Annotated in this window: 47 protein-coding genes (1 of these 47 only partly in view); 16 read left to right on the forward strand and 31 right to left on the reverse strand. The window is 72.3% G+C overall.

All coding sequences use genetic code 11. The annotated features are described in order from the left end of the window. Both EAO77_RS30645 and EAO77_RS30650 read right to left on the reverse strand, forming a co-directional pair. A partial coding sequence (locus tag EAO77_RS30645) for an MFS transporter (protein WP_187283487.1) occupies positions 1-736 on the reverse strand: 736 nt, incomplete at its 3' end. Between the two features lie 2 nt (positions 737-738). After that, positions 739-2,151: an alkyl sulfatase dimerization domain-containing protein gene (locus tag EAO77_RS30650; protein WP_147991592.1), complete on the reverse strand. Its 1,413-nt coding sequence runs from the start codon at positions 2,149-2,151 to the stop codon at positions 739-741. A gap of 168 nt (positions 2,152-2,319) precedes the next feature. On the opposite strand from EAO77_RS30650, the gene EAO77_RS30655 reads away from it, so the two are divergent. Together EAO77_RS30655 and EAO77_RS30660 are read left to right on the forward strand one after the other, a co-directional pair. Next, positions 2,320-3,558 (forward strand): PucR family transcriptional regulator, encoded by a 1,239-nt coding sequence (locus EAO77_RS30655; RefSeq protein ID WP_261994204.1) that lies wholly within the window; start codon positions 2,320-2,322, stop codon positions 3,556-3,558. Between the two features lie 504 nt (positions 3,559-4,062). Further along, positions 4,063-4,707, forward strand: coding sequence for a hypothetical protein (locus EAO77_RS30660; protein ID WP_261994205.1), 645 nt, complete (start codon positions 4,063-4,065; stop codon positions 4,705-4,707). Positions 4,708-5,016: 309 nt separating this feature from the next. Here EAO77_RS30660 and EAO77_RS30665 read toward each other — a convergent pair whose 3' ends face one another. Then, positions 5,017-5,331 carry a DUF6980 family protein gene (locus EAO77_RS30665; RefSeq protein ID WP_147991593.1) on the reverse strand — a complete coding sequence of 105 codons (315 nt, stop codon included), beginning with the start codon at positions 5,329-5,331 and terminating at the stop codon, positions 5,017-5,019. 64 nt (positions 5,332-5,395) lie between these two features. On the opposite strand from EAO77_RS30665, the gene EAO77_RS30670 reads away from it, so the two are divergent. After that, positions 5,396-6,270, forward strand: a protein-coding gene (locus EAO77_RS30670) for an IS5 family transposase (RefSeq protein WP_261994206.1) whose coding sequence is annotated in 2 segments (ribosomal slippage) — positions 5,396-5,777 and positions 5,777-6,270 — 876 coding nt in all. Because the reading frame shifts where the segments join, the coding sequence is not laid out codon by codon here. A 311-nt stretch (positions 6,271-6,581) separates the two neighbouring features. Here EAO77_RS30670 and EAO77_RS30675 read toward each other — a convergent pair. From EAO77_RS30675 to EAO77_RS30695, 5 genes are all read right to left on the reverse strand, one after another. Then, on the reverse strand, positions 6,582-6,803 hold the full coding sequence (locus EAO77_RS30675) for a hypothetical protein (RefSeq protein ID WP_147991594.1): 222 nt from the start codon (positions 6,801-6,803) through the stop codon (positions 6,582-6,584). A 204-nt stretch (positions 6,804-7,007) separates the two neighbouring features. Further along, a complete protein-coding gene (locus EAO77_RS30680) occupies positions 7,008-8,291 on the reverse strand; it encodes an MFS transporter (protein WP_147991595.1) in 1,284 nt (427 codons plus the stop codon). Beyond that, positions 8,288-8,710, reverse strand: coding sequence for a MarR family winged helix-turn-helix transcriptional regulator (locus tag EAO77_RS30685; protein WP_222723713.1), 423 nt, complete (start codon positions 8,708-8,710; stop codon positions 8,288-8,290). The genes EAO77_RS30680 and EAO77_RS30685 overlap by 4 nt, the downstream gene beginning before the upstream one ends. A 108-nt stretch (positions 8,711-8,818) precedes the next feature. Next, the gene (locus tag EAO77_RS30690) at positions 8,819-9,232 is read right to left on the reverse strand and encodes a hypothetical protein (RefSeq protein WP_147991597.1); all 414 of its coding nucleotides are present in this window, start codon (positions 9,230-9,232) and stop codon (positions 8,819-8,821) included. 28 nt (positions 9,233-9,260) lie between these two features. After that, the gene (locus EAO77_RS30695; protein WP_147991598.1) at positions 9,261-9,575 is read right to left on the reverse strand and encodes a hypothetical protein; all 315 of its coding nucleotides are present in this window, start codon (positions 9,573-9,575) and stop codon (positions 9,261-9,263) included. Between the two features lie 921 nt (positions 9,576-10,496). Between EAO77_RS30695 and EAO77_RS30700 the strand changes: the two genes are divergently transcribed. Further along, complete coding sequence (locus EAO77_RS30700) at positions 10,497-11,759, forward strand: MFS transporter (protein ID WP_147991599.1); 1,263 nt, start codon at positions 10,497-10,499, stop codon at positions 11,757-11,759. Positions 11,760-12,070: 311 nt separating this feature from the next. Then, positions 12,071-13,366, forward strand: coding sequence for an MFS transporter (locus tag EAO77_RS30705; protein ID WP_315986120.1), 1,296 nt, complete (start codon positions 12,071-12,073; stop codon positions 13,364-13,366). A 233-nt stretch (positions 13,367-13,599) separates the two neighbouring features. Here the strand turns inward: EAO77_RS30705 and EAO77_RS30710 are convergent, their stop codons facing one another. Continuing rightward, positions 13,600-15,009, reverse strand: a complete 1,410-nt coding sequence (locus tag EAO77_RS30710; protein ID WP_261994207.1) for an NAD(P)/FAD-dependent oxidoreductase — start codon at positions 15,007-15,009, stop codon at positions 13,600-13,602. A 75-nt stretch (positions 15,010-15,084) separates the two neighbouring features. Here EAO77_RS30710 and EAO77_RS30715 point away from each other — a divergent pair, with 75 nt between their 5' ends. After that, on the forward strand, positions 15,085-16,266 hold the full coding sequence (locus EAO77_RS30715; protein ID WP_147991601.1) for a glutamate--cysteine ligase: 1,182 nt from the start codon (positions 15,085-15,087) through the stop codon (positions 16,264-16,266). Positions 16,267-16,431: 165 nt separating this feature from the next. On the opposite strand, the gene EAO77_RS30720 is transcribed toward EAO77_RS30715, so the two are convergent. Then, positions 16,432-17,328 carry a helix-turn-helix domain-containing protein gene (locus EAO77_RS30720; RefSeq protein WP_147991602.1) on the reverse strand — a complete coding sequence of 299 codons (897 nt, stop codon included), beginning with the start codon at positions 17,326-17,328 and terminating at the stop codon, positions 16,432-16,434. A 496-nt stretch (positions 17,329-17,824) separates the two neighbouring features. Here EAO77_RS30720 and EAO77_RS30725 point away from each other — a divergent pair, with 496 nt between their 5' ends. Then, complete coding sequence (locus EAO77_RS30725) at positions 17,825-18,133, forward strand: glycosyltransferase (RefSeq protein WP_261994208.1); 309 nt, start codon at positions 17,825-17,827, stop codon at positions 18,131-18,133. A gap of 360 nt (positions 18,134-18,493) precedes the next feature. Next, complete coding sequence (locus EAO77_RS30730; protein WP_147991604.1) at positions 18,494-19,591, forward strand: M23 family metallopeptidase; 1,098 nt, start codon at positions 18,494-18,496, stop codon at positions 19,589-19,591. Positions 19,592-19,845: 254 nt separating this feature from the next. On the opposite strand, the gene EAO77_RS30740 is transcribed toward EAO77_RS30730, so the two are convergent. Beyond that, a complete protein-coding gene (locus tag EAO77_RS30740; RefSeq protein ID WP_147991606.1) occupies positions 19,846-21,753 on the reverse strand; it encodes a hypothetical protein in 1,908 nt (635 codons plus the stop codon). A 197-nt stretch (positions 21,754-21,950) separates the two neighbouring features. Here EAO77_RS30740 and EAO77_RS30745 point away from each other — a divergent pair, with 197 nt between their 5' ends. After that, entirely contained in the window at positions 21,951-22,793 is an 843-nt protein-coding gene (locus tag EAO77_RS30745; RefSeq protein WP_147991607.1) for a hypothetical protein, read from the forward strand. Positions 22,794-22,979: 186 nt separating this feature from the next. Here the strand turns inward: EAO77_RS30745 and EAO77_RS30750 are convergent, their stop codons facing one another. From EAO77_RS30750 to EAO77_RS30760, 3 genes are all read right to left on the reverse strand, one after another. Next, on the reverse strand, positions 22,980-23,315 hold the full coding sequence (locus tag EAO77_RS30750; RefSeq protein WP_147991608.1) for a YnfA family protein: 336 nt from the start codon (positions 23,313-23,315) through the stop codon (positions 22,980-22,982). 184 nt (positions 23,316-23,499) lie between these two features. Next, positions 23,500-24,168, reverse strand: a complete 669-nt coding sequence (locus EAO77_RS30755) for a response regulator (RefSeq protein ID WP_147991609.1) — start codon at positions 24,166-24,168, stop codon at positions 23,500-23,502. Further along, on the reverse strand, positions 24,165-25,292 hold the full coding sequence (locus EAO77_RS30760; protein WP_147991610.1) for a sensor histidine kinase: 1,128 nt from the start codon (positions 25,290-25,292) through the stop codon (positions 24,165-24,167). Before EAO77_RS30760 ends, EAO77_RS30755 begins: the two co-directional genes overlap by 4 nt. A gap of 198 nt (positions 25,293-25,490) precedes the next feature. On the opposite strand from EAO77_RS30760, the gene EAO77_RS30765 reads away from it, so the two are divergent. Together EAO77_RS30765 and EAO77_RS30770 are read left to right on the forward strand one after the other, a co-directional pair. Then, on the forward strand, positions 25,491-25,937 hold the full coding sequence (locus tag EAO77_RS30765) for a DUF6223 family protein (RefSeq protein ID WP_147991611.1): 447 nt from the start codon (positions 25,491-25,493) through the stop codon (positions 25,935-25,937). A gap of 414 nt (positions 25,938-26,351) precedes the next feature. Beyond that, entirely contained in the window at positions 26,352-27,185 is an 834-nt protein-coding gene (locus EAO77_RS30770; protein ID WP_147991612.1) for a PIG-L family deacetylase, read from the forward strand. Positions 27,186-27,424: 239 nt separating this feature from the next. Here the strand turns inward: EAO77_RS30770 and EAO77_RS30775 are convergent, their stop codons facing one another. The 5 genes from EAO77_RS30775 to EAO77_RS30795 all read right to left on the reverse strand — a co-directional run bounded on the left by EAO77_RS30775 (position 27,425) and on the right by EAO77_RS30795 (position 36,531). Beyond that, on the reverse strand, positions 27,425-28,084 hold the full coding sequence (locus tag EAO77_RS30775) for a DUF5825 family protein (RefSeq protein ID WP_147991613.1): 660 nt from the start codon (positions 28,082-28,084) through the stop codon (positions 27,425-27,427). Between the two features lie 32 nt (positions 28,085-28,116). Next, positions 28,117-30,018 (reverse strand): RiPP maturation radical SAM C-methyltransferase, encoded by a 1,902-nt coding sequence (locus EAO77_RS30780; protein WP_147991614.1) that lies wholly within the window; start codon positions 30,016-30,018, stop codon positions 28,117-28,119. A gap of 381 nt (positions 30,019-30,399) precedes the next feature. After that, positions 30,400-32,229 (reverse strand): prolyl oligopeptidase family serine peptidase, encoded by a 1,830-nt coding sequence (locus EAO77_RS30785; RefSeq protein ID WP_147991615.1) that lies wholly within the window; start codon positions 32,227-32,229, stop codon positions 30,400-30,402. Next, complete coding sequence (locus tag EAO77_RS30790; RefSeq protein WP_147991616.1) at positions 32,226-33,500, reverse strand: MFS transporter; 1,275 nt, start codon at positions 33,498-33,500, stop codon at positions 32,226-32,228. The genes EAO77_RS30785 and EAO77_RS30790 overlap by 4 nt, the downstream gene beginning before the upstream one ends. A 772-nt stretch (positions 33,501-34,272) precedes the next feature. Beyond that, complete coding sequence (locus EAO77_RS30795) at positions 34,273-36,531, reverse strand: FG-GAP-like repeat-containing protein (RefSeq protein ID WP_147991617.1); 2,259 nt, start codon at positions 36,529-36,531, stop codon at positions 34,273-34,275. 296 nt (positions 36,532-36,827) lie between these two features. Here EAO77_RS30795 and EAO77_RS38990 point away from each other — a divergent pair, with 296 nt between their 5' ends. Next, positions 36,828-37,001, forward strand: coding sequence for a hypothetical protein (locus tag EAO77_RS38990; protein ID WP_187283488.1), 174 nt, complete (start codon positions 36,828-36,830; stop codon positions 36,999-37,001). Between the two features lie 342 nt (positions 37,002-37,343). Here EAO77_RS38990 and EAO77_RS30800 read toward each other — a convergent pair whose 3' ends face one another. Together EAO77_RS30800 and EAO77_RS30805 are read right to left on the reverse strand one after the other, a co-directional pair. Continuing rightward, positions 37,344-38,069 (reverse strand): dienelactone hydrolase family protein, encoded by a 726-nt coding sequence (locus tag EAO77_RS30800; RefSeq protein ID WP_147991618.1) that lies wholly within the window; start codon positions 38,067-38,069, stop codon positions 37,344-37,346. Between the two features lie 327 nt (positions 38,070-38,396). Continuing rightward, a complete protein-coding gene (locus tag EAO77_RS30805) occupies positions 38,397-39,482 on the reverse strand; it encodes a bifunctional NAD(P)H-dependent oxidoreductase/GNAT family N-acetyltransferase (protein ID WP_147991619.1) in 1,086 nt (361 codons plus the stop codon). 30 nt (positions 39,483-39,512) lie between these two features. On the opposite strand from EAO77_RS30805, the gene EAO77_RS30810 reads away from it, so the two are divergent. Next, positions 39,513-39,974, forward strand: coding sequence for a MarR family winged helix-turn-helix transcriptional regulator (locus EAO77_RS30810; protein WP_147991620.1), 462 nt, complete (start codon positions 39,513-39,515; stop codon positions 39,972-39,974). A gap of 274 nt (positions 39,975-40,248) precedes the next feature. Here EAO77_RS30810 and EAO77_RS30815 read toward each other — a convergent pair whose 3' ends face one another. After that, positions 40,249-41,130, reverse strand: coding sequence for an NAD(P)-dependent oxidoreductase (locus tag EAO77_RS30815; RefSeq protein WP_147991621.1), 882 nt, complete (start codon positions 41,128-41,130; stop codon positions 40,249-40,251). Between the two features lie 109 nt (positions 41,131-41,239). On the opposite strand from EAO77_RS30815, the gene EAO77_RS30820 reads away from it, so the two are divergent. Continuing rightward, positions 41,240-41,812, forward strand: a complete 573-nt coding sequence (locus EAO77_RS30820) for a TetR/AcrR family transcriptional regulator (RefSeq protein WP_147991622.1) — start codon at positions 41,240-41,242, stop codon at positions 41,810-41,812. A 133-nt stretch (positions 41,813-41,945) separates the two neighbouring features. After that, complete coding sequence (locus EAO77_RS30825; RefSeq protein WP_147991623.1) at positions 41,946-42,278, forward strand: glyoxalase superfamily protein; 333 nt, start codon at positions 41,946-41,948, stop codon at positions 42,276-42,278. Between the two features lie 121 nt (positions 42,279-42,399). Here EAO77_RS30825 and EAO77_RS30830 read toward each other — a convergent pair whose 3' ends face one another. From EAO77_RS30830 to EAO77_RS30840, 3 genes are all read right to left on the reverse strand, one after another. Next, positions 42,400-42,639 (reverse strand): hypothetical protein, encoded by a 240-nt coding sequence (locus EAO77_RS30830; protein ID WP_147991624.1) that lies wholly within the window; start codon positions 42,637-42,639, stop codon positions 42,400-42,402. A 186-nt stretch (positions 42,640-42,825) separates the two neighbouring features. Then, positions 42,826-43,158, reverse strand: coding sequence for a DUF6233 domain-containing protein (locus EAO77_RS30835; protein WP_147991625.1), 333 nt, complete (start codon positions 43,156-43,158; stop codon positions 42,826-42,828). Between the two features lie 22 nt (positions 43,159-43,180). Further along, a complete protein-coding gene (locus EAO77_RS30840; RefSeq protein WP_147991626.1) occupies positions 43,181-43,552 on the reverse strand; it encodes a hypothetical protein in 372 nt (123 codons plus the stop codon). Between the two features lie 417 nt (positions 43,553-43,969). Between EAO77_RS30840 and EAO77_RS30845 the strand changes: the two genes are divergently transcribed. Next, positions 43,970-44,935: an alpha/beta fold hydrolase gene (locus tag EAO77_RS30845; RefSeq protein WP_147991627.1), complete on the forward strand. Its 966-nt coding sequence runs from the start codon at positions 43,970-43,972 to the stop codon at positions 44,933-44,935. Here the strand turns inward: EAO77_RS30845 and fxsT (EAO77_RS30850) are convergent. From fxsT (EAO77_RS30850) to EAO77_RS30870, 6 genes are all read right to left on the reverse strand, one after another. Next, complete coding sequence (gene fxsT, locus EAO77_RS30850) at positions 44,905-48,831, reverse strand: FxSxx-COOH system tetratricopeptide repeat protein (RefSeq protein WP_147991628.1); 3,927 nt, start codon at positions 48,829-48,831, stop codon at positions 44,905-44,907. The two genes, EAO77_RS30845 and fxsT (EAO77_RS30850), sit on opposite strands and share 31 nt — an antisense overlap. Next, a complete protein-coding gene (locus EAO77_RS30855) occupies positions 48,828-49,793 on the reverse strand; it encodes an AAC(3) family N-acetyltransferase (protein WP_147991629.1) in 966 nt (321 codons plus the stop codon). Before EAO77_RS30855 ends, fxsT (EAO77_RS30850) begins: the two co-directional genes overlap by 4 nt. Further along, positions 49,786-51,933 carry a radical SAM/SPASM protein FxsBH, inactivated beta-hydroxylase extension form gene (gene fxsBH / locus EAO77_RS30860; RefSeq protein ID WP_261994209.1) on the reverse strand — a complete coding sequence of 716 codons (2,148 nt, stop codon included), beginning with the start codon at positions 51,931-51,933 and terminating at the stop codon, positions 49,786-49,788. The genes EAO77_RS30855 and fxsBH overlap by 8 nt, the downstream gene beginning before the upstream one ends. A 47-nt stretch (positions 51,934-51,980) precedes the next feature. Next, positions 51,981-52,148 (reverse strand): hypothetical protein, encoded by a 168-nt coding sequence (locus tag EAO77_RS40545; protein ID WP_261994210.1) that lies wholly within the window; start codon positions 52,146-52,148, stop codon positions 51,981-51,983. A 255-nt stretch (positions 52,149-52,403) separates the two neighbouring features. Beyond that, a complete protein-coding gene (gene fxsT, locus EAO77_RS30865; RefSeq protein WP_147991631.1) occupies positions 52,404-56,261 on the reverse strand; it encodes an FxSxx-COOH system tetratricopeptide repeat protein in 3,858 nt (1,285 codons plus the stop codon). Continuing rightward, on the reverse strand, positions 56,261-57,413 hold the 3' portion of the coding sequence (locus tag EAO77_RS30870; RefSeq protein ID WP_147991632.1) for a TIR-like protein FxsC. 131 nt of this gene lie beyond the right edge of the window; the window shows 1,153 of its 1,284 coding nt (coding positions 132-1,284); its start codon lies beyond the right edge, outside the window; the stop codon is at positions 56,261-56,263. Before EAO77_RS30870 ends, fxsT (EAO77_RS30865) begins: the two co-directional genes overlap by 1 nt.

The following is a 57,413-nucleotide window of genomic DNA, read 5'->3' on the forward strand; positions in this document are numbered from 1 at the left end:
GGCACTGGGTGCGTTCGCCGCCTATTGGGTGATGAGCGCCAAACTCACCTGGCTGCCGGACTATCTCCGGACGGTGGTCGGCTGGGACCTCGACCGGGCCGCCGCCGCGGTCGGCGGGGGAGCCGTGGCCAACGGCGTGGTCTTGCTGACTCACGGGCTGCTGGCCCGCCGGGCAGTCCTGGGCGGAAGGGTCGGAAGGCTGCCGACCGGTGCCGGCGCCGGTCTGCTCCTGGTGGCCTCGGCGGGCGCGGTGATCTCCCACTTCGGCTGGCGCTGGGCGTTCGGGGCGGCCGGGCTCACGCTGCTCGAACCAACCGTGGACGTGATGGACCGCGACCGGGGCCGAGGGCCCTTCGGCGAAGCCGAGCAACACCCTGGTGGCGATCAGCGTCGCGAAGCCCGCCGCCCCCCAGAGCATCGGCAACTGAGCCGCCGCCCACAGCAGGCCCATCACCAGGAGCAGCACCGATGTGCGCACCTTGCGGGTCAGGAACGAGACGCCCAGCGCGGAGAGCGAGAAGAGACCGAAGAACGCGGCCTGGGCCGTGCCGAACTCCTGACGGGTGAGTCCGAACTCCTTCATGATCTCCGGCCCGGCCAGCCCCAGGACGGCCTTGTCGGCGAAGTTCACCAGCATGAAGACCAGCAGGAGCCAGGTGGTCTCCCATGCCTGCCGGCCGCCTGCCGTCGGGACCGTCGGACCTGGGCCCCGCATCGTCGCGGTCACTGCGTCCACGGTCACACCCCTCGCTCTGCGATGTCGTCCATGACGGCGGCGCAGCCGCAGCTGTCGTCGTCGACGACGCCCACGCTGATGACTCCCGCGGCCCGTCGCCGTCCTTCGTCGCTGCGTGTCAGCTCGGTGGCGACGTCTGTGCCCTCCGCCACGGCGGAGGCCTCCGCGGCGGCCCAGTTGAAGACGCCGCGCGCCATCGTCGAGGTCTCCGCCGCTGCCCGACGGGTGAAGACCTCGGCCCGGATCCGGGCCACGTCGGGGTCGGCGGGTGCGGCCAGCGCGGCGGTCTCGGCCAGGTGCGTCGCGAGACGCAGCTCGCCGCGGGCGAGCAGGCGCGCGGCCCGGTCCGCCAGCGCCCGAGCGCCGCCGGCGGCCTCGGCGAGTTCGGCGGCCAGCGCGCCTTCGGGGGCCGGCTTGAGGTTGGCGGGGTTCTGGTCGTACCAGCCGCCCCACAGTCGCCACAGGTTCCGTACGACGAACTCGGGCTCGTCGTACGCGGGGTGCAGGTACGGCTTCTCCAGCAGGCCGGGCGGGACCTTCACGCCGTGCAGCACCTCGTCGAGGCGGGCGCCGGCGTTCATCAGGTCCCGGGTCTGGGTGCACAGGGATTCGAGCAGGTCCGCCGTGTCGCCGAGCGCCTGACGGATGCGAACGGCGCCGAGGATCGGCACGCCGTGTCCGGGGAGCAGGACCTCGGCGCCGAGGTCCTGCATGGCGCGCAGTGCCGCCGCCCACTCCACGGGGTAGCGCTGCACCTTCTGCGGGTTGCCGGCGTTGGGCGAGTTCCAGATGAACAGGTCTCCGGTGCACAGGGTCTTCAGCTCCGGGATCCACACATAGGTGTGGTCGTCCGTCTCGCCTCGGGCGTGCACCAGCTCGAAGGTCAGCTCTCCCCTGCGCAGGGTCAGCCGGTCGCGGTAGGTGGTGTCCGGGTAGCGGTACTCCGTCGGCCAGTTCAGGGACGGCACGCCGAACTGGCGTCGGTTGATCCAGGTGTTGTAGCCGGCCGTCTCCCGGTAGCGGTCGAAGCGTGCCGCCACCGCCTCGTGCGCGACGACCTCAGGGCGCGCCGTGCCGGCGTCGGCGGCCTCCCGGTCGAACGGGCCCACGCCGAAGACGTGGTCCACGTGACCGTGGGTGTACACCACCGTGCTCACGGGGGCCTGGGTGCGGTCGCGGACCGCGTCGTGCAGCTGGGACGCCGTGCGGAAGTCACCCGAATCGACCAGCACCAGACCGTCCCCGGTGTCGAACACCGCAACGTTCGCGAAGGCCGGGAAGAAGCCGGTCCGCTCGGCGACCCGCACGAGTCCGCCGCCGGCGAACTGTCCGGTGAAGTGGGCCAGCAGAGACTCCTCCCCGTGCCAGACCCGGTCCGCGTACTCCATGTAACCGCTGGCATTGTGTTCGGTCATAGTTCCCGGCTCCTCGTACGTCACCCTGGAGGCGCGTCCCGCGCCCCTCGTGTGGCCCGCTGATGTCTGTAGAGTCTGCGGCGGAGCGTGACGGGGAGATATCCGCCGCCTTCACAGTCGTCCACGGCACAGGCTGTGATCCATCACATTGCCCGGGAGGAGCCTCCGGTGCCGAGCAACCCACCGTCCGAAGCCCGCGACACGCGTCCCGCGCTGTCGCCCGCGGCCCGGGCGCTCGCCGCCCGGTGCGAGAGCCGCGTCAACGAGCTCGCCCGCCGCATGGCCCGTGAATCGTTCGAGCGGCTGCCCGGATACAGCGAACTCCCCACCGACGTGAAGGACGTGGAGGTCGCCGCAACGGTCCGGCACGGACTGCGTCTTTTCCTGCACCGCGTTCGCGACGAGCGGGACGACGCCGGGGACTACCGCCTCTTCCGGGAACGCGCCGCCCAGCGCGCCGACGAGGGGATGCCCCTGCACACCCTGCTGCGCAGCCATTCCACGGCCGTCCACGTCCTCTGGCAGGCACTCAGGGACGAGACCGCCGCCGGCGAGGAAGGCGCGCTGCTGGAACTCGTCGACCTCCTCCTCCGCGGCCACGAGGCCGTCATCGGAACCGTCGCCGAGACCTATCTCGACGAGCAGGCCGCGCTCTTCGCCGAGCGACGCGAACACCACCGGTCCCTCGTACGGGGGCTGCTGGACGGCTCCCTGCCTCCTGCGCGGGCCTTCGACGAGCTGGGACTCGAAGGCCCCACCCTCGTCGTCCACCTGTATGTTCCGCGCGAGCGGGATCCCGAGGCCTCGGCCGTGGCGGAGCGCCGCCGGACGCGCCGCGTCCAGACCGTTCTGGACCGCACCTTCGACGCGGGGGCCGCGTCCCTGCTCGGCGCCGACGGCGGACACGTGATCGCCTCCCGGCGGCCTGACGACACCGACGGCGTCCGTGCCTGCGAGGAGCTGACCGTCCGGCTCCGGCAGGTCTGCGGAGACGATGTCCGCGTGGCCGCGGTCACCGCCGCCACCCCCCGGGACGTGCCGGCCGCCGCCCGCACCGCCACCGACATCGTCCGGGTCGCCCGCGCCTGCGGACGACCCGCCGGCGTGCACCGCATGGACGATGTTCTGCTGGAGTACCACCTCTCCCGCCACGACGAGAGCAGCGACCGCATCGCCGCCCTTCTCGATCCCCTCGGCGACCGGCCCGAACTCATCGAGACCCTGCGCGTCCACATCGAGCACCGCCACGAACGGCGCCGCACCGCACACCGGCTCAGGCTGCACCCCAACACGGTGGACAACCGGCTCGCGAGGATCACCGAGCTCACCGGCCTCGACATCGCCTCGCCCCGCGGGAACGCCCTGGCCCTGGCCGCCCTGCTGCTGCGCGGCGACGCTCCCGGGTGACCCTCGCGGGAGCAGGGGTCGCTGTCGCGCGTGACGGAGGCGGTGCCGCGGCGGGGTCCACCGTGTTCGGCACTCCCGACCCGTAGCGGTCTCGCCCGTACACACGCCGACACCGGCGCCGCGACCGGAGGCGGGACGCCGGCGCGGCACGCGTCAGCGTACGGGGAGCGCCCGCGGCAGGGCACCAGCGTCGACGGCCTCACCGTCCCGGTCCGGGTCTGTGCCGGCCGGTGGCGCGGCAACCCCGACTGTCTCCGGCTGCACGACGGTGTGCTGCTGCGCTGGTTCGCGGTCGACGACACCTGGCACCACCTGGCCGTTCATGAGGCAAGTCGCCTGTCGGAACTGAGTCTGTCGGGAGGCGATGACGGCCAAGGGCCACGAGGACCTGTCCGGCCGATCACGCATGTGATCCGAGCACCGGTCCGATCCGGGAGGTCGGGAAACGGGAGACGCACCGGGCCGGGGATTCTTGGCGCACCGCACCTGGTAGAACACTGCCCCGTGGGTATACAGGAGCGCGAACGCAAGATGTACCGGCCGCTGCGGCGGGCCGGCCTCGAGGTGATCCCGAACGCCGTGCCGGACGGAACGATGCCGTTCGTCTCCGGATACCGTCGCGAGGACATCGTCGGAGGCTTCTCCCACCCGTACGAAACCCCACGGCTCGTCCGGCGTCTCAACGAGAACTGGTACGACCTGGCGGTCTCCTCTGGCCTTCTCGACCACCAGCGCGAGTTTCTCGTCCTGCTTCCCCACGGCACCCACACGCACCATGCCCTCCTGCCGAAGGAGCACTTGCATTACGGCCGCCATACCCCATCGTGGGTCTGGACCCGGGTCCGGCTTTTCGACTGCTGGGACATCATGGGCCGGGGTGCGGCATCGGCGTTCCTCGGCATACGTGCGGGCCACCCGGGTTTCAGCATGATGGCGCTCGACAGCAGCGTGTACATCAGCTGCTCGACGGGCGAAACCGGTGTCGACGTGAGGGCGGTGGCCCACCCGGCCCGCTCCGAAAACATCCTGCAAGACCTGGAGTGGTACGCACATTGGGACTATCCCCGCGCCGACAAGGAGCTGCAGAAGCGGATCGCTGCCTGGCTCGCGGGCCGCGCACCGGGGACCACCAGCCGTTCCAGCAGATGATCACGCAGGCCCCGGCGGCGAGGCCGGCAAGGTCGTCGCCGTCCAGCTGATGATGTGACTACTCCGTGCCCAGTCGTTCCTTTGGGCATGGGTCGGGGTGATCTGAGCGATGCCGAGTGGGAACGGCTGCGGCCGTTCCTGCCCGTGAGCAACGGGCGCTGCGGCCGGCGGACGAGACGCCGTGGCAGAGCCTGTCGCCCGCCTGGTGGAGGTGGTGCTGGAGGCGAGGGCCTGGGCCGCTCGCGCGTCGGGTTCACCAGCACGCTCCTAGGGCGTGTATCAGAAGGGGCTTGAGAGGCTGCGGGTTGGTCAGTCCCGAGACAGGGCGGTAAGCCAGCGGTCGTCCTGGAACTCGGCAGGGACTTCGTCCTCCCACGGATCGATCCCACGCCGTTCGAGTTCGTCGAACCATCGGTCCCGCTGTGACTCGGGGAGACGCCGTCCGCACCAGGGGCAGAAGTCGACGGTGATGGTCGATGTGCCGCCGTCGTGGATGATCAGCCCGTACTCCTGGAACTTGGCGCTGAAGTCGATCAGTGCGTCCGGGCAGGCGAAGGGGTCGTCGTGCTGGTCGCAGCGCACGTTCACGCGGCGGCTCATCGCCTCGCAGCAGTGGTTGGTCATGACCTCGGCTTCTCGTTCATCGACACCATGCCCGAAGTAGATCACAGTCTGTGATGATCACCGGATGGCACGTGGAGATCTGACGGATGCGCAGTGGACGCGCCTGGAGCCGTTGTTGCCCAAGGGCAAGAAACCAGGCCGTCCGCCGATATGGATCAGGCGGCAACTGATCGACGGGATACGGTTCCGCACCCGCACCGGGGTCCCGTGGCGGGACGTGCCAGAGAGGTACGGACCTTGGGCGCGGGTGTATGACCTCTTTCGGCGCTGGCAGCGGGACGGCACCTGGCAGCGGATCTTCGCCGCGTTGCAGGCCCAGGCCGACGCCACGGAGCTCATCACCTGGGACCTCAACGTCGACTCCACCGTGTGCCGGGCCCACCAGCACGCTGCCGGAGCGCGGAAAAGGGGGATCTGCAGGCCGAGCCGCCCGGCGGCATCAGCGTCGAGCCCGATGACCACGGCCTCGGACGCTCGCGCGGCGGCCTGACCACCAAGCTGCACCTGGCTGTCGAGCAGGGGCAAAAGTCCATGTCCATCGTGATCACCGCCGGGCAGCGCGGCGACTCCCCGCAGTTCGGGCACGTCCTGAAGAAGGTCCGCGTGGCCCGCAGCGGCTCGGGGCGACCGCGCACCCGGCCCGACCGCGTCCGCGCGGATAAGGCGTACGCGTCCCGAAAGAACCGCGCCTACCTGCGACGCCGCGGTATCCGCTGCACCATCCCGGACAAGGCCGACCAGGCCCGCAACCGCAAGAAGCTCGGCTCCTTCGGCGGCCGGCCCCCCAAATTCGACGTCGAGGACTACACGGCTCGGCACGCGGTCGAGTGCGGCATTAGTCGCCTCAAAAGGCACCGTGCTGTGGCGACTCGCTATGACAAGCTCGCGGTCCGCTACGAGGCGACCGTCTTGGTCGCAGCCATCAACGAGTGGCTGTGACCAGCACATTCGATACACGCCCTAGCGCGGACGGCCGCTGCCGCCCGCTGTCCCTGATCATCACACCAGGCCAGCGTGCTGACTGCACCCAGTTCAAGCCTGTCCTGGAGAAGATCCGCGTGCCGCGGCCCGGGCCGGGCCGGGCCGGGCCGGGCAGGCCCCGCAAGAAGCCGGACGGCCTCGCGGCCGACAATGCCTACAGCACGGGGCCGTCGCCACCCGCTACGACAAGCGCGGCTACGTCCACCTCGGCACCGCCACCGCCGCAGCACTGGTGATCTGGCTCCGCTCGTGAGCGTCAGGATCAGCCCTTATTCGTCTTCCGGTAGATGGAAGTACACGGTCCCAGATCGCCAGGGGCCGTGTTCAGTCGTCTCGGACTCGATCACCACATCCTGGATCTCGACGGGGCCCAACGCCTCGATGGCATCGGCCAGCCGTCGCAAGAGAGCCGGAACGCTATCGCAGCCTGGGCCAGCGGGGTTGGCCTGCGAGAAATGGCGAACGGTCCAATGCTTCGGAGTCTCGATCATGGACAGATCGTAGGACCTGTTGTTGTTGTCGTCTGGTGGACGGCTGGTGACAGGGCCAGGCAACTCAAGTCCCAAGGCCGTCAAGACCTTGATCGGCCGGACAGGTCCTAGCTGGATCCGGGACCCGCTGTCGAGGAGACGTCGGCAAGGCGTCGTCAGAGCCTGCGCTGCTGGCGCCCCCTTGCCATGCGCGACATCAGCCTTCTATCCAGCTGCTGCTTCGGCGGCCTCAGGGGCAGCCGGCCTCTCGGTAGGAGCCGGTGTGCGGTAGGCGCGCAGGGGGCCGTTGGTCGCGGCCACGGCGGCGATTGCCAGGATGGCAGACAGTCCGCCGAAGACGAGCGAGAAGGATGCTGAGGTCGTCGAGGCCAATAGGCCGCCGCGAAAGTTCCCGAGTTCGGGGCCGGCGACACCAATGACGTGTTCCACCGAAGAGACCCGCCCCCGGTACGCATCTGGGGTCTCCAACTGAACCAGGGCACCTCGGGTGATGACGGACACGGTGTCGGCAGCGCCCGCAACGGCCAGGCACGCGAGCGCGAGCCACAACGGCCCCGCCAGACCGAAACAGGCCAGCGCCAAGCCCCAGACAGCGGCTGCGGACAGCTGGACCAGGCCGCCACGGTTCCAGCGCGTGACCGTGCCGGAGAGTAGTCCGGCCGTGATTCCCCCGACCGCGACGGCCGAGAGGAACAGGCCGAGGGTCTGCGGGTTTCCGCCGAAGCGGATCTCGTTGACCAGCGGGAAGAGCGCGATCGGCATGGCGAGCAGCGTTGCGGACAGGTCGGTGGCCATCGAGCCCCACAGCGTCGGGCGGCGCAGGATTCGCCAACCGCCTCGTTGCGGACGGCGCTTGCCACCGGCCGCTGCGGCGCCATCGGGCGGCATGGCGGGCAGGCGGATCAGCGAGAGTGCCGCGAGGGTCATGGTCACGGCCTGGGCAGCAAATGCGACAGGAAGATCCCAGCGGGCGATGATCATCCCGGCCAGCGCGGGTCCGGCCAGCATCGCCGCCTGGAAGGACACGTTCATCAGCGCAAGGCCGGCCGCGACCTGGTCGCTCGGCAACAGCCGGACAGGGAGGGTGCGCCGCGCGGGAGCGCCCAGAGCGCTGCAGCTCGTCCCCACGGCGACCAGGGCAAGCAGCAGGATCACACTGCGGTTACCCGCCACGGCTTGGGCACACAGCCCTGCGGCAGCCAGCAGACTGCCCACAGTGGTGACCCGCACCACCGTGCGACGGTCGAAGGTGTCGGCCACTGTGCCGCCGAGCAGCCCGAACAGCACCATCGGCAACCCGGTGGCGAGCCCGATGGCACCGGTGCCCACCGGGCTGCCGGTCAGATCCCAGACCTGGGCCAGCACCGCCACGGTGGCTATCTGGCCGCCGAGTTGCGAGGCGGAGGTACCGATCCACAGGGCACGGAACGGCCTACTGCCGCGCAGTGGACGGGTGTCGAGGAAGTGGATGCCGCCAAGTCCGCTCATCGCGGCGGCTCGACAAGGTGATCAAGGATCCGCTGTCGCATCGACCGGTGGCCCAGCGCCCGCCGCACTTCCTCGACGACGGTGGTCATCGCGTACGGGATCACGCTGTCCAGCTCGGCGACCGCGTCGTGGGTAGCGCGCCACTCCGCCTCGAGGAACGGCACCAGGGACCGTCCGCGCGCGGTCAGGTCGATCCGCCGGGTGCGAGCGTCAGGCCCCGGCTCGGAGGTGACCAGACCCTCTTTACGCATGGCGGCGACGGTCTGGCTGATCGCTGAGTGCGAGCGGCCCAGGGACTTTGCCAGCTCGCGAATGGTCAGCGGTCCGGTGTGGGCGAGCCGGATCAGCGGATAGGCGAAGCGAGGCCGCACCCCCTCGATCCCGCGCTCGACGTAGACCCGCTCGATCTCGGCGTCCATGGCTGCCAGCAGCTCGTGCAGGGAGTGCCAGGGGTCGGGTACCGCGGTGGGATCCGAAGATGTCACAGCGCTAATATAACAGCGCTCCAATAAATGTCTGAGGAGCACTCACCTGCGGGATGCTCGCCTGCGTGGGGCGGGCAGGCGACTGACGTTGCCGCCCTGCTCGCGTTCTTTTCCGCCGGGTGAGGAGATGACGGGGAAGTCGCGGTCGGCGCTGGTCTTGCCGGGGACGTCGTCGTCGCAGACGACCTGGGCGATGAGCGTGCCGGTACGTAGACCATGCACCCACCACACGGTGTCGTCGTCACGGCTGAACCCGCCGCCGGTGTTCCGGCCGGCCAGCACGTGCCCTCGGGCGGCTGCGAAGACGGTGCCGTTCCACGAGTCGAGTATGCCGGTGGTGGCGTTCACCTGCTTGGGCTTGATGGAGTCGCTGAACCCCTTTTCCTGGCGACCACGGAAGAGGGGTGATGAGGTCCTGAACAGCTCCGCCGCACCGGAGGTATTCGCTCTGGTCAAGACCCCTGACCGTCAACAACGCCTTCTCTCAGTAAAGGTAGTTCGTACTCATTTGATACACGTCGCGGCCGAGGTCCTGAAAGACGCGCAGCAGGGAGAACGCGTCGTCGGGCTCCCGGCGGTGCCATCGGCCGGGTCCCCTCCTCATGCTCCTGGCGTACAACTCGTCCAGCACCATGGGGTCCAGACCTTCCAGGTTCTCGCCCGTCAGCCGGTCGTAGCGGTGGCACAACGGGCCGATGTCCGGGCCGTAGCTCTCCCTGCCCCCGTCACGTGCGCGATCGAGGGTGCGGGCGACGGCGTCGCGGAAGGCGGTCAGCGTCCGTTCCTGCACATGGAGCATGCACCGTTGTCTCGGCCCACTGGGAGGCGTACGCGGAGACAGCGTCACGGAAGGCAGCCGTGGCCGTCCTGATCCCGTTCGCGTTCGCCAGACCCCGGTCCCGGGCGCTTCGGATCTCGGCGGCGCCCATGGTGAGCAGTGCACCGACTACCAAGGGCAGCAGCCAGGACAGCAAGCCCGGAGCAGGTGCCGAAGCCGACGGAGCTCCTCTGCTGAGGGCCTGTGCCTCGATGTGTGCGGCGCAAGCGCGCTGGAAGTCGGCGGGCCGGTCCTTCCGCCAGGCGTCCAGGGTCAGCGCCTCGGGTTCACCGCCGGCCGGGTCGACCGCTGCCGGTGTGCTCGCGGCCGTCACCAGGCCCAGGGCCGACGCCGCGGCCACCACTCCCTGACGGCCACTCGCCGACAGGCAGGCGACATTGCGGGCGTCGTCCGGGGTGGCGGCCGACGCGGAGCCGGGGGCGAGCGCACCTGCGATCAGGAGCGCAGCGCAAAGCCGCCGCCGTAAGGCTCCCCGCACACTCAACACCCCGCTCCCACGCGTGTCATCAGCCGCTCAGAGGCTACCGCTCGGACCTGTGCCGTTCGACGGAGATCACCAAATCATCCGGCAGCTGCGCGACCACCGGGTCAGGGGCGGGACTGTCAGCACCCGCTCACCCTGGCCTGCCGGGTCGCTCTTGCCGTTGACCTGCCCAGCACGAGTGGAGCGGAGGAAGCCGGACACCTCGAAGAGGCAGCACTGGCCTGCCCGGCGCAGCAGGAGCTGAGGGAGGGACCTGCCGGAACGCTGTCCCGTCTTCGCCCATCCGGGCAGCGACCGTGCGGCGATGGTGATGTCGCGAAGTCGCCGGAGGACGCACCCGGTTCCTGCTGGAGTGGAACGCACATCGTCATGTGACATCCCACGACAGGACGGGACCCGTGCCCACAGCCTCGACCACTCCCACCGACCGCACCGACTCCACGGGGTCGTCGGCACGATCATCACTCGTCTCGTGGCTGGCCGTCGTCGCGGTGATGCTGGGAATCTTCTCGATCGTCACCACCGAGATCCTGCCGATCGGCCTGCTGACCTCCATCGGGTCCGATTTCACCGTCTCCGACGGGACGGCAGGTCTCATGATGACCATGCCGGGATTCCTGGCGGCCGCTGCGGCCCCGCTGGTCACCGTGACTGCCGGACGCGTCGACCGGCGGATCATGCTGGGGGCGTTCGTCCTCCTGCTCGCGCTGGCCAACTTCCTTGCCGCGGCCGCCGCCGACTTCTGGCTGGTGCTGGTCTCCCGGGTGCTGGTCGGCATCACCATCGGGGGCTTCTGGTCGATCGGCGCGGGTGTGGCCGGCCGGCTGGTGCCGGCGAGGTGGGTCGGCCGGGCCACCTCGGTCATCTTCGCCGCCGTACCCCTCGGCTCCGTCGTCGGGGTTCCTCTCGGCACCTTCGTCGGGAGCGTCGCCGGCTGGCGAACCGCCTTCCTGGTCATGGGAGTTTCGACCCTCGGCGTCTTCGTCCTGCTGATCCTTGCGCTCCCGCCGCTGCCCGCCGAGGAGCCGACGCGCCTGCGCCTGCTCACCGACATGCGCAAGAGCGTGAACACCCGCTACGCGCTGGTCATCACCTTCCTGGTCGTCCTCGCCCACTTCGGCGCCTATACCTACGTCACTCCGTTCCTGGAGCAGGTGACCCGGGTGGGCACCGGGGTGATCACGCTGTTCCTGCTGATCTACGGGGTGGCCGGGATCGTCGGCAACTTTCTCGGTGGTACCGCCGTGACCCGCCACCCGAGAGCCGCCTTCGCCTCGGCCGCCGTGATGCTGGCCGGGGCAACTCTGCTGCTGCCGGTGCTGGGGAACAGCCCGGCCGGGGCCGTCGCCCTGCTGATCCTGTGGGGCCTCGCCTACGGCGCCGTGCCGGTCTGCTCGCAGACGTGGTTCGCCAGGGCGTGCCCCCACTCCCCCGAGGCGTCCTCGGTGCTCTTCACGGCTTCGTTCCAGGCCACCATCTCGGCGGGTGCTCTGATCGGAGGCGTCGTGGTCGACCACTCCTCGCCGTCGACGGTCCTGACGCTCGCCGGCACAGCCGCGGTCCTCACCGTGGTCACCATCGGCCTGCACCGGGTCCGCGGGGTCAGCTGGCCCGATCCGACGCACCGTCCTTCACCGGGGCACCCTTGTAGCGCCGGATGAGCAGGTGCCGCAGTGCGGGGTGACGCGCCTTGGACCGCCCGSGGCAGGACGCACGGTCGCTGCAGTGCCTCCCGCCCACCGGACGTGATGCCCGCCAGCGCCGGGGGCGTCGGCTCTGATGCCTTCGGAGCTGCCGCGGGCGGTGCAGGTGGCGTACGGCATGCCTTGTCCGCCCCGGGGGCGTCCAGGATCCGGAGTGTCCCGGTCCGCCAGTGGCGGGCCGAGAGCTGCGGCGCCGGGCCGCGGGGGCACGACATCCGGCAGGCAATTGCGTTGTGCGTGGCCGGCGTTGTGGGAGATCATGCGCGCTTGTGAACTCGCGAGACCATGAACCCATCCACGACACGGCCCCGCCCGCCCCCGCCGTGGCCGTCACCCCCTCCGTCCCGGTGCACCGGGACGGCAACGTCCTGCGCTGGCTGATCGCCTACACCTTCTCCGTGGTCGGCGACGCCGCCTACTTCGTGGCGCTCGGCTGGGCCGCGCAGAAGGTGGCCGGACCGGCCCAGGTCGGCCTGGTGATGGCGGTCGGCGCGATACCCCGGGCGATCCTCATGCTCGGCGGCGGTGTGATCGCCGACCGGTTCGGCCCGCGCAGGGTGGTCATCTCCTCCGACGCGGTCCGCGCCGTGGTGATCCTCACGGCCGCCGCAGCGCTCGCGTTCAGCACCCCCGGCCTCTGGCTGCTCGTCGCCCTCGCCCTCGCCTTCGGCGTCGTGGACGCCCTGTTCATGCCGGCGGTCGGAGCCATGCCGCCCCGGCTCACCGGCCGCGACCAGCTGATGCGGGTGCAGAGCCTGCGCAATCTGGTGCAGCGGTCCGGCCACATCGCCGGCCCGCCGCTCGCCGGGTTCTCGATGGGGCTCGGCGGCCCCGCCGCCGCGTTCGCCGTGACCGGCGTCCTCTTCACCCTCTCGCTGTTCCTCCTGGTCGCGGTCCGGCTCTCCCCGCTGCCGCCCGAGGAACAGCCCGCCGCGGACTCCACCGCCCGCCGCGACCTGGTCGACGGCATCGTCTACCTGCGCCACGAGCCCGTCGTCGGCCCGCTCGTCCTCTCCGGACTGCTCTCCATGATCGGCTGCATCCCGCCGATCGCGATCGGCGTCATCATGCTCGCCGAGGAACGCGGCTGGGGCCCCTCCGGCGGTGCCTGGGTGAACGCCGCCCTCAGCACCGGCGTCTGCACGACCTCGCTCCTGCTCGTGGTGCGCGGCCGCTTCCGCCGGGCCGGCCACTGGCACAACATCGCCCTGCTCGTCGCCTCCGCCGGCATCGGCCTGATCGGCGTCATGCCGAACCTCGCCCTCGCGGTCGCCGTGGCGCTCGTCTCCGGCCTGGTCTCCGGCCTCTGCGGCGGTCTGGCGATGGCTCTGATGCAGGCCAACACCGCCCTCGCCTTCCAGGGCAGGGTCGCCTCCGTCCAGGCACTCAGCGCGGTCGGCATCACCCCGGTGATGTTCCCGCTCTTCGGCCTCCTGGTGGACGGGTGGGGCGCCGGCCCCACCTTCCTCCTCTTCGGCTGCATCAGCATGCTCGGCGCCACGGTCTCCACCGCCTCCCGCGCCGTCCGCCATGCCGACCTGGACTTCACGAAGACCGCGGGCTGACTCCGCTCCCGGCCGGGGCCACTGGAACAGAGTCCGTGGCGGGGGCGGAGTGGTCCCGTCTGCCCGGGCGCGTCCCGCAGGTGGGCGGCGGTCACCCGGGCGGCGCATGGCCGGGCCCGCGGCCGCCGCTGCCCGGTGGCGTGCCCGGGGGGCCGGCACTCGGGGCGGGACGTGGGGCTCCAGGATCTCCCGGCACACGTCGCCGGCAGCCGGTCTTCATGGCGCCGGTGCCGTCACGCGGACGTGGTGGCCGGTGGTGGCACCGGGCGCAGGACGGGGTGCGGGGTGAGGGTGAGATAGAGGCCTGCGGCTGCGTGGTCCGGGGTGGTGGGCAGGGGGAGCAGGTGGCTGGTCCCATGTCCGCCGAGACCGTGCTGGTGGTGTTCGTCCAGGGGGCGGCGGAGCCTTTCGTAGAGGAGGTCGACGGGGTGCTCCCGGGCGTCGTCGAGGTCTTCGGTGCCGGTGATGATGTTGAGGAACGACTCGTGGAGTCGCAGCCCCTGCTGGTCGCGGTGGCTGAGTCGTTGGGCCTGACGGAAGTAGGTGTCGCGGCCGTCGTGGATGCGGTAGAAGGCGCCGACGAGGATGAGGAGGCGCTCGTAGGCCCGCCGGTAGGTGGTCTGGTAGTAGCGGCGGGCGGTGGCCTCGTCGGTTTCGCCGCGCAGGACGGTGGCGATGGCTGCGGCGCTGAGGAGGCCGCTGTACATGGCCAGATGGACGCCGGTGGACAGCAGGGGGTCGAGAAAGCAGGCGGCGTCGCCGGCGAGGTAGTAGCCGGGGCCGCAGAACGTATCGCTGGTGTAGGAGTAGTCGCTCTCGATCGTGAGGGCGGATACCTGGTGGGCGTCCTCGAGCATGCGGGCGAGGAGCGGTGTCCGGGTGAGTGCTTCGTGGTAGAGGGCGTCGACGGAGCCCAGGTCGTTCCTGGCCTGGTGGAAGGAGCGCTTGTCAGTGACCAGCCCGACGCTGAGGGTGCCGTCGTGCAGGGGGATGGCCCAGAACCAGCCGGACCGGGGCAGGGAGAAGACCCCGATCGCTCCCTCCGGGGCGCCCGGTACGGCAGCGGCACCGCGCCAGTATGCCCAGGCGGCGACGTTGCGGAATACGTCGTGCACGCGCCGGGTGCGCAGTTGGCGGGCGCCGAGGAGCCCGGCCCGACCGGTGGCGTCGATCAGGCAGGTGAAATCGATGTCGCCTGCGCGGCCGTCGTCGCCTGACCAGGAGGCGCTGGTGGCCCGGCCGTCGGGCACGGCGATGTGCCGCACCCGGGTCTCCTCCCGTACGTCCGCTCCCTGGTGGCGGGCGTGCTGGAGGAGGAGGTGGTCGAACTCTGAGCGGACGACCTGGAAGCTGTGGGTCGCGGGCCTGCCGGGTTCGTCGAAGCTCAGGGCCCACTCCTGGCCGCCCCAGCCGTAGAAGGCCCCGTTCTTGCGGACGAAGCCGTGCCGTTCGACGGCCTCGCGGGCGCCCATGATGTCCAGGACAGGCAGGAGTGAGGGGAGCAGGGACTCCCCGATGTGGTAGCGGGGGAAGCGTTCCTTCTCCAGCAGGACGACGTCGAACCCCTGCTGTGCCAGCACGGTGGCCGCCGTCGTTCCTGCCGGGCCGCCCCCGGCGATCAGTATCTGTGTCCGCTCACGCACGTTGCGCTCCCCGTCATTGAGGGATGTCGTCTTTTCGCCCTGCCCCGGGGTCACCGTCCGTGACAGCATGACCACATGACGAGTACAGGGCGTACGTCTGCCGGTCCACAAGGGCTGCTCCCCGGCCATGGCCGAAGGCGGACGGTCACGGGCGGGCCGATCGCGCTGACGGTGGGGGCGGAGGAGGAGTTCCTCCTGGTCGACCCGGTGTCGCGGGAGGTGAGCGCGCAGGCAGGTGCGGTGGTGGCCGAGGCGGCGGGTGAGCTCGGTGACCGTGTGGGTCCGGAGCTGACGCGTTACCAGGTCGAGGTGCGCACGGATCCGCATCGCAGCCTTGCGGACTTCGCCGAGCAGGTCCGTTCCACGCGGGTGGCGGTCGTCCGGGCCGCCGCCCACCGGGGACTGCAGGTCGTTTCCAGCGGCAGCCCGGTTCTCGGCCAGGTCTCCCCGCCGCCGCTGACCGCCTGCCCGCGCTACACGGCGAGCGCCGCCACGTTCGGTGCCCTGGACGACGAGCAGTGTGCCTGCGCGTGTCACATCCATGTCGGTGTTCCGGATCTCGCCACGGCGCTGCAGATCAGCAACCGCCTGCGCCCCTGGCTGCCTGCCTTGATCGCGCTCACCGGCAACTCGCCGTTCTGGGCGGGGCGGGACACCGGGTACGCCAGCTGGCGCACAACGACCTGGGGGCGCTGGCCGGTGGCCGGCCCTCCCCCCTACTTCGAGTCCCCTTCCCACTTCGAGGACCTCGTGGCGGGCTTCATCTCCACCGGCAGCATCATGGACCGCGGCGGCCTGTACTGGGACATCCGCCCCTCCCACCACGTGCCCACCCTCGAGTACCGCGTCGCCGACGCGACCACGACCCCGGGCGAGACCGTGCTCCTCGCCGGTCTCATCAGGGCGATGACCGCCACCGCGCTCCAGGCCGCCACCACCGGCGACCCGGTCTGCCGGCCCGCCCCGGAAATGCTGCGCGCCGCTTGCTGGCGGGCGGCCCGCGACGGCCTGGCCGGGCAGGGCATCGACCTGGCCACCGGCCGCCTCTCCCCCGCCGTCGACCAGATCGACCAGCTCCTGTCATGGGTACAACCCGCCCTGAAGGAGCACGGCGACGCGGAACTCGTGAACGCCCTCTGGTCACGCCTGCGCGCCACCGGCAGCGGCGCCGACCGGCAACGCGCCGCCTACCGGCGCCGAGGCCGTCTCGCCGACATCGTCGACCACCTCACCTCCTCGGTGACCGCATCGGACTGAGATCGCGGGATCGGGAGAGCCGGACCAGTCCCCACCGGCCCGGCCCCGTCGCTCGCCGTGCGCCGTGCGGGACGGTTCGGTCCGCCGCGCGGATCCGACGCGGGCGCGGGTGCGGGTCCGCGGAACGCCGGCCGCGAGGCATCCGCGGCGTATCCGTCGGCGGCTTCAGCGATCACCGGCCTCCCGCACTCGGACGTGGCGTGCGGCGTCGATGTAGGTCTTGGCGACGTCGGTGAGGAAGCCGCTGCTGACGGCGGGGCTGAGCGCCCGGTGCTGCAGGTGGTCATGCAGCACGCCGTAATGCTCCACGTCGGAATGCTTGTCCAGGTAGAGGTCGCTGGTGAACCGATCCACATGCACCACCGCCGCCGCGGGTCCGTCGGTGAACCGCAGGATGGAGAACTGTCCCGACATGCCGGGATGGGCACCCGCCGTGTAGGGGAGGACCTGCACCGTGATGTGCGGCTCGGTGCCCAGTGCGTGCAGGTGCTCCAGTTGTTCCCGCATGACGTCCGGGCTGCCGACGACGCGGCGCAGAGCGGATTCGTCCAGCACAGCCCACAGGCGCAGCGGACGGGTCGGATCGAAGATCCGGTGCTGGCTCCGCAGCCGCGCCTTCAGGCGACTGCCGGCCTGTTCGGCGGTGAGCAGGGGGATCGTTTCCTCGATCACCGCGAGGGCGTAGGCGGGCGTCTGCAGCAGAGAGGGGATCACCGTGGATCCGTAGGTGTGGAGGGAGGTGGCATCCGTCTCCAGGGCGAGGTAGACGCTCTGGGGGATGTCGCCGTACGCCTGCCACCAGCCCCGCTGCCCGGACTCCTGGGCCATCTCCATCAGAGCGTCGACGACCTGCTGGTCCGTCACTCCGTAGAGCGCGCACAGATCGCGGACGTCTCGCGGGCTGATGGCGCGGTTGCCGTTCTCCATGTGGCTGATCTTGGGCTGGGAGACCATGAGCCGCTCGGCCACTTCCGTGCACTTCAGCCCGCTGTCCAGGCGGAGCCTGCGGAGTTCGGCTCCCAGACGGCGCCTCCTGACGGTGGGGTTGGTGTGTCCTGCCACGAACGGTGTACCTCCGGCTCCACGTCATGCTGCTCGCCCGCAGATTGCCATGAAGCACGGGGTCTCGATCATGTGCCGTGCCGTCGTGATCGCCAGGCAGCCCGAACGTCTGGTGCCTCCGTCATGTGCCCCCCGGCAGGCGCCGCCGGACGTGCTGTGCGGACGTGTCCACGCAGGACCGGCGGAGGGGCGGCCGCAGCCGCCGATGCGAGCTCCGGTGAGAGCGGTGCACGTGCGCGGATGGCGTGCGGTCGTTCCGCACGTGCCGGCCTGGTGCCGACCGCGTTCTGCGAGGGTGCCGCGGCCCTCCATGCGCCGGAGATCCCACAGGAGGAACTGAAGGCACATGGGCCGGCTCAGCAAGGACACCCCCCACCCTTCGAGGGATCGCAGGTTCGCCGGTGAGGCATCCGGGCGCGCGACAAACCGGCGACGGTCCTGCGATTCTGTGCGCTGACAGATCGTCGGATCCTGAAGGGCAGCACCGCTCATGCGCATGAACCGTCTCACCACCGTCGTCCTGGCCGCCGCGCTCGGCTGCGCCGGTGTTCTCGTCGCCGGCCCCTCGGCCGGCGCTTTCGCCTCGTTCGGATGCCAGTACAGAGTCGTGTGGCCGACCGCCGGTGTGTACGAGAACCCGAATCCGAGCAGCGTGGTCGTCAAGACCAAGCACGCCGGTGACATAGTCGGCGCCTCGACCTGCGAGGGCGCCGGCTACAACGAGTACGGCTACGTTCTGGTCACCACCGACGCGGCAGCCGACCGCCGGGGCTGGATGCGCGTCGAGGCCGTCGTCCAGATCTGATCCACCCGCACGGCTCCGGATCCGGGCCCGTGCGTCACCCCGGCCGAGGGACGTGCCTGGGCATCCGGCCCAGCACCGTCCCGGGAGACGGCGGCGAGGACGATCTCCACGAGGACGGGCCCCGGCATGCCCGTTGCCGGAGCGCTGCCCGACGACATCCGGAGTGCGGGCCGCTCGATGCGATGGTCGGCACAGTCCGGCGGGGACGTGTTCCTCCGGGAATGCTCCCCGTCCGGCCGGCCCGGCTCCGTCGTCATTGGAGCGACCTGTGGCGGTACTTCGGCCTGGTTGACGCGCGTTGACAAGGAGCAGCACACTCACGCAGGTACATGACAATCGACTCGCGAAAGGGGATCGCCCGTGCTGCCGGGACCGTCCGTCTCCACGTACGTGAGAATCGCCGTCACCGCCCTCGCCGTCACCGGACTGCTCGCCGCCGCACCCGCGGCACCGGCGAACTCCTCGCCCACATCCGCCTCGACCGTCACCCAGCACCCGTCCTCCGGAGTGGCCGTGAAGATGCCGGCCGCCGTCGCCGGCCGTCTCGGCGCCGAACGCACGGCGCTGGTGGACGCCGTCGCCGCGGATGTCCTCTCGCGGTCCCATGACACCAGGGGTCTCGCCCCCGAGGCCGCCGTCGGCGAACTCGCCGCAGAGGGCCGCAAGGTGGTCGTCGACGTCCGCGACGTCTCGGGCGACTGGGCCCGTGGCGTCGCCTACGTCGAGGCATCACGCAGGCAGCACGGTGCGCCGGAGGGCTGGCTCTACCTCGCCCACCGCAAGGACGGGCAGTGGGTCTCGGGCCTCGAGGGCGACCGCGAGTTCGCCGACCACGTGGCCGGCTCCCCGCTGGTCGGCACGGCGGAGCGGCAGACCATGACGGCCTACGCCGAGCGCAAGGCGACCCCGGACGCGCAGGCCTCGCCGGCCGGAGCCCTGGCCAACACCAACGGGCTGCTGCTGCCCTGGATGCCCGACTACTACATGACCCTGACCGGCGGCCCCCACGCACACGACGGTGCCACCGGCTACTGGAGCGCCCTCGACTTCGCCGGCGGCAACGCCAGTGGTCTGGTGCGCTCGTCCCGTGAGGGCACGGCCACCTCGATGTGCGGCGCGGGCGGCGGCTGGACCCGGGTGATCCACCCCGGCGGATTCTCCACGGACTACTACCACATGCGGAACACGACCTACTACAACGGGACGGCGATCGCGCGCAGTGCCCTGCTCGGCACCATCGGCACCGACACCTGCGCCGGCGGTTCCGCGACCGGTGCCCACGTCCACTGGAGCCTGCGCACCTACGACGCCAACTACGTCGGCCAGTACACCTGGCTGAACGGCCGCACGATCGGCGGCTGGGCGTGGTGGAACGGATCCGGCCAGTACTCCGGCTGCGGCACCCGTCTCGGCGTCACGGCCTGCCCCGGTACGGCGATCTACAACCGCACCGGCTGACGCCCGGGGTACCGCTCGCAGACGACGGACCGGGCAGTCGCCGTGCTGCTCGGTCCCTCGACGTTCCGCCCGCGCCGCACGGGGCCCGGCCGACGCTGCCCGGTCCGGGCCCGTGTGCGGGACGGGGGCACCGTGCCGCTGGGCGGTGCGTACCTCCTGAACCGGGCGCGGGCACACCCGCTGATCCCGGAGCTGCCTGAGGTCGTTCGCGGGCGGGACGCACACCCCGTCGGATACGTCACCCGGCGGCGCTCTCAGCCGCGGCGCGCGGCCGCGTACCGCCGCTGTCTGTCGCGTCGCCAGTGCGGCAGTTCCGGGGCGTACCGTTCCGTCAGCGAGGCCGTCTCCGAGGCGTGAGAACTGTCGGGCGCGTGCGTGCCGAACAGGGACAGCACACCGTCGCGTGCGGTGCGGCGTATGCGCGGGTCGACGTCGTCGGCAAGTCGCAGGGCGGCCAGGGCAGCGACCGGTCCGCGCCGGCCGGCCGCCAGGCAGGCGGCTGCGACGGAGCGGTGGGCATGGGGCAGGCGGGGTGAGGAGAGGCGGAGCAGTTCGTCGTCGGGAACGTCCCCGGGGGTGCGCCGAAGCGCTTCGGCCGCGGCCGCGGCGACGCCGGGAGACGGGTCGTCGAGCCGGAGCAGGGTTTCGTCCGGAGCCGGTCCGTGGTGCCGGGCGAGGAGGGTCAGGGCCCCGGCCCGGACATCGGCGTGCGGACTGCGCATCAGGCCGTGCAGAAGACGGGCGTTGCCGCGCAGCGCACCGATCGCGGTCGCGCGGACGGTGGGGTGGGGGTCGTCGGTGAACGGCGGCAGCATGTGGTCGGGGAGTTCGCCGAGCATGCGCAGCCCGGAGAGGGCACGGGCGCGGACAGGGCCCCTCGGGTGGCATGTGAGTCCGTGGAGCAGGGGCGCGTCCCGGGGGCACCGCTGTTCGGCCAGCCCGATGACCGCCCCTGGTGCGACAGTGTCCGGATCGGCGCACAGCGCCCTGTACAGGCTGCGGGGGTCGGCGCCCGCAGCCCGGATTTCCCGGCACACCGCCGCGCGGACGGTTGCCGAGGAGTCCGACAGGTGCCGGGCCAGGGCGTCTTCGCGGCCGGCGGGGCGCAACTGCCCGACGGCGGCGAGGCGCACGAACGGGTCGCGCGCGGCGAGCAGTGCGTCGAGTGCGGCGAGGCCGTCGGGGCGGGCGAGGAGGGCCGTGCAGGCGGCCCTTCGGATGTTCCTGTCGCGGTGGCGGCGGGCGAGGGCGATCAGGTCCGGGCCGGCGAAGAAGCCCGTTTCGACGGCGGCTGCGAGCACGGCGCGGCGTACGCCGTACGAGAGACCGGCGTCGAGGTGGGCGAGGACCCTTGCCCGCGCGTCACGGAGAGCGTCATGGTGTCCGGAGGCGAGCGCCAGGACCATGCCCGCGCGCAGCGCGTGCAGGCGCACCCCTTCGTCGGGGTCCTGTTCGGCAACCTTCCAGGCCTGTGCGACCCCGAGACGCCCGTACGCCGCTCCGGCCTGCACCCCACCGATCCGCGTCTCCCGGTCGCCGCTCGTCAGCAGGTGGGCCACCGCCCGGTCCGGCAGCTCACCCAGGCGCCCGAGCACGGCCTCGCGCACCCATGCACCGTGCCGTCGTCGTACGCTCACCAGCGCCGCGAGCGGTGCCAGGCGCGTCAGTTCGGCGTCGTCGGCGCCGGCAAGCGCGCGGTCGAGGACGGTGCGTGCGAGGCCTCGTACCCGGTCGTCGGTGTCCGCGCAGCGGATCAGGACGAGCGGCAGCACGGAGGCGGGCAGGCCGCCCGCCTGAGCGTCGCGGGTCAGTGCCGCGGCACGGACGCGGGCGTCCGCGTGCCCCAGGCAGAGGGCGAGTTGGGATTCGGTGGGGGGCCGGCTCCAGGACGGAGCACCGCGGTCCGGGGCCGGCCCGTGCCAGTACGGGGCGCTCTCCCAGTCGGCCACCTCACGGTCGTCGAACCAGTGGTAGCCGATGCGGATCCGGCCGCGACGCCTCCAGCCGCGCACCGTGGCGACGGTTCCCGACCAGATGCTCCGGTCGAGGGCGACCCAGTCGCCGGCCCGCCCGGCGCCGACGGCGGATTCCACACTCCTGCCGTGGAGGAGGCGGGCGCCCGGCGTGTGCAAGCGGGTGTTCCGGAGCCTGTACGTCGTCACACGCCGGACTGTAGCGCCCTACCCCACCGCTTTCACCAGCGGTTTTCCACCCGGTGCGCCCGTTGCGGCCTGGCGCCGGCGGGCCCGGGGCGCTGCCGGGCCCTCATGCGCCCCGGCAGTGCCCCGGCCCGCAAGGGATTCCGCGAGCGGCGGTGTTGCTCCCCGTCGGCGAGCGGCGGGCCGTCTAGGCTCGGCCCGTGGGGCAATCCGACCGGCGCGCCGAAGGCGCGGGACCGTTCACCACCCGGCTCACCTGGCATCCTCCCGACGGCGGCACGGCCGTCTGGGAATCACGGCCTGCCCGCCGGCGAGGGCTCATCTCCGTCCACCGGCCCGGCGACGCCGCCCCGCGGAACGCCGTCGCCGACGACACCGCCCTCGCCCGGCTGCGCAGACTCAACGCCATCGCCGCCACCGCCTTCGTCATCGGCGGAGCGCTCTTCGCGACCGGCGCCGCCGTCGCCCAGTTCGGGTCCGGCGACGCCACGACCTCCACCTCGGTCTACTTCGCCGGCGGTCTGTTCTTCAACACCGGCGGCTACGTGTCCCTGCTCCAGGTCGTCAACGCCCCGCGCCATGTGCCCGGCGGCGAGGGCGCCCTGGTCACCCGAAGGTGGCGGTGGTGGAGCTACGAGCCCGCACGGGCCGACTGGCTGAGCGCCTTCGTCCTGTTGGCCGGCACCCTGGTGTTCGCCGTCGACCTGCTCGACTCGTTCCTGCGCGGTCTGACCGCCCATCAGGTCAATCGGCTGGTCTGGGCCCCCGACGTGATCGGCTGCGTGCTCTTCCTGATCTCCGGTCACCTCGCCATGGTCGAGATCTGCCACGGCCGGCCGTGCGTGCGGCAGCGTGACCTCGGCTGGTGGATCGTCGCCGTGAACCAGCTGGGGTCCGTTCTCTTCATGGTCTCGGCTCTCGCCGCCTACACCCGCCCCGCCACCGGCAGCCTGGTCAACGCCGACATCGCCGACTGGGGCACCCTCACCGGCGCCCTCTGCTTCCTCGTCGGCGGCATCCTCCAGTACGGCGAACGCCCCTGACCCCATCCGGCGGCCACGTCCCGCTCCTCCCACGCCGCGCCGGCCGGCGCATCCGCCCGGATCAGTTCGGCGTTCACACAGCCCGCCCCCGCCGCTCCGCCGGTCCGGGCAACGCCGTTGCCGCCCCGGCGTCCTCGGGCACCAGCCGGCCCCTGCCGCCGATGTGGCGCCGGGGAGCGGACATGATCAGTGGCTGCGGGGCGCGTACATGATCACAGCCATGCCGGCGAGGCAGATCAGGGCGCCGATGACATCGAAGCGGTCCGGGCGGTAGCCGTCGGCGACCATGCCCCAGGCGATCGACCCGGCGACGAAGACGCCGCCGTACGCGGCGAGGATCCGACCGAAGTCGTCGTCGCTCTGGAAGGTCGCGACGACACCGTAGAGCCCGAGGGCGATCACTCCGGCACCGATCCAGATCCAGCCCTTGTGCTCGCGGACGCCCTGCCACACCAGCCAGGCCCCGCCGATCTCGAACAGGGCGGCGACGGCGAACAGGGCGACGGAACGAGCGACGGTCATACCGCGTGACCCTACCGTCGGGCCATGCCGGTGATCTTGGGGGTCCGCCGGCGGGCACGGCCGGGAGGACGGCCGGCGACCCGCGTCGCCGGCGGCGCTCACCACGCTTGCCTGCGGGTACGCGGCCCTCGCGCTCCTGGTCGCCACTGGACCGGTGATCGCTCTCACCAAGGGCACGCGGGGGTCAGGAGCTGCGCGGGGTGACCAGGCCCGATTCGTAGGCGAGGACCACGAGCTGGGCACGGTCGCGGACGCGGAGCTTGGTCATGGCCCGGTTGACGTGGGTCTTGGCCGTCAGCGGGCTGATCACCATGCGGTTCGCGATCTCGTCGTTGGACAGGCCGTGCGCGACCAGAGCCACGGCCTCGCGTTCACGCCCCGTCAGCTCCTCCAGCCCGCTGCCCGTGCCGGTGGCGGTGGGGAGTGGCTGGGTGACGTAGCGGTCGATCAGCTTGCGGGTGATGGACGGTGCGAGAAGGGCGTCTCCCCGCGCGGCAACGCGTACGGCGTGCAGGAAGTCCTCCGGCAGGATGTCCTTGACGAGGAACCCTGCGGCTCCCGCGCGCAGCGCGTCCAGGACGTATTCGTCCAGGCCGTAGTTGGTCAGGATGACGACGTGCAGTCCGGCCAGGGCGGGATCGGCGGCGATGCGCCGGGTCGTCTCGATGCCGTCCATGACCGGCATCTGGATGTCGACCAGCGCGATGTCGGGCAGGTGCTCCTTCGCGAGCCGCAGGGCCTGCTGCCCGTCGGCAGCCTCGGCGACCACGTCGATGTCGTCCTCGAGGTCGAGGAGCGCGCGGAATCCGCTGCGGATGAGCGGCTGGTCGTCGACCAGCAGGACACGGATCACGAGGCTCGTTCCAGGGGGAGTTCAGCCTGGACGGTGAAGCCACCCTCGCGGCGTGGTTCCGCCCGCATACGGCCGCCGAGGGCGGTGACGCGTTCACGCATCCCGAGCAGCCCGACCCCGGGCACCGGGGCTGCGGCCCGGGTGGCCATGCCGTCGTCGTCGATGCGTACCGCGAGGGCGTCCGGGCGGCAGTCGATCCGGACCGACGCCGAACGGGCACCCGCATGACGGGAGACATTCGTCAGCGACTCCTGAACGATCCGGTAGACGGTCCGCCCCACCGTCACCGGCACATCCCGCCGTTGCCCCTCGATCGCCAGCGTCGCGTCCAGGCCGAAGCTGCGGGCCCCTGCCACGAGCTCCGGAACGTGGTCGAGCCCACGTGGCGGGGCGGTGTCGTCGTCGCGGAGCGCCTCCAGGGTCGCGCGGAGCTCCCGGGTCGCCTCCCGGCCGGCCTCCTGGATCGCCAGCAGAGCCTGCGGCACCTGTTCACCGCGCTTGCGGGACACGTGGACGGCGACCTCGGACTGCACCTTGATGACCGAGATCTGGTGGGTCAGCGAATCGTGCAGTTCCCGCGCGATGCGCAGCCGCTCCTCGTCGGCGCGGCGCCGCGCCGTCGCCTCCCGCGTGCGCTCGGCCTCGTCCGCCCGCCGCTCGGCCTGCCGCAGAGCCTCGCCCGCCGACCCGGCCGCGATCAGCCAGGCGATCTCGAGGGCGCTGCGGGCCTGCGCGAACGCCTCACCGGTGTCGTGCAGGCCCGAGGCCAGGGCGGCCAGGGGCAAGGCCGCCAGCACCGCCACGCTCATGGCCACGGTGACGACGCGGTGTCCCTCCCGCATGGCCGCGTACACCGCGAACAGGAACGCGACCGCGGCCACGTCGAAACCCGCTGCCTGGTACCCCACCGCGCACATCCCGGTGACGGCGAGGGTGGCGACCGGAGACCGCCGCCCGCCGGCCAGTGCCAGGCCCCCCACCACCAGCAACACGCAGCCGAACAGGTCGATGCCAGTGCCGGAAGGGTGCCCGGACAGCCCGGTGACCAGCAGCGCTCCCGCCACACCGACGGCGATCAGCCAGTCGCGTGCACGGGGCCCGACGCGGAACCGTCCATTGCTCATGCGCGCACCGTAACCGGAAGCTGCCCGCGGGCGAATCCCGCTCACGCACGAGTGCCCGGCTACCGCACGCGCAGTACCTCTGCGGCGTCTGCCGCGTCGGCGGTAGCGCGAAATGCCTCCGCTCGCCGGACGACCCGCCGCGGGCCCGACAGACATGCTCGCACCATGTCCAGTCATGGGAAGAGAAGGAACACCTCGATGTCCGCTCGTCGCCTGTCCGCCGCCTTTGCAACCGCCCTTCTGGGCGGGCTCGGTCTCGCCGCACCAGCGGCGGCGGACGTCTCCGCCGTGCCGGCCGCCGCCGGCGTCACCGACTTCGGCCTCGGACGGCTCGGCGCCACCACCGGAGGCCTGCTGGGGCTGACCGCCGTGGTCGTCGCCGTGCTCGCGCTGACCCGGCCCGGCGGTCGCCTCGGCACCGCGAGCGGGGCGCTCGGGGCGGCCGTGGCCGTGGTCACGGGGCTGATCGGCATGACCCTGGGCGGGCTGGTCGCGGCCACCGCGAACGGTGGGCTCGGCACCGGCAACGGCCTCGGCGGGGCCTACGTGGCCCTGCTCCTGGGCTCGACCGGCGCCGCACTGGGCGGGCGGGCCCTGATGCGCTCCCGCCGCACCCGTCGGACAGAGCGGGATACATGTCGCTGATCACGCCCCGCCGGCGGTCACCGCGCGACGGACCGTGTGCGCGTCGGCGCCGACGGCAGGTACGGCAGCGCCGGAGATCACCGGGACGGCCGGGACGGCGAAGGCGAGGACGAGGCAGCCGCCCGGCCCGATGACCGGGAGGACTCGCGCCCGTCGGCGTCGTCCGGCGCGAGGGTGCCGGAATCCCCCGTCCGGTGCCGGATGACAGACGGATCCGCCCGTTCGCCGAGACGTGCGGCCGCGCCGGGAACAGCGCGTCCGCCCGGCGCCGTTGCATGATCGAGGGATCGGCCTGCACGGGCTGGGAGACCTGCTGGACCACGAGGTCGTCCGCCTTGGACAGGATCCGGACCCCGAAACCGGTACGCCCGCCGCACAGTTGGACCACGACGCAGCTCCGCAGGAGGACTCCGCATGACTTCCCGGCCCTTGACGCTCATGGCAGTACACGCCCACCCCGACGATGAGGCCACCGGAACCGGAGGGGTCCTCGCGCGGTACGCGGCGGAAGGCATCCGCACGGTTCTCGTGACGTGTACCGACGGCGGTTGCGGTGACGGGCCGGGGGGCGTCAAGCCCGGCGATCCGGGGCACGATCCGGCGGCCGTCGCCCTGATGCGGCGTCAGGAGCTGGAGGCGAGCCGTGACGTCCTGAAGATCAGCGATCTGGAGACGCTGGACTACGGCGACTCCGGGATGATGGGCTGGCCGAGCAACGACGCCCCCGGATCCTTCTGGCAGACCCCGGTGGCGGAGGGCGCGGCCCGGCTCGCGGAACTCATGCGGCACTACCGGCCCGATGTGGTCGTGACCTACGACGAGAACGGCTTCTACGGCCATCCCGATCACATCCAGGCCCACCGCATCACGATGGCGGCGCTGGAGATGACCGCGCTCGCTCCGAAGGTGTACTGGACCACGATGCCCCGCTCGGGGATGCGGCGGTTCGGGGAGATCATGCGCGAGTTTCATCCGGACATGCCGGAACCGGATCCTGCCGAGGCGGCCGCCATGGCCGAGATCGGCCTCCCCGACGACGAGATCACCACGTGGGTGGACACCACCGCGTTCAGCGGTCAGAAGTTCGACGCGCTGGCCGCACACGCCAGTCAGGGCGAGAACATCTTCTTCCTCAGGATGGGCAGGGAGAGGTTCGGCGAGCTGATGGGGACGGAGACCTTCGTACGTGTCCGGGACACCACCGGCGCGGCCGTACCCGAGAACGATCTCTTCGCCGGACTGCGCTGATCCGCCCGGAGCAGGGGCCTTGGCGGCGCCGCCGGAGCGCTGGTGTCCACCCTGGAGGACGTGCCGGCCTTCCACGAGTCGCTTCTCGGCGGGTGAGTTCGTCTCCCCCCGGGCCCCCGGCCGGGACCCGGATGGTCGTGGTCATGGACACGGCTCTCTGCGAGGGCTGACCCCGCCGGAGGGACGACATGACCGAGGCCCCGCGGGACGACTCCCGCGGGGCCTCGGCGATCGGGGGCTCAGATCACCAGTGGTGCCTCCGACCAGCGGCGGACCCGGTAGGGCGCCCACCACAGATGGTCGCCGAGGCGCAGGACGAGATCCTCTGCCACCAGGTCGTCCAGGATCGGCCGCGGGATCGCGTCGGCGGGCGCGCCGTCGGTGAGGGCCGCGACGGCCTCGTGGTACTCCGGTTCGTCGATGGTGAAGCGGCGCAGCTCGCCGTAGCGCCGGTCGCGGACCTGGATGAACCCGGGGCCGTACCGGAAGATGCACTTGCAGATGTAGTACGTGGTGCGCCAGGCGAGCGCCGTCGCGACCGGGTCCTCGGTGCCGAGGACGGCGGTCGGCGGGTGGAGGTGGCCGAAGTGGCGCCAGGCGTCGGGATCCGGGCCGGTGCGGAGCTGCCAGTCGACGGAGACGGCCAGGCTGGTCAGGTCGCCCACGAAGCTCAGCGCCCTGACGGACCATGCCGCGTCGGCGGTGTCCGTCAGGTCCACGGGGCGGGGCAGGGTCACGTGCCGGGCCCCGGCGGCGAACAGCCGCCGGGCGGCCTCGCCGCCGGACATGTCGATCTCGAAGCGGCCCAGGGACATGGCGGGCAGGGTGCCCACCTCGGGGTCGTAGTCCCGTGAGGCGGTCACGGTGAAGGGGGCGGTGCCGGTGATCGCAGGAGTCATCGTCGTCCCTCGGTCGGGCGGTCGTGCGGTCGTCAGACGGTCGTCGGGGCGAGTTCGGCCTCGCGGGCGGCGGTGTGGCGCATGAAGTCGATCCGCAGGAACTCCTCGTTCAGGGCCGGCGGCGCGATCTGCACGAACTGTCCGCTGTCCTCGAACACGACGCCGAGCTCCCGCCACCGCTTCAGGACCCGGAGCAGGTCGGCCTCGCCGATGTGGTGGTCCGCGTCCAGCTTGCGGGCGGCCGCCTTCACGGTGTGCGGCTGGTCGAGCAGCCGGAACAGGGCCAGTTCGCACGGGTCGGTCAGTTCCAGGCGGGTCCAGTCGAAGGCCCGGCGCTTGCTGACCAGGACGATCCGGTCCTCCAGGTCGCAGTGGGTGAGGCGGCTGCCGGCGTAGTTCCGCTTCCAGTGCGCGATGCCTTCGTCGAGCCGTTGGACGACGTCCTCGCCGATGCCCCGGGGCGGTACGTCGAAGACGTACGCCAGGTCGAACATCTCGGCGTCGGGGAGGTCGTAGGTGAGGCGGTAGGGCTCGGCGGGGCGCAGCTCGGAGAAGCCGAGCCCGGGGTCGTTGAAGTACGGGCTGAACCGCTCGATCGCGATCCGGGAGGACGGGCCCACGGGCGGATTCAGGTGTTCCAGCGCGGCCAGCTGGTCCACCACGTCGTCGTAGTCCTCGGCGTCCTCGCCCGGGAAGCCGTGCAGGTAGTTCCAGGCGACCGAGAGGCCGACGGTGGCGGCGTCACGGAGCATCCGTACGTTCTGGCCGCCGGTCACTCCCTTGTCCATCAGGGTCAGCACCCGGCTGTTGAGACTCTCGATGCCCGGCTGGACGAAGATCAGGCCCGCGTCCGCCAGGGTCTGGAGCTGTCCGCGCCGCATGTTGGACTTGATCTCGATGTGCATGCGCAGGTCGTACCCGCTGTCGATGATGCGGGGCAGCACCGACTTCACGTACCCCATGTCCAGGATGTTGTCCACGACGTACATGTCCAGGACCCGGTGCCTGCGCGCCAGTTCCATGATCTCGTCGTAGAACACGTCGGGGCTCTTGCTGCGGAACTCCATGAACGAGCCGTTCAGTCCGCAGAAGGTGCAGTGGTGCTTCTCGCCCCACCAGCAGCCCCGCGCGCCCTCGACGACCAGTTTGGGCTCGACCCAGTTGCGGGCGTGGGACGAGGCGAGCCGCTCGAAGTACCCGGAGTAGTCCGGCGGCAGGATGGCGGCGGGCGGCAGGGGCTTGGTGTTCATGGCGTTCACGACGGAGGAGCCGTCCGTGTCGCGCCAGCACAGCCCGGGGACCTCCGACAGCGGCTCGCCGGCTTCCAGGGCCCTGATCAGGGCGGGGAACGACACCTCGCCCTCGCCGCGCAGCACGTGGTCGACGAAGGGGAAGTTGCGGTGGACGGCCTCGCCCTGTTTGCCGTCGCAGTTGGCGCCGCCCATGGCCGTCACGATGTGCGGGGCGAGCCGCTTGACGTACTTGGCGGCCGCCAGGGCGGCGGTGTTCTGCTGGAACGTCGAGGTGAACCCGACCACGTCCGGGGCGAGTTCCACGATGCGTTCCGCGATGTGCTGGACGAAGTCGGGCGCGGTGACGTGCAGGGCCTGCGTCATCTCCATGCGGGCCCCGCGCACCCGGTTGGCCATCGCCTCGGTGAACTCGGGGACACGCCATTCGGGATCGTCGTAGAGAGCCGAGGAGAAGACCCAGTCGCCGCAGCCCAGGAAATAGGAGCCGAGTGCGTAGTAGGAGTAGTCCTCCAAAGTGAATTCCGTGTTCCTGGTGATCCAGTCCACGTATTCGATATTCGCGTGCAGAACCTCCGCTCTGCCGTTCGGTACGCGCTCGTCGACACTGCGCTTGAGAATTCCGAGAGCCAGCGACGGGAGATCGATCGGGGCCCAGGGCATGTTCACCAGGAGTACGCGCACGGCTCGCCTCTTCTCATGTGATCAGTGCACGGGATGACGTGTCGGTCGGGCATCGGCCGGGACGTCGTCAGGCGCCGGACAGGGGCGCCTGACGACGTCCGTGACGGGGCACCGGCCGGGTGGTCCGGTCCGGGAGCCGGCCGGGGTCCCGTCCGGATGGGGCCGGCCGCGCACGGTCGCGCAGCCGGACCCCGGGGCCTCCCGTCCGGATCGTGGCGGGCTCGCGTGTCACGATCCGGACGGGAGGCCCTGGCCGCTACTTGTCCTCGTCCTCCATCTCCTCCGCGGAGCGGAGGTAGACGACGACGCCGACGCCCGGCTTGCGGCTCTCCTCGTCGCCGTCGAGCGGGTCGCCGTGGATGATGTCCTTCTGCATGATGTTCACCTCCTCTCCGGGGGTGGGGGCGGCTCGGCCTGATCGGGCGCGGAAGGCAGCCCGCCGCCGAGAAATTCGAGGGACCGCCGTATGACGGCCAGGTGGTCGGCTCCGTCGTAGCCGTCGTGGCCCGAGTCCAGCCACATCACCTCGTGGGGCACACCGCCCGCGCGCAGCACGGCCAGGTACGCCTCGATCTGCTCCGGCGGACACTTGGCGTCCCGCCGCGCGGCGACGACCAGCAGCGGGGAGCGGATGGCGGCCGCGTACGAGGACGGGGAGGCGTGGGCGTAGGCGTCGGGCACCTCGTCCGGAGTGCCGCCGAACAGCGAGGTGTCGAGCGCCTGGAGGGCGGGCGTGGAGTGCCGGAAGGCGGTGGCGCAGTCGGCGAGCGGTTTGACGGCCACCCCGACGTCCCACAGGTCGGGACGGGTCCCCATGGCCAGCAGCGTCAGATAGCCGCCCCACGACGTGCCGCACAGGCCCACGGCGCCCGGGCGGCCGATGCCCCGGTCCAGCAGGTCGGCCCGGGCCCGCACCAGGTCGGCGACCTGGGTGTGGCCGACGCCCTCGGAGTAGGCGGAGCGCCAGCGCGGCCCGTAGCCGGTGGAGCCCCGGTAGTTGACGCGGGCCACGGCGTGACCCGCGCCGACGAGGGCCTGCACCATGGGGTCGTAGGCGTCGCGGTCGTGGTCGGCCGGGCCGCCGTGCACGAGGAGGACCAGCGGGTGGGGTGCGGGGCGGTCCGCGGGCGTGGTGACGAAGGTGTGCACGGGGCCGTCTGGTCCCGGGGTCCACAGGTCTTGGCGGTGACCGAACCGCGGAAGACGCCACCGGCTCTGCCCGGGCAGCGACGCACCCGACAGGGACATCGCGCGGGGCACGTTCACCGCGTCGGTCCAGATGAAGTGAACGTCGCCGTCGGCGGCGGGTGACGCGGCCAGGATGCTGCCCTCGGGAGTGGGCACCGGGGTCAGCTCGCCGCGGTCCAGGTCGGCGGTGAACAGCCTGCTGCGGCCGTGCCGGTCCTGCCGCAGCAGGACCCGCGCACTCCCCGGGCCGGGGTACCAACGGGCGGTCGTCTCGGTGTCGAAGGAGCACCAGGGCAGCAGCTCCAGTCCGCCGCCGGGGGCCCAGACACCCAGGTGGTAGCGGCCGGCCCGCTCGCGCATGACCAGCAGCAGCGTGCGGCCGGACGTGCCTGCGGGACCGGAAGGCGATGTGAGCGCGGGCGCGAAACCGAGCGCCCAGGTGCGTTCCGCGGTGCCGGAGAGCACCGCGGCGGTGGTCCCGTCCGGGGTCACCAGCGTCACGGCACGGGCGGAGTGGGCGGGGCCGGACACCGCCAGCAGTCCGCCGTCCGGCGCCAGATCGCACAGGGTGGCGGAGTCCGTCGTGCGCAGGACGGGTGCAGCCCTGCCGCCGCGCCGCCCCAGGTGCACGCTGAACCCCTCGGCGCCGCGGATACCGACGGCCACCGTGCCGCGTTCCGTCAGGGCGAGCCCGGCGGGCCGTCCGGACGGCACCCCGGCCAGCGCCGGACGGTCCGGGCCGCCGTCGAAGTCCTGGGTGCGCCAGCCTCCGCTGCCGCCGCGGTCCTCGTCGAACCACCACACGGCCTCGTCGCGGTCGATGGCGCACAGCAGTGTGCCGTGCGGACGGTCCGTCAACTGCCGTGTGCTGCCGCTGGACCGGTCCCAGGTGAAGATCTCGCACCGGCCGTCGGCGTCCCCCGTGTACACCATCCGGTCCGGGTTGCGGGGGCTGGTCACCGGCAGCACCGGGCGGTAGACGCCGTAGGTGCGTGCGGCCGTCTTCGGGGAGGACGGTGTCACGGCGCCTCCCGGACGACGAGAGCGGACCTGGCCGTCGCGTACAGGGCCAGCACGGCGAACGCTCCCGCGCAGGCCAACGCCACCGTGCGGCCTCCGTACGCCGCCACCAGGACCCCTGCCATCACCGGGGCGAGCACGGCGACGCCCTGGCCGGCGGTGCCCAGCACCGTCCCCATCCGGGCCAGCAGACGGTCGGGGGTCACCAGCACCGCCCGGGTCTGGAGCACGACCGCCACCGACGGCACGATCAGCGACACCGCGCTCAGCAGCAGCCCGTAGGCCCAGGTCTGGGACGCGAGAGCGAGGCCGGCCGCCGTGGGCACCATCGCCCACGAGGCGCCCGTGACGATCCGGGTGGCCGGCACCCGCCGCACCAGCCACGGCGCGGCGAGCGCGCCCAGCAGTCCGCCGACGCCCGCGAGGGTGAGGATGAGACCGATCGAGGAGGGGCTGGCGCCCTCGGCGTGCGACGCGAAGACCGCGTGGAAGTACAGCGCTCCCAGCAGTGCGTTGATCCCGGCGGTCCACACGACCACGAAGCGCAGGAAGGGCTCGGCCCACACGAAGCGCAGGCCTTCGGCGAGCTCACGGGTGAAGGATGCGGCGGGACCCTCCCGTTCGGGCGTCAGGTCCGCGCGGATCGCCCTGCTCAACACGGCCACCAGAAGGAACGACACCGCGTCCGCGAGCAGGGGGACCCACCGCGCCATCTGGTAGAGCACACCGCCCAGCGTCGGCCCGAAGATCTGCACCGCCTGGTCCCGCGCCTGGAGGTACCCGATCGCCCGGGGGTACTCCTCGGGAGGCACGAGCCGCCGGATCGTCCCGGAGGCGGCGGCTCCGTAGGTGGCGCTGGCCGCCTGCTCGATGACGGCCGCGACGAGTACGTGGACGAGGACGACATGGCCGAGTGCCACGGTCACGAACACCGACCCCGTGGCGCCCGCGGCGACGAGGGCCGCCGTGTACATCATCGGCTTGCGCGGCAGCCGGTCGGCGAACACCCCCGCGATCGGCGAGACGACGAGCCCGCCTGCCAGTGCCACCGTGGCGACGAGGCCGGCGAGCCCGGACGAGAATCCGGCGCCCAGCAGGATCAGCGGGAGGAAGAGGGAGGACGCGCAGGTCCCCAGACCGTCGACGGCGCCCGCCGCCCAGAAGAGCGAGAAATCCCGCCTCCGGAAAGGGGACGGAGGCGAGCCTTTCGGTAATCGCTCGTCTTCTGCTAATTCAGGGCCGGACGATGCCGATTTCCCCTCGGCCTCGCCCATCAGGAATCCCGCTCGGGGAGTAATTCTGAAGCTGACGCACCCACATCGCCCCCTGCAATGAGCGGACTTACGGCCGGTGAGGGTTGCGATCGTAGCGAAGGGATTCTCGGGGCACAATACCGTCCTTGGAATGGCGTTCCCGATCAAGGAATGGCACCGCGATTGCACGGCGACGGGTTCGCGTCGGCGCCACGTCGCCTCGCCCTGTCGGAAATTCCGGAACGGGGAGAAGCGCGCAGCACGGGCTGCGGACCCGCCGTTGGCCGGCCCGGGCGGGCGAGCGCGGTCCGCGCCGCCGGGAGCGTGATCGTGCCTGGCCGGGTACCCCCGAAGCGTCGCCGCGCAGGGTTCTCCGCCCGGCCCCTGCGGCCGCCGCGGGCGCGGCTGCGCGCGCCACGGAGTACCGGAGTCCCCTTCCGTTTGTCCGCCGGGTACCGGTCGGCGGGGCGGAGCGGACGGGGTAAGGGCCGGGGCGGACGCGGCCCGCCCCGGTCGGGTCGGCCCCACCCCGGGCCCTGCCGCACGGCGACCACGCCGGGGGGACCCGTCCGGCCGGCGCCGCCGGTGCGGCCGGCTCGGGCGATCCCGGTGCTGCCGGCCGCTCGTGAGGCTTCGCCGGCACAGAATTTCCGCGACGGGCCGGCGGCCGCGGTCACCGCGTACGCGCGGGAGCAGGGACTGCCGGCACCGAGGACACCGTCGGCGACGGGCCGAAGGGGCGGGCGGAGTCGTTCCGCCCGCCCCGAAAGCCGTACCCGCCCGGGATGCGGTGTCAGACGACCGCGGTGTGCTTCAGGATCGCGTCGGGAAGGCTGGTCGCCTCCTTGGTCCCGAACGGCCTGGTCGCGCTGCCCGTGCCCTTGTAGAGGTAGGTGCCGTCGGGGCCGTAGGCGAAGAGGTCGGGGCGGCCGTCGCGGTCGGCGTCGCCGATGCCGACGAGGTGCTGGTACGTGTTCCAGCCGCTGCCGATCCTGACGCGGGCGGCGAAGGTGCCGTCGCCACGCCCCTGGTAGAGCCACAGCACCCCGGCGGTGTCGCGGGCGACGAGGTCCCCTGCGACGGTGCCGGCGATGTTGCCGGTGGCCTCGATGCTGTTGAACTGCTGCCAGCCGCTGAGCCCGATCTTCTTCCGCGCGGCGAACGGGTCGCTGACGCTGCCGGTGGCCCGGTAGAGCCACAGGGCGCCGGTGGTGTCGGTGGCGACCAGGTCGGGCCGGCCGTCGCCGGTGAGGTCGCTGCCGCCGGCCAGGTGGCGGTAGGTCTGCCAGCCGCCGCCGACCCTGACGCGGGTCGCGAAGGTGCCGTCGCCCTTGCCCTGGTAGAGCCACAGCACGCCGGTCGTGTCTCGGGCGACGAGGTCCCCGTGGGCGTCGCCGGCCAGGTTCCCGGCCGCCTCGATCCGGTTGTGCATGTTCCAGCCGCTGCCGACCGTCTTCTGCTCCGCCGCGGACAGCTGCCCGTTCTCGTTGATCCACGGGTTGTAGTAGCTGTCGGCGCGCACCAGCGTGCCGGCACTGTCGCGCAGGAGCAGGTCCGGGGAGCCGTTGTCGTTGTAGTCGTGCCCGGCGGCCTTGCGGGTGACCGTGAAGGTGCCGGACCGCTTCAGCTCCGGGCCGATGCCGTTCAGCGGTTTGGCGCTGATCTCCCAGGTGTAGTCGCCGTTGTAGGCGCTCTCGGCCGGGGCGCCGCCGCTGTTGAGGTCACCGAGCCAGTCGTAGCGCACGACCGCGTTCTCGGGCTGCATGAAGCCCGCGACCGAGGTCCTCCCCGTCCGCACGTGGCGCAGCGTCACGGTGGCCGTCGCGTTGTACCGGGACAGCGTCCACTCCAGCGGCACCCGGCCGCCGTCGGCGTCGAGGTCGACGACCGCCGGGACCTTGCTCGCCAGCAGGCCGAGGCCCGTCGACTCGCCGCTGCTCGCGACGAGTTCGGCGACCGGGGCGGCGCCCTCGGGGCCGGGGGCGATCCGGTAGAGGCCCTCGCCGCCCCCGACGGTGCCACCCCGCACGACCTGGGCGCCGTCGGGGGCGACGGCGGACGTCAGCGTGTGGTCCAGAAGCCTGCGGGTGGTGGTGCCGTCCGCGAGACTGCGCGCGGTCAGCGCGTGCAGGGCATCCGGCTCTATGTCGGTGAGCCCGCTGCGCGTTCCGTACGTCACCCAGCCGCCCGCCAGGCCGACCTCGACGTCGTTACGCCACGCGGTGCCGACCGCGAAGCGCTGGGGAGCCTTCGTCGCCCGGTCGACGGCCACCACCGTCACGCGGTCGTCCGCGTCGTACTCCACCCAGGCCAGGTGGGTCGCGGACACGGCGATGTCCCCCTTCGCGGCCGTGGCCGGCAGCGCGTACGCCTCCGTCACCGCGTTGGCCGCGAGGTCCAGCAGGGCGACGTGCCTCTTCGCCGTCTCCCCCGCCCCGGTGGAGTACGTCAGCAGGGCGTGCTCGGCGGTACCCGCCGTCACGACGACATTCGTGGCGTCCCCGGGAAGACCCGTGGTCATCCTCGCCGCACCACTGGTCGTGGTGTGCATGTGCAGGAGCCTGTTCCCCTCCACGTTGAGCGTGGTGGTGAACAGCGCCTTGCCCGCGGCCCCCGCGTACGCGGTGTCACCCCCGACGGTGACCGAGCGCAGGTCCTTGTCGGTGGCCAGGTCCTTGAGCCACGCCCGGGAACTCGCCGCGAAGGCCACGATGTCCCCCGAGCCGGTGCTCGCGATCTTGGCCATGTAGTTGAGATCCGTCGCCGGGCCGCCGTCCGCACGTACCCACTGCCTGATGTGCGTGGTGCCGGCTTCGTCCATGGACGGAACCTCGGTGGACGTCAGGAACCCCGTGGCGGTCACACCGAAGATGGTGCTCCTGGCGGGGAACGCGGCGACGGCGGCTGTGGACGCCGCCGCCACGCCGGTCGTGCTGCCGTTCGCCGGTACAGCGGTCGCGGGGGCCGCCACGGCGCTCGCGCCGGCGGTGACGGCCAGCACGGTGACGACGGCAGCGGCCGCCCGCCGGCGGACGGGACGTGCGTGGATCAAGGTGTTTTCCTCTCACGGACCAGGCGCAACACGCGTTGCTCCAGGTCGGACTGTTGATCATCGGAAAAGGTTGTACGCCGGCGGGCAGGTGTGTGGAGTCGCCACCGCGTTCATCGTCGCCCGCCCTGCGCGACGCACCTCCGGGACAGGCGGGCATCGTCCCGCTCCGTCGGCGCGTTCCGCTTGAAATCGAACGCACGTGCGGCAGAATGGAGTTCACCCGTCACCGGGCGTGCCGTTCGTCAGGCGTGTCCCCAGGCAGGCTCCCTTCACGCTCACCACCGCAGGAGACCGGCATGCCCGTGCGCCCGCCCACGCAGCCCCAACCGGCCGCCCCCTCACCCCGGCAGCCTCCCGCCACACCCCTGCCCGACTTCCGGCACGTCTTCCTCGAGCCGGTCTACAGCGACGCCTACGAGGCGGACCTCGCAGTGACGGACGGGCCGGAAGAGGTGCACGCACCGCTCTGAGGGCGCCGGGGCCGGCGGTCGCCCTCCCCATGCCGCCCGGAGCACACGCGTCCGCCCGGGGCGGGCGGACATGCCCTCCCACCTGACCCGGCTGCTCCCCGCTCAGGTGACCCGCGCCGATGTGCTCGAAGCCCTCGCGCACAACGTTCGACGCTGCGCGCCGTGGACGTCGTAACCTGCGGAGAATCGCCGACAGCCGACAGTGATCGGAAGTGCTGTCGGTGATCCCGGCGGGCAGGTCGGTCACCGACCGCCGGAGAGGGCCGTGTCCGGCTCCACCGCCCGGAGACCTGCCGCGCCGGCCGGCGGGTCCCGAGTGTGCCCGAGTCCTGTCTGACCAGGTCACTCCCTCACGGGCAGGCACTCGGCGAGCAGGGCGACGACGTCGTGCCAGGCTCGCTGCGCATGCCGCGGGTGGTGTCCGACGCCGGGGAGCACGGTGTGGTCGACCGGCGGGTGGTGGAAGGCGTGCAAGGCGCCGCCGTAGACCACGAGGCGCCAGTCGACGCCTGCTGCCTGCATCTCGGCCGTGAACGCGTCCCGTTGTGCGGGCGGCATGATCGGGTCCTCCGACCCGACCCCGGCCCACACCGGGCAGCGGATGCGCGCCGCCTCGTACGGTCGGCCGGTGATCAGTCCGTTGACGGTCCCGATCGCCCGCAGGTCGACGCCGTCGCGCCCGAGTTCCAGCGCGATGGCACCGCCGGTGCCGTAGCCGACGGCGGCGATCCGGTCGGGGTCGGCCCTCGGTTCGGCGCGCAGCACGTCGAGCGCCGCGTGGCCGATGCCGCGCATCCGGTCGGGGTCGGCGAGCAGCGGCATGCAACGGGCCAGCATCTCCTCCGGATCGCCCAGATAGCGTCCGCCGTGGATGTCGAAGGCAAGCGCCACGTAACCCAGTTCGGCGAGGGCGTCGGCCCGGCGGCGCTCGACGTCGCTGAGCCCCGTGCCCTCCGGCCCGAGCAGGACTGCGGGCCGGCGGTCGGTGCCCGCCGGAAGCGCGAGGTGCCCGAGCATCGTCAGACCGTCGGCCGGGTACTCGACCGTGCGCGTGGTGATGGTCGTCATGAGACGGCACGGTAGTGATCGACGGGCACGGTCGGGCCGGGGTTCACCGCCGGCAGAACAGCGCGGGGCTGCTTGACGGCGCCGGCTGTGCGGCCGCGGATCAAGGAGCGCTGCGGAGGCGCATGCTCGTAATGAGGTCTTCTCGGGTCTGCACGGGTAGGGCGGTGCGGGGGGGGGGAGACGGCCAGACCACCGCCTCGCTCCACCAGGCGTCCGCGGGACGGGATCCGTTCACGGGCACGTCACACTCATCGTCCGTCGTCGGGGTACGCGTGGAGATTCCGTCGTCGGCCTCCGCGGGGCCGGACATGTCGTTGTAGCACGTTGTCACGCCGGTGGTGCCGGCGTTGGGACGAGGACGGCTTTGACCAGGTCCACCACGCCGTCGTCCGCCGTGTCGGGAAGCGGAACGTAGCCCTGCCGCTGATAGAGGGCGAGGTTGCGGTGGCTGGCGGCACCGGTGGACAGGACGATGCGCCGGCAGCCCTCCCCTGCCGACTCCGCCCGGTCCAGCAGCCACCGGCCGATGCCGCGTCCCCGCAGGTCGGGGGCGACGGCCAGTCTCCCGACGTGCAGGTCGGCGCCGTTGCGGCGCGTGCGGACGAACCCGAGCAGCCGCCCGTCCCGCCACAGGCCCGTCGTGCGCCAGTCCGTCAGCCAGGCGCGCACCTCGTCCGGGGACTCGTGGAGCGCCGGGATCGCGAGGGTGTCGTTGGCGAGCGCCTCCTCCATCCAGCAGCAGCGCTGCAGCACGGTCACCTCGGGGGCGTCGTCCGGGCCGAGACGCCGCGCGTACGAGCCGGGGAGCGGGCCCGCCGCGGAGTCCGCGTGTCCGTGCTCACGCAACGGGGCCAGGGCGCGTGAGAGCCGTACCAGTTCCGACAGCAGTCCTTCGGCGGCCTCGGCATGACGCGCCGCGGGGGCGAACCGGTCCTCCTGCATCGCGTCCGCGATGCGCAGGGCGACGGTCGCCCCCAGGGGGACGAGGCGCAGGGTGGTCACCACCTGCTTGGCGTGCTGGACCGCGCGGGTGCCGGCGGAGGTATGGCCGTAACTGACGAAGCCGGCCGGCTTCCAGGCCCATTCCGGGCCCAGGTAGTCGAGCGCATTCTTCAGGGTCGCCGGCATTCCGTAGTTGTACTCCGGCGTCACGAAGACGAAGCCGTCCGCTCCGTCGACGATCCGGCTCCAGCGGCGGGTGTGCTCCTGGCGGTGCACGCCGGTCGACGGGTGCTCCTCCTCGTCCAGGAAGGGCAGGCCGAGGTCGCCGATGGCCAGGGGCACGAGGTCCGCGTCGAGCATGTCGGCGCTCTTCGCCAGCGTCCCGGTCAGCCATTCGCCGACGGCGGGACCGAGGGCGCCGGGGCGTGTGCTGCAGACCAGTACGACGATGCGCAGGCGTTTCGTTGTCATGGAAACGAAATTAACCGATAGATTGATTACATGTCAACGAATGAGACGGACCCAGCGGTCCACTGGCTCGCGGCCGACGAGGAGAGCGTCTGGCGGACGTACCTCCGCATGGTGACCGCGGTGCAGGCCCGCACCGCACAGGACCTGGCCGAACACGGCTTGTCCGAACCGGACTACGAGGTGCTCAGCACCTTGTCCGAGCGCACCGACGGCACCAGCACACTGCGCGAGCAGGCCGCGAAGATGGGGTGGTCACGAAGCCGCCTGTCCCGCCACGCCACCCGCATGGAGGCTCGCGAACTGATCCGACGCGCACCTGATCCCGCCGACGGCAGGGGGTGCTTCCTTGTCCTCACCGAAACGGGGTGGGACGCACTCAGGGAAGCAGCCCCGACCCACGTCGCCTCCGTGCGGCGGCACTTCATCGACCGGCTCGCCCCCGCGGAACTCGCGGCGCTGGGCCGCATCGCCCAGAAGATCGCCGACGGCTAGACATCCGCGTCGCCGGGGCGTCGCCCGGGGCCGACGACCGCGGTGACGCCCGGCCGGCAGCGGGGCCCTCGCCGGGGCCGCAGGCGCCTGGCGCGCTCGGCGCGGATCCGGGTCCCTGCCACGCGAGAAGGCCCGGGTGGAGCCAGGCGATGCGCCGGCGCCCGCCCTGCCCGGCCCGGCCGGTGCCGGCGATCCGGCGTGGCGGCCCGGTTTCCCGAGCCGTACTCCCCCACGCCGGAACCGCACTGCCCCTCCCCGTCGTCGGGCCGCGCGGTCACGCCTCGGCCTTCGTCATCAGCTTCACCAGGCTGGAGAAGCTGTCCTCGGCGTGGCCGGCGTCCATGCCGCGCCGGAAGAGGTCGGCGACCGCGGCCGGCAGGGCGGTGTCGACGCCCGCGTCGGCATGGGTGTGCAGCACGTGCTCGACGCTGGCCATGCCCATGGCCAGACGATCCACGTCGCCCATGTGCTCGCCGGCGTCGATGCGCCCGGCGTAGAAGGAGAAGAATCCCGGCAGCGAGTTCGCGGTCTCCACGGCGTGCGGCAGGATGTCCGACGCCGTCAGGCCGTTGGCGCCGGCGAGGGCGACGGCCTGCCAGTAGCTCAGCATGGAGGTCCAGAACATGACCATGCCGATCTGGTAGAGGAGCGCCGCGAGCCCGGGGTCCTCTCCCCGGTGGTCGGTCCGGCCCGTGATGACTTCGAGCGCGGGCCGGTGCCGGTCGAAGACCTCGCGCGGGCCGCTGTAGAAGGTCGAGGACTCGGCCTGCCCGATCCCGGAGGGCGGCACGGTGACACCGCCGGTCAGCTGGACGGCCCCCCGCTCGGCTGCCCAACGGGCCGCGGCCCGGGCCTTTTCCGGTGTGTCCGAACTGAGGTTCACCAGAATCCGACCGGCCAGTGCGTCCGAGGCGGGCTCCAGCGTGGCGTACACGGCGTCGTAGTCCGTGAGGCTGAGGATCACCAGCTCGCTGGAGGCCAGGGCGTCCTTCACGTTCGGCGCGAGCACCGCGCCACGGGCGACCAGGGCGTCGGCGCGCGACGCCGTGCGGTTCCAGACGGTGACGTCGTATCCGCGGTCGAGGAAGGCGCCGACCATGGCCTGCCCCATGGGGCCGAGGCCGATGACGGTGACCGACTGCTTGGTGCTGCTCATGATGAGATCTCCACCCCTCACTAAAACGATCGCTCTATCCAGAGCATGGCGAGAAGGTAGCACACGTCTAGAACGAACGCTCTACCCAATGGACCGCTACGGTGGCTCCATGCAGACCAGCACCAGGGACCGGATCGTCGTCGCCGCCGCCCGCCTCCTGCAGCGGCAGGGTTACGTCGGCACAGGCATCAAGCAGATCGCCCAGGAGGCGCAGGCCACCCTCGGCTCCGTCTACCACTTCTTCCCGGGCGGCAAGGAGGCCGTCGCCGTCGCCGCGATCAAGCACAGCACCGAGGAATTCGCGACGCTCCTGCGGAAGGCGCTGGACAGCGACGACGACCCGGCGGAGGCCGTGACGGCCTGCGCCCGACAACTCGCCGACGAACTGCGCGCATCGGGCTGGATCGACGGCTGCCCCGTCACGGCAGCGGCTCTGGAGACGCTCGGCACCGACTCGGAGATCCAGCAGGCATGCGCCGACGCACTGCGCGGCTGGGAGCAGTTGGTGCACGACAAGCTGCTGGGCTGCGGTTTCCCCTCCCCGAGCGCCCGGGAACTGGCGAGCACCGTCATCTCCGCCCTGGAAGGCGCCGAAGTCACCGCCCAGGTCAACCGGAGCGAGGAACCACTCCAGGCGGCGGGCCGGCAACTCGCCCGCCTCGTACGCTCGTACAAGGTCTGAGGAGCGCCCGGCGGCTCATGACCGGGCAGGCCCCGGCCCGCCACCGATCGGCAGGCGGATGCCGCCGACCGGAGAGACAGCCCCCGGCGCCGCACCGGACAACGCCGCCCCGGGGGTCTGCGACGATGGCGCCATGGACGAGCAGGTCATTCCCATTCTGCGCGTGGCGGACGCCGCGGTCGCGGTCGCCTGGTACGAGCGGTTGGGCTTCGCCGAGCAGTGGGAACACCGCTTCGAGCCGGGACTTCCCGCGTTCGTCGAGGTCGCCCGGGGCGGGGTGCGGTTGTTCCTGTCGGAGCACCTGGGGGATGCCCGCCCCGACACGCTGGTCTATCTGCGCGTACGTGATGTCGAGGCCGTCGCCGCCGAGTTCGGTGTGCAGGCGAGCGACGCTCCGTGGGCGCGTGAGATCGAACTGCGCGACCCCGACGGCAACCGGCTGCGGATCGGCACGCCGACGGAATGACCTCGCCGTCGGCGCGCGGCGGGGAATCCGTGCCGCACGGACCGGGCTCCGGCCCGCACGCGCTGTTCGGGTGCGGCCCGGAGTCGGTCCCGCCGAGGCCGCGCGCCGGCCTTCGGCCCGGCTACGGGGTGATGTGGTCGACGACGTTGCCGAGGGAGCAGTTGTCGGCGTGGTTGCCGGTCCAGTCGCTCAGAGCGGGCACGACGGCCAGCTCCTGGATGCACACGGCCGCGGCGGTGAAGTTCCAGTTGTCGGCGGCGTTCACGCCGCCGCCGAAGTTCGAGTCGTTGTCAGCGTGGGCGGGAGCGGCCATGGCGACGGCGCAGAGGGCCGTGGCGGCAACCGTGATGATCTTCTTCATGCCCCTGCAACGAACCCGGCTCCGGCAGGACACGCCTCCCGGGGCCGGTCGGCGTACCCCGCCTCGGCTTCGCGCCACGCGTCCCGCCTCCGAGGCTCCCCCCTGTGGTCGTACGGCAGCGGGCACGGCGCGGCAGTTCCCCCGCAGGGCACGGCCGGGCTGCCGCCCGTACCGCGGCCCGCGGGCTCAGTGGAAGCCGAGATCGGTGTCGGCGCGGCAGTGGGTGCAGGCTTCGACGCCGTCGGCTATCGCGCGGGCCGCCGTCTCGCGGGAGACGGGGCGCCGGCGGTGGCCGGCCATGTGGCAGGTGCCGGTGTGGACGTAGAGGGGGCCGCGGTCGTCACCGATGCCGAGTTCGATCGTCCAGTCCGGGACCGGCGGGCGCGCGGCTTCGCCGCGGGCCCGCTCCGTCTCCTGGCGCTCGAGGTCCGCGATGCGGTCACGGACCCGCTGGAGGGCGAGGAGGAGCCACGTCTCCAGGGTGCGGAGGCGGGGCAGGTCCGGTGGGAGGTCGGTCACGGGCAGGGTCCAGGGGTGTGATTCAGGCGGCGGTGGTGACGTCGATGGCGGGGACGGCCGCGGGGCGGGTTCCGGCCTTGAGGCGCATCCGCTCCTGCACCACGTCCTCGCCGGTGAGGGCCCCCCAGTACGGGTGCGTCCCCACGGTGGCGGAGAGGTCGAGGCACTCCTGGCGCAGCCGGTCGACGGTGGCCTTCTGTTCGTCGCTCCAGCCGGGGCTGGGTTCGCGGCCGCCGGTGATCTCACCGGTGTGGGGGTGCTCGGTGCCGGGCCAGCCGTCGTGCGGTTCGACCGACCAGGGCAGGGTCCGCAGGAGCGCGGAGAGTTCTGCGGTGGCCTGGTGGAGGCGGGTCTGTGCCGCCGTGAGGTCGTGGGGGAAGTCGGTTCCAGCCATGACCGAAATACTACGCCTGTTCGATTTACTGGGTCGAGTGGCGCGCCGTGTCGACGGAGTGGCGCCGTGAACACCTGCCCGGAGGCACGGCGGGGGCGGGAGGGCTGCACACCTTCCAGCCGGTTCGTCCGCGCAGCGTCGGCACCGCCTCGACGAGGATCTTCCAGCCGCCGGACGTTGCGCACGTGCCGCCTACGGGCCTGCGGGACGGACACCCGGTCTGCCCGCCTGTCCCGCGCCCGGCCGTCGGCCCGCACGCCATCCGCCCGACGGCCCGGGGAGCGGGTTGCCGCCGCGGGACCCCCTGCCCTCGGCATCCGTTCGACTCCGATTCGAAAGCACCGGCGTCGGCTGGACGAAGGGGGCAAGTTCCGGCAGTTTGGGACCTGGCCTGTGGGCGGGGAGAGGGGAGCCATCGTGCGGGATCTGGCGTCGACGCTGGAGCACGTCCGTACGGCGGACGGGAGGCGGCTGCGGGTCGAGTGCTCGGGGGACCCGCGCGGGCGTCCCGTCTTCCTGCTCCACGGAATGCCCGGCAGCCGGGTCGGCCCCCGGCCGCGCCCCATGTACCTGTATCAGCGGGGCGTCCTGCTGATCAGTTACGACCGTCCCGGTTACGGGGGGTCCGACCGGCAGCCCGGCCGGCGGGTCGTGGACGTCGTGCAGGACGTGACCGCCGTGGCCGATGCCCTCGGCATGGACCGCTTCGCGGTCGTCGGCCGTTCCGGCGGCGCCCCGCACGCCCTGGCGTGTGCGGCCCGGCTGCCGCACCGCGTGACCCGTGCGGCCGCCCTCGTGACGCTCGCACCGAGGGACGCGGAGGGGCTCGACTGGTTCGCCGGGATGGCGGCGTCCAACATCGAGGAGTTCAGCACCGCGCTCGCCGACCCCGAGCAGTTCGAGGCCCGCCTCATCCCCCGCACCCGGTCGATCCGGTCCGACCCGGCCCGGCTGCTGGAGGAACTGCGTAAGGAGCTGACCGAGGACGACCTGAAGATCGTCTCCGACAACGGCGTCCGTTCCATGCTGCTGCGCAACTACTGCGAGGCGCTGCGCAGTTCACCGTACGGCTGGATCGACGACGCGTTCGCCCTGACCGAGCCCTGGGGCTTCGACCCGGCCTGCATCCAGGTTCCGGTGCTGCTGTGGCACGGCGCCCGTGACGCCTTCTCCCCGGTGTCCCACACGTCGTGGCTCGCCGAGCGCATCCCGCGGGCCACGTCCGTGATCGAACCGTCCGCGGCCCACTTCGGGGCCCTGCGCGTGCTGCCCGACGTGCTGAGGTGGTCGCTCGTCGACGCCTCGGCCGACGAGGCGCTCCCGTTCCTTCCGGAGGGGAGCGCCGGCCCGCCTCAGACCGCCAGCGGTTCCAGGTCGCGGTAGATCCGGCGTTCGTGCCGCGCGGAGCGGGTGATCATACTGTCGTCGCCGAGCAGCCGGTGCAGCTCGCCCACGCTCTCCTCCCGGAGGCGGTCGGCCTCCTGACGGCCCAGTGAGCGCAGGGTGAGCGCCGAGTTGGCGGCGGCGGTCAGGGTGTCCGGGTGACGCGGCCCCAGGGCCTTGCCCAGGCCCGCCACGGCCTTGGTCTCCAGGTCGTACGCCTCGTCGAAGCGGCCCTGGTCGGCCAGCACGTTGGCGAGGTTGAGGCCCGAGATCAGCGTGTGCGGATGGTCCTTGCCGAGCATCTCGCGCATGCGCGGCAGCACCCCGCGGAACACCTCCTCCGCCTCCGCCGCGTCCCCGCACCCCCAGTGGAAGATGGCGAGGTTGTTGAGCGCGCCCTGCGTGTACGGGTGTGCCTCTCCGGGGACCTCCATGTACCCGGCCAGCGCCTGGCGGGCGACCTCACGGGCCTGCTCCCGCTCGCCGGTCGCGTACAGGTCCGACGCGAGGTTCAGGTCGCAGGCGAGCCAGTCGGGATTGGGCGAGTCGTACTGCTCCCGGTAGCGCGCCAGGGTCGCGGTCGTCAGCAGTCGCGCGTTCTCCACCTGCCCCACCCTGCGCAGCGACACGGCGAGGGACTTGGCGCAGCTGAGCGTCGGGGGGAACTTCCGGCCCATGACGCGCTTGTAGTCCTCGTACACGCGGGTGAGGGCCGTCACGGACTCCTCGTAGCGGCCGGTCTCCCGCAGGTCGCGGCCGAGGCTGGCGGCCGAGCCGAGGGTGTGCGGGTGGTCGGGGCCGAGGACCTCGGTGCGGCGGTCGTAGACGCTCTGGTCCATGACGCGGGCCTCGTCGTAGCGGCCGACCATGCGCAGGGCGAGCGCGAGGTTGTTGGCCGCGCTGAGGGTCCGCTCGTGCGACTCGTGGAAGATCTCGCGGAACCCCTCGTGCGCGGCTCCGGCCAGTTCCACGGCCGACCGGTACTCGCCGAGGGCGGCCAGGTCGCTGGAGAGGCCGGACGCGGTGATGTAGGTGTGCGGATGGCTGGAACCGAGGACCTGGCGCTGCCGTTCCAGGAGCTCCTGGTCGATCTCCCGGGCCTCCTGGTAGCGCCCCTGGGCGCGCAGCACGTTGGCGAGCTGGCAGCGCATGTAGAGGTACTGCATGTCGTTCTCGCCGAGGCTCTCGCGCCAGCGTTCGAGCACCTCCTCGGCCAGCTCACGGGCGTTGGGGAGGTCACCCCGCTTCCACAGGTAGCGCACCCGGTCGATCAGCAGCCGGCGGGGCTTGGGCTCGGAGCAGTTGCGGATGCCGGAGGCGTGCAGATGGGACCAGACGGAGTCGAACAGCGGCCAGTGGGTGGGGTTGTCGGTGGGCTCGTCCCCGTCGGGGCGTGCGCCGGCGAGCACGGTGTGGACGACGTGCCGCGCCTCCTCCTGCTCCTGCTCGGACAGTTCTGAGCGGATCACGGCCTGGACCAGCCGGTGGACCTGGATGCTGCCGCTGATCTGGTCCACCTTGGCGAGGGCGAACCGTCCGATCTCCCGGATCACCCGTCCCAGGAGCAGGCTCTCCTGGAGCGTCGGGTCCCAGTCCCGCAGGGCGTCCAGCATCTCCTTGTTGTAGAGCACCCGGACCGAGATCGGTTCGGGCGCCATGAAGGCGCAGAGCTGGAGGAGCCGCACGGAGGCCGGCGACCGTTCGTTGAGGCGCTGGATGGAGACCTTCCACGTGGCGGCGACCGGCTCCGGGTAGCCGGCGGGGTGGTTGGCGCTCAGCACGTCCGTGGTCTTCTCGGTCAGCTGCTGCAGGTACTCGTCGGTCGGCGTGGCCGTCTCGGCCAGCCACGCGGCGGCCTGTTCGACGGCCAGCGGCAGATCGCCCAGGGCGTCCGCCACGCGGTCCGCCTCCTCGGCGCTCAGTCCGGGAGCCTTCCGGGTGAGGTGCTCGACGCTCTCCTCGCGCGGGAACACGTCGACGGCCAGCGCGGTCCCCTGCTGCGCCCACGCCTGGTTCCGCGACGTGATCAGGATGTGTCCGCCGGCCGGGAAGAACCGCTTGAGCGTCTCGGGGTCGTCGGCGTTGTCGAAGACGAGCAGCCACCGGCTGGTCGGTGCACCGGACGCCAGCATCCGGACGACCTCCGCGCACACCTGGGCGATGTCGTCACCGCCGGGTGCGCCGATCTGCGCACCGAGTTTCGCGAGGGAGGCGACGATGGAGTCGAAGCGCTCCGCGTCGATCCACCACACGAGGTCGTAGTCCGCGAGGAAGCGGTGCACGTACTCCAGGACGATCTGCGTCTTGCCCACGCCGCCGAGCCCGTAGAGCGTCTGGGGCTGGGGCAGCACGACGGAGATGCCTTCGCCGAGCTTCGAGCGGAGCTGTTCGAGGGCCGCGGCGCGGCCGGTGAAGACGGTGTTGCGGCTGGGGGCGTTGAAGATCGCCGGCCTGCTGCCCGGGAAGCGCGCGCCCGTCCTGGCGGCGGATGCCTCCTCCTGCGTCAGCTTCAGCGCCCGGAAGACCTTGGCGGCGCACTCGGCCTCGTCCATGCGGCTGAGGTCCACCGAGGCGGGCTCCCGGTCGGAGCCGGGCATCTGCACGGCGTCCACCCTCAGCCGTGTCACCTCGGCGTGCGGCAGGCCCGGGGCGGAGTCGGTGAACACGCGCCACGCGGCCCTCCCGTGACGGGCGTGCAGGAAGGCCTCCGAGGTGAGGAGCAGCGTGCGGGTGGCCGGGTCCGGACGCTCCGGGACACTGATCGACACGTCGTGCAGCGTCAGCTGCGAGCAGTACGGTTTGAGAGCCCCCTCCAGCCACTCGGCCCACATCCGGTCCTCGCCCGCGAACACGACGAGGACGTCCGCCGCCAGGGTGGCCGGCATGCGGCGGGTGTAGGCGGACAGGCAGCGCTGCCGCACCGGCTCGGGGATGGTCGGCAGCCGGGTCACCTCGCCGTCGGAGACGACCGTGGTGAGGCGCTCGAAGGCGGACAGCAGCGAGCTCGACACGCCGGCCCGTTCGCCGATCGTCGCGAGCGTCTCCTCGTAGGCGTAGTAGGGGCGGTACGGGATCTCGACCGCGCCCCAGTACTCGTCCATGAGCGCCGGGGCGAGCGGCTCGCCGTCCGTTCCCCTGGGCAGCCCGGCGAACTTCAGGCGTGCCAGTGCCCGTCCCGCGTCGACCTTCTCCTTCTCGTGGTCGTCGACACGCATCGGTACGGGGAGCACCCGGATCCGCCGGTCGCGGTAGTCGGCTTCGACGGTCCGGGCCACGGCGGCGCCGCCCTCCAGCGCCTGGTCGCTGAGGGTGAAGCAGTCGACGAGGACGTCGGGCATCTGGATGGTGCAGATGTCGGCGCTGTCCGACAGTCCGGTGCGGCTGTCGATGAGGACGTAGTCGTACGACTCCTTCATGTCCTCGCGCAGCGCGTCCAGGAAGACGCCGCCGCCGAGGCGGTCGTAGAAGTTGTCCCACTCGAAGGAGGACACGGTGCCCGCGTAGGCGCGGTTCTGCTGTCCCGCGGACAGGAAGTCGAGCGTGCCCCCGTCGGGGAACGACAGGCCGAAGGGTTCGGGGTCGAGTGACACCGCGTGCCGGCCGACGCGCGCGTACTCGCGGTGCCAGGCGCCGGAGCGGTGGTTGCTGTTGGTCGCCGCCCACGAGTACTCGGTGATCATGTCGATCACGCCGTGGGTGGCCGCGAGTGTGCTGGGGTCGAGGAACGGGTGGAAGAAGCGGTGGAGCCCGGGGGCTTCGAGGTCCCAGTCGACGGTCAGCACGCGTGCGCCGTTGGCGGCGAGGATCCACGCCGTGTTCGCCAGGGCCATGGTCCGGCCCGTGCCGCCCTTGTACGAGTAGAAGGTGATGATGCGTCCACTCCGGCGCGCCGTCATGCCGTTCCTCCCTTGTCGGCCCCTGACGCGCAGGGGGATTCACCGGCCGGCGCGCGGGGCGGTGGGCCGGCGCGTTCCGGGGTCGTGCTGTCGCGCGGCTGCCCCGCCGGCCGGTGCCCCGGGGCGCCGGCCGGCGGCATCGTGCGGCCGACGTCCCCGCCGTGCCCCACCCGGTTCTCCTCCGCGCGGCTGGTTTCCTGCCGTCTCCGCCTGTATCCGGACATCTCACGCCGAGCGGCATCCACAGTGTCCCGCATCCCCGCGACGGTGCACGTCTTTCCGGCGAATTCCCCCTCGGTGCGCAGACCGCGCGGGAGCAGCGTTCCGATCGCGGCGAAGTCGCCGTCGTCGAGCTCGATGTCCTCGTAGGAGACCCACCCGTCGCCCGTCACGCAGCGGTAGGTCCGGGTCGGCGGCGGGGGCGTCAGGCGGTACTCGGCGAGATGGAGGGCGCTGCACGCCGCGAACCCCACCCGGAAGAGCAGGATCTGCGCGTCCAGCGCGTACAGCGGCGCCAGGGGGGACCGTTCGCCCAGGTGGCACGGCAGGTCGTGGACGGCGAGCAGGTCGCGGGCGCGGGGGCCGAGCGCGGCGAAGGAGGTCTGGGGGTGCGCGCTGCGCACCGCGCCGGGGGTCGATCGCACGCAGTCGGCCAGCGCGCCGACGGCGGGACACGGGGTGACGTCCGGGTCGAACGGGGGCATGCCCGCCCGGTAGGCGGCCCGCCCGCGGTCCGTCAGGTGCGCGGTGAGGGCGTGGTGGCGGTCGGAGGTGTCGGAGTTCTCCGGGGTGAAGGCCGGGGTGACGAGCGTGCCTTCGGGGCCGAGGACCCGCAGCAGGGCGTCGCGCACCGCGGCGGGGGCCAGGCCGGTGCCGCTCAGGGAGGCGTGCGCCAGCACAACTCCCGCGTGCCGGACGCCCAGACCGCGCAGGAAGCGGACGAGCCGGGTGCCGTCAGTCATGCAGGGCCGTCCATTCCGCGCGCAGTTCCTCGGCCAGGTGGACGCCGTTCTCGGTGAGTTCGCGCGGAGGCAGGCCGGACAGTTCGCTCAGGGCGCGGCCGGCCAGCAGGCGCGCGGGACCGGCGTACGGCGACGAACGGGCGGCCGCGCCGATGTGTTCGCTCGCGAGGTCGAGGAGCCGCTCCGCCGGGCTGCCCGGCAGATGCAGGTCGACCACCTCGCGCAGGGCGGCGAGCCGCGCCCTGCGGCCGAGCCGGGGCAGTTCGCGCACGAAGTCCTCCGGCTCGACGTCGACCGCCACCCCCAGCGCGCCGCTGCCGCAGGTGCCCAGGTGCAGCCCGGCACCGGCGGTGAGCGGAGTGACCGTCGTCGCCGCAGAGGCGTTGGCGCCGTCCCGCCAGCCGGGCTCGCGTTCGTCGAGGAGGCCGTAGGCGGTGGCCAGCCGGCCGCGGAACTCTTCCAGCGGGCCGGGGTCGAGCGGTGGGGTGGCGGCCGCGGGGAAGCAGTCACGGAACGGGTCGGCGTCGTCGATGGACAGCGTGCGGCCGTGGCCTCGGGACAGAGACGCCAGTGGCCGCCACGTCCGCAGCACGGGTGGCGGGGCGCCGGGCACGCCGGCCTGTGGGCCGCCGCCCACCCGGAACCCGCCCGAGCCGATCCGGAACTCCACCCACCCGGCCCGTGACAGCAGCGCGGTGCCCAGGGTCGGCAGGTGGACCACGGGGTCCGGCTGCTCCCAGCACAGGTTCGCCTCGACGCCGGCGCGCAGCGCCGCGGCCGCGGCGGCCGCCATGAAGCGCGGCAGATCCGCCGCCCCGTCCCAGGCGTCCATCAGGGACGGGCGGAGGTAGGGATGGGAGACGACGGCGTCGAGGTGGGGTGCCGTTCTCGCGTCGGCGTCCAGGCGGACGAGGAGCCGCCATGCCTCGTCCCAGCACGCGTCACCGGCGAGCGAGGTGTTCACCTCCGCGAGCAGCGCCCTGTCCAGTCGCAGCCGCGCTCGGCCGAGTTCGCCGGCGCCCGTCACGGCCGGGGCGAGCGCCCGCTCCGTGATCCGCTCCGCGATGCCCTCGATGAGGGCGCGCAGGTCGGTGCAGTACACCGACGGGTTGCCGAAGCCCCGGCCGCTGCGGTAGCGGTGGGCGTACAGTCCTCCGCCGCAGTCGGCCAGGACGCGGCACCGCCGGCAGGTCTCGCTGAGCGCGCCGGGGCCGGAGGGGACCTCGGTGCCCTCGGCGAACTCCCCCAGGCTGTGCCGGAAGACGTCGTACCCGGTGGCGGGTGCGCCGTCGTAGACGATCTTGAGCGAGTCGGACCGTGTGATCGTGCCGTCGGTCTCGACGACCGCGATGCCGCCCGGGGGGAGCCCCAGGGCCTCCGCCAGCGGGGGGCCGCCGCGCAGCGTGCTGAGGATCGAGTCGAAGGTCCGCACGGGCACCGGGCGCCCCTGCTCGTCCCAGCGGTCGAAGATCCGCAGGAGCCAGTCGGCGTACGGCGTGGACACGCCCGCTCGCCCCGGAGGCGGTGGTACGTCCCAGGTGGCGTGGGGCAGAAGGTAGTCCACGAGCGGCGGTTCGAGGGCGGTCAGCGCGTCGTGCACCACGACCGGGTCGTTGGCCACGTCGACCGTGCACAGCAGCCCCTGGAAGAGGTGTCGGTACGGGGGCAGACGGAGCAGTTCGATGCCGCGCCGCACCCGGTCGAAGCTGCTGCGGCCGCGGTGGTCGAGCCGGTGCCGGTCGTTCGCGGCCCGGTCGCCGTCCAGGGAGAGGCCGACCTTGACGCCGAACTCCTCGAACACCGTCAGATGGGCGCGGTTCAGGCGCACCCCGTTGGTGTGGATGTGCAGGTCGAGGCGGGTCACCGGGGCGAGGGCGCCGGTGAGCTCCGCGCAGATCGACCGGAGCCGGTCCGGGCCGGCGAGCAGCGGCTCACCGCCGTGCAGGATGACCGAGACCGACGGGAGACGCTGCTCGTGCGCGTATTCGGCGAGTCTCCGGGCGACCTGACGGACCGTCTCCTCGGCGATCAGCGGCGGCGTCCTGCGCCAGCTCTGGTCCGCGTGCCGGTAGACGTAGCAGTGGTCACACGCCAGGTCGCATCTGCTGTGGACCTTCAGGACCAGTTCCCGGATGGTCACCTCCGTCCCCCTCGCCCACAGCGCCGTGCGACGGCCCGCCCACCGGGCTAGAGGGCGGAGTTGAAGGTGCGGTGCGTGCCGGCACGGTCCCTGGCCGGGACCCGCGCCGATCGCCGCACGGCCGCGGTGAGCTCGGTCCCGCGGGTGCGGATCTCCGCGAGCGGTGTTCTTCCGGCGGCAGGGGCTTCCGTGAGGGGCTTGACTGCGGGTTTCATGACCGAGATCTTCATCTGCGTCGGTTTCACCTTGGTTCGGGGCCGTCTGCCCACACACCGGGGACGGCGAGAGTCCGGGGCTGGAGTGGATCTGGTGCGCGGAGACGTTTCCGCCGAGCATGACCGTCCCATCTTCGCAGCCCCTGTACGAGGTGGGCAATGCGTGTCGCAAGATCCTCTGCGCAAGGGCTGATTTCCCGTCAGGTGTCCCGGGTTCCTGGCGGAAAGCCGTACGGTGCGCCGGATCGGCAGGGGTCAGGCGGGCAGCAGGAACTCCAGATCCCGGTCGATCCGCTGCCAGCCGCGGCCCGCCTCCGTCCAGGGATGACCGGAGCCGAGCCGTCTGTCGAGCGCGCTCACCGCGCGGCCCCGCAGCCGGCCGGCCTCCGCCGTGCGGCCCATGGAGCGCAGGGTGACCGCCAGGCACAGTTCGGCGATCAAGGTGTCCGGATGACCGTCCCCCAGGTGGGCGCGGAGGGCCCGGGCGCAGTCCCGCGTCATGCTCTCGGCCTCGGTGAACCGCCCGAGGTCGGCCAGGGCGTTGGCCATCGTCACCCGCCCGCACAGGGTATAGGGGTGGGCGTCGCCGAGGTGCGTGCCGAAGGACCGGACGGTCCGCGTGGCCGCCGCCAGTGCCTCGTCGGTCTCCCCGGCGGTGCGCAGCCACGCCGCGAGGTTGTGGTCGCACACCGCGTTGTCCGGGTGCTCGGGGCCCCGGAGCCGGGCGACACCGTGCCTCAGGCGGCCGATCACGCCGCGCGCACCGGCCAGGTCGCCCGCGTCCGCGGTCAGGGCCGCCAGGTTGACGCCGCACACCAGGGCGTCGGGGCCGTCCGGGTCCCGTGCCGTCGTGTAGCCCTTCTCCGCGTCCAGGGCGAGCGCGTCGGCCTCGGGACGCTGTCCGACACGGCGCAGGGAGACGGACAGACTGACGGTGGCGCGCAGCGCGCCGTGGGTGTCGCGGCCCCGCAGTTCCTCCAGGGCGGGTCGCAGGACGCGAACGGACCCCGCGTAGTCGCCCGTCTCGCGCAGGTCCCGGGCGAGCCCCAGGGCGGACGCCAGCGCCGACGGATGGCCGTGTCCGAGGACCTGGCACTGGCGCTGCCAGGTGGCCAGGCTGCGCTCCCGCGACGCCGGGTACTCCCCCACCAGGCGCAGCGAACGGGCCAGGGACTCGGCGGCGGTCAGCGTCTGCGGGTGCTCCTCGCCGAACAGGTCGTGGAAGCCGGTGTGCACCTCGCGCGCGAGTTCGACCGCCTCGCCGAACCGGCCCAGCGCCCTCAGGTCCTCCGCCAGGCCCGCCGCGGTGATCAGGGTGTGCGCGTGTCCGGGCGGCAACAGCCCGCGCTGCCGCGCCAGGGTGCGGGAGTCCAGGGCGTGCGCCTCGTCGAAGGCGCCGAGGCTGCGCAGCGCATCCGCCTGGTGGTTGCGCAGCTGCAGCACCTGCTGGCCGTCGTCTCCCCCGTCCGCCGCGGTCCAGCTGCGGTCCAGCCGGCGGCCGACTTCGAGCGCCCGGGCCGGCATGCCGTAGCGGGCGGTGCGTCGCACCCGCTCCAGCAGCACCGCCCGGGTCTCGCTGTCGCGGCACTCGTCCGCGGCGGCGTGGTCCAGGTGGGGCCAGAGCCGCTCGAACACCGGGTCGTCGGTCTCGGCGGCGGTGTCGTCGCGCCGCGGGGCGCCCGCGGCGAGGAACCGGTGCGCCTCGTGGCGGACCTCGTCGGCCTCGCCCCCGGGCGCGAAGGCCCGCACCAGGCGCTGCACGACCCGGTGCACCCTCAGGGTGTGACCGGCCTGGTCGACCTCCGCGAGGCCCAGCCGGCTGAGTTCCTGCAGCTCCCGGTCGACCAGCATCGGCCCGTGCAGGGAGGCGTCGTGCCCGCGCAGCAGACCCAGCGCGGTGCCGGTGTACGCCAGTGCCAGCGGGAGCGGCAGCGGCGCGAGCCGGCCGCACAGCGCGAGCAGCCGCAGCGCCGCGGGAGCCCGCTCGGCGAGCGCGTCGAGGGCCACCCGGGTCGTGACGGCGGCCGGATCGTCCTCCCGGCTCCCGGTGCGGCCGTCGCCGCGGACGGTCAGGCGGTGCAGGTAGTCGTGCGCCGACGGGGACTGCGCGAGCCACGCCCCGGCCTGCGCGACGGCGAGCGGGAGGTCCCCCACCGCGGCGGCGATCCGGTCCGCGTCCGCCGCCGGGAGCGCCGGCGCCCGCCGCCGCAGCAGCTCGATGCTCTGCTCCCGGCTGAAGGCGCCGACCCGTACGGGATGCATGGTCTCGCTCCACAGGCCGTCCCGGGAGGTCACCAGGACGTGTCCGTGGGTGCCGACGGGAAGCAGCCCCGACAGGGACGCCGGGCCGCCGGCGTTGTCGTAGGTCAGAAGCCATCGGCCGCTCTGCGCACCCGAGTCCAGCGCGTCGAGGGCCCGGCGCGCGGCGGCGGGCACGTCGTCGCCGCCCCGCAGGCCGAGCCGTTCGGCCAGCTGCGCCAGCGACAGCAGGACCGCTTCCCGGCTGTGCGCGCGGATCCACCACACCAGGTCGTAGGCCGCCCGGAAGCGGTGGGCGTACTCGACCGCCAGCTGGGTGCGACCGGTGGCGTCGAGACCGTCGTGCGGGAGGATCACGGCCCGCTGCCGGCTGACCCGCAAGGTGGCGTCGAGCTCGTCCAGCAGCCGGTCGCGGCCCACGAAGAAGGGGTTGCGCGCCGGTGCCTCCCACACGTCCGGGGTGCGGAGCGGGAACCGCGGCCGGGCCGAGTCCAGCGCCCGCTCGGCCTCGCCGCCGGACAGGCCCACGCCGCGCAGCAGGGCCGTGGCGGCCCCCCGCTCGTCGAGGGAGGTCAGGTCGACGGCTTCGTGGTCGCTGAACGGGGGCGTGAGCGGGACGGGCTCGATCCGTAGCGGGATCAGCTCTCCGGGGCGGAGCGCTCCGGGCTCGTCCATGCTCTCCCACAGGGTCCGGGACTGGGGCGAGCGCAGGAAGGACGACGACAGCAGCGCGAGCGTGCGGGGGGCTTCGCCCCGGGCGCCCGGCTCCTTGCCGGTGCCGGGGGCGATCACCTCGAAGCCGGAGCCGGTGAGCAGCCAGTCGGCCCAGTCGGCCCACATCCGGTCCTGGGGGGCGTACCACAGCCGAAGCGGTGTCGCGATGGGGGACAACGGCCTGACGTAGGAGGCGAGATGACGTCTGCGCAGCTCGTCGTCGAGCGGCGCGAGCCGCCGTACGCGGCCCTCGGTGATCCGCTCCGTCAGCCGCTCGAAGGCCGCCAGCAGGCTGTCCGGATCCCCCGGGGGGTCGCCGAAGACGGCGAGCGTCTCCTCGTAGGCGTAGTCCGGCCGGTGCGGGACGTCCAGGGCGGACCGGGTGCCGGGCGGCAGTTCCCGGAAGCTGGTGCGGACGAGTTCACGGGCGGCGGCGAGGCGGGTGTCCTGGCCGTCGGCGACCCGCATCGCGACGGGCACGATGCGCAGGGGACGGGGATGGACGTCCCGGAGTATGGAGCGGGCCATGCGGGCCGCGCCGTCGATGCTCTGGGAGCTCAGGGTGAAGCAGTTGACCAGGATGTCCGGCATGTCGATGGTGCACAGCCCGACCAGGTCGCTCACGCCGCAGCGGCTGTCGATCAGTGTGAAGTCGTAGTGGGTCTTCATGTCGTGACGCAGCGCCTCCAGGAACCGCGCGCCCTTGAACCGGTCGGTGAACTCCCGCCAGCTGAAGTCCATCAGGTGCGTCAGGTACTCGCCGTCCTGCCGCCCGGCCGGCATGTAGTCGAGGCTTCCGCCGTCGGGGAAGTCCCAGTCGACGGAGACGGCGTGGGGCAGGACCCTGGCCAGGCGCTGCCTGAGATCGGCCGCCGACTCGGTGCCCGGTGTGGTGCGCCATTCCGTGACGTAGCCCGAGAACAGGTTGAGCACGCCCGTGGTGGCCGCCGAGGTCGCGGCGTCCAGGAACGGGTGGAACCAGCGGTGCAGACCCGGTGCTTCCACGTCCCAGTCGGCGGCCAGCACGTGGTACCCGTTGGAGGCCAGGATCCATGCGACGTTGGCCAGGGCCATCGTCCGCCCGGTGCCGCCCTTCTGGGAGTAGAAGGTGACGATCCGCCCCTCGGAGCCGGGGGGCATCAGGCGTCTCCCGGGCCGCTCTCCGGCTCCGGGGCGGGGCCGCGCAGCCTCGGCCGGAGGAAGTGCGGGCCGGCGGGCGGGTACACGGGCACCACGTGCCGGAGGAACTGCGCCGCAGCCCACTGGATGACCGTGGGAAGGATGTCGGCGAACGCGGCCAGCGAGGGCACTCCGCCCGTCGCGGCCCGGGAGACGCTGCGTCCCCGCTGCAGCGTGCGGGGCAGGGTGTTCTCCAGCGCCGACTGCAGTTCCGCGCCCGCGGTGTCGTTGTCCGGGTCGGCGCGGTCCCACGGGACGACGACCACGAGCCAGGGCTGGGCCGCCGCGTCCACCCGGGTGAGCAGCTCCCGCTGCCCGGGATCGGTGAGCGCCCAGTGGTCGACCAGCATCACCGTCGGTGCCGACGGGTGCTCCTCCGCGAGGAGATCGCCGGCCGCCTGGTCCAGGGGCTCGACGGTGGTGAGGTAGTCGAGCCCGCGCACCTGCTCCGCGGCGAAGTCCGCGAGCGGCCGCGCCGCGGCCGCGTCGCTCTCACGGTAGGGGTTCCAGTCGACCGGGGAGGGGCCGTAGCAGCGTTCCGAGCGGCCCTGCGGCAGTTCGCCGCTGCTGGGCGCGGCGACCACGATGCGCAGCCGGCGCAGCACGGGCGGCGACCCGAAGGCGTTGGGCAGGTCCGCCAGGTCCAGGGGTTCGCCCCGGGGCACCGGGTTCTGCTGGGCCGTGGTGACGATCGCCCGCGCCAGCAGCAGGACGGCGTGCTCGTACTCGCTCCGGTACCGGCGCAGCTTCATCAGGGAGTACAGGCCCTCGGACGCGTAGCGCGGGCCGAACCGCTCGTGGCCGTGGACCAGGTTCCGCGCGGCGGCGGGCAGCCGCTCGGTGTGCACGGGCGTCCACAGCGCCGGCACGATCCCCTGCGGGACGGTGTCCTGCGGCCCGGCGCCCCGCGCCTGGCGCAGGGCGAAGGCCCGCCACTCGCGGCCGCACCGGTCGCTGACGAAGTAGCGCGGCGAGTACAGCGGCACGAACACCCGGCAGGTGGCCAGTGCCGCGGACAGACGGGAGCCCCAGTCCTCCCCGGTCCGCAGGGCGCCGTCCATGAACCCGGCGGGCTCGCCGGCCGGCAGGTCCGTCAGCCCCAGGATGTGCTCG

Origin of the sequence: Streptomyces sp. T39, from assembly GCF_008042045.1 — a bacterium.
Classification (GTDB): domain Bacteria; phylum Actinomycetota; class Actinomycetes; order Streptomycetales; family Streptomycetaceae; genus Streptomyces.

Excerpts from the sequence above, each read along its gene's own strand:
- fxsT (WP_147991631.1), bottom strand. The coding sequence starts at position 56,261 with ATGCCCCCCGGCTCCGAGGGGCGGATCGTCACCTTCTACTCCCAGAAG.
- fxsT (WP_147991628.1), bottom strand. The coding sequence starts at position 48,831 with ATGACGGCGCGCCGGAGTGGACGCATCATCACCTTCTACTCGTACAAG.
- EAO77_RS30815 (WP_147991621.1), bottom strand. The coding sequence starts at position 41,130 with ATGAGCAGCACCAAGCAGTCGGTCACCGTCATCGGCCTCGGCCCCATG.
- EAO77_RS38990 (WP_187283488.1), top strand. The coding sequence starts at position 36,828 with ATGCCCGTGCGCCCGCCCACGCAGCCCCAACCGGCCGCCCCCTCACCC.
- EAO77_RS30805 (WP_147991619.1), bottom strand. The coding sequence starts at position 39,482 with ATGACAACGAAACGCCTGCGCATCGTCGTACTGGTCTGCAGCACACGC.
- EAO77_RS30825 (WP_147991623.1), top strand. The coding sequence starts at position 41,946 with ATGGACGAGCAGGTCATTCCCATTCTGCGCGTGGCGGACGCCGCGGTC.
- EAO77_RS30810 (WP_147991620.1), top strand. The coding sequence starts at position 39,513 with ATGTCAACGAATGAGACGGACCCAGCGGTCCACTGGCTCGCGGCCGAC.
- EAO77_RS30760 (WP_147991610.1), bottom strand. The coding sequence starts at position 25,292 with ATGAGCAATGGACGGTTCCGCGTCGGGCCCCGTGCACGCGACTGGCTG.
- EAO77_RS30715 (WP_147991601.1), top strand. The coding sequence starts at position 15,085 with ATGACGAGTACAGGGCGTACGTCTGCCGGTCCACAAGGGCTGCTCCCC.
- EAO77_RS40545 (WP_261994210.1), bottom strand. The coding sequence starts at position 52,148 with ATGAAACCCGCAGTCAAGCCCCTCACGGAAGCCCCTGCCGCCGGAAGA.
- EAO77_RS30840 (WP_147991626.1), bottom strand. The coding sequence starts at position 43,552 with ATGGCTGGAACCGACTTCCCCCACGACCTCACGGCGGCACAGACCCGC.
- EAO77_RS30770 (WP_147991612.1), top strand. The coding sequence starts at position 26,352 with ATGACTTCCCGGCCCTTGACGCTCATGGCAGTACACGCCCACCCCGAC.
- EAO77_RS30725 (WP_261994208.1), top strand. The coding sequence starts at position 17,825 with ATGAACCGTCTCACCACCGTCGTCCTGGCCGCCGCGCTCGGCTGCGCC.
- EAO77_RS30800 (WP_147991618.1), bottom strand. The coding sequence starts at position 38,069 with ATGACGACCATCACCACGCGCACGGTCGAGTACCCGGCCGACGGTCTG.
- EAO77_RS30685 (WP_222723713.1), bottom strand. The coding sequence starts at position 8,710 with ATGGACGCCGAGATCGAGCGGGTCTACGTCGAGCGCGGGATCGAGGGG.
- EAO77_RS30665 (WP_147991593.1), bottom strand. The coding sequence starts at position 5,331 with ATGACCAACCACTGCTGCGAGGCGATGAGCCGCCGCGTGAACGTGCGC.
- EAO77_RS30855 (WP_147991629.1), bottom strand. The coding sequence starts at position 49,793 with ATGACTGACGGCACCCGGCTCGTCCGCTTCCTGCGCGGTCTGGGCGTC.
- EAO77_RS30765 (WP_147991611.1), top strand. The coding sequence starts at position 25,491 with ATGTCCGCTCGTCGCCTGTCCGCCGCCTTTGCAACCGCCCTTCTGGGC.
- EAO77_RS30675 (WP_147991594.1), bottom strand. The coding sequence starts at position 6,803 with ATGATCGAGACTCCGAAGCATTGGACCGTTCGCCATTTCTCGCAGGCC.
- EAO77_RS30680 (WP_147991595.1), bottom strand. The coding sequence starts at position 8,291 with ATGAGCGGACTTGGCGGCATCCACTTCCTCGACACCCGTCCACTGCGC.
- EAO77_RS30650 (WP_147991592.1), bottom strand. The coding sequence starts at position 2,151 with ATGACCGAACACAATGCCAGCGGTTACATGGAGTACGCGGACCGGGTC.
- EAO77_RS30790 (WP_147991616.1), bottom strand. The coding sequence starts at position 33,500 with ATGGGCGAGGCCGAGGGGAAATCGGCATCGTCCGGCCCTGAATTAGCA.
- EAO77_RS30750 (WP_147991608.1), bottom strand. The coding sequence starts at position 23,315 with ATGACCGTCGCTCGTTCCGTCGCCCTGTTCGCCGTCGCCGCCCTGTTC.
- EAO77_RS30695 (WP_147991598.1), bottom strand. The coding sequence starts at position 9,575 with ATGCTCCATGTGCAGGAACGGACGCTGACCGCCTTCCGCGACGCCGTC.
- EAO77_RS30775 (WP_147991613.1), bottom strand. The coding sequence starts at position 28,084 with ATGACTCCTGCGATCACCGGCACCGCCCCCTTCACCGTGACCGCCTCA.
- EAO77_RS30830 (WP_147991624.1), bottom strand. The coding sequence starts at position 42,639 with ATGAAGAAGATCATCACGGTTGCCGCCACGGCCCTCTGCGCCGTCGCC.
- EAO77_RS30820 (WP_147991622.1), top strand. The coding sequence starts at position 41,240 with ATGCAGACCAGCACCAGGGACCGGATCGTCGTCGCCGCCGCCCGCCTC.